The organism is Acinetobacter sp. COS3 (assembly GCF_000475335.1).
GTDB classification, from domain to species: Bacteria; Pseudomonadota; Gammaproteobacteria; order Pseudomonadales; family Moraxellaceae; genus Acinetobacter; species Acinetobacter venetianus.
In genome coordinates this window covers 1-55,180 of record NZ_AXCD01000034.1, presented here as the reverse complement: position 1 = coordinate 55,180, position 55,180 = coordinate 1, and the positions used below count along the sequence as shown (strand labels likewise).

General features: G+C 40.5%; 63 protein-coding genes, 3 tRNA genes and 3 pseudogenes (1 of these 69 cut by a window edge). 49 read left to right on the top strand and 20 right to left on the bottom strand.

Going from position 1 to position 55,180, the window contains the following annotated elements; translation table 11 throughout:
• Nucleotides 1-979, bottom strand: the 5' portion of a protein-coding gene (locus IO68_RS28575) for a CorA family divalent cation transporter (protein ID WP_004877674.1). 35 nt of this gene lie to the left of the window's left edge; only the first 979 of its 1,014 coding nucleotides appear in the window; it begins with the start codon at nt 977-979; its stop codon lies off the left edge, out of view.
• 171 nt (nt 980-1,150) lie between these two features.
• Between IO68_RS28575 and IO68_RS28570 the strand changes: the two genes are divergently transcribed.
• Nucleotides 1,151-1,735 (top strand): TIGR00730 family Rossman fold protein, encoded by a 585-nt coding sequence (locus tag IO68_RS28570; RefSeq protein ID WP_023013775.1) that lies wholly within the window; start codon nt 1,151-1,153, stop codon nt 1,733-1,735.
• A gap of 9 nt (nt 1,736-1,744) precedes the next feature.
• Entirely contained in the window at nt 1,745-2,152 is a 408-nt protein-coding gene (locus tag IO68_RS28565; protein WP_023013774.1) for an NUDIX hydrolase, read from the top strand.
• On the opposite strand, the gene IO68_RS28560 is transcribed toward IO68_RS28565, so the two are convergent.
• Nucleotides 2,136-2,786: a ComF family protein gene (locus IO68_RS28560; RefSeq protein WP_023013773.1), complete on the bottom strand. Its 651-nt coding sequence runs from the start codon at nt 2,784-2,786 to the stop codon at nt 2,136-2,138. The two genes, IO68_RS28565 and IO68_RS28560, sit on opposite strands and share 17 nt — an antisense overlap.
• Nucleotides 2,773-4,818, bottom strand: a complete 2,046-nt coding sequence (gene recG / locus IO68_RS28555) for an ATP-dependent DNA helicase RecG (protein ID WP_023013772.1) — start codon at nt 4,816-4,818, stop codon at nt 2,773-2,775. The genes IO68_RS28560 and recG overlap by 14 nt, the downstream gene beginning before the upstream one ends.
• An 18-nt stretch (nt 4,819-4,836) precedes the next feature.
• Here recG and IO68_RS28550 point away from each other — a divergent pair, with 18 nt between their 5' ends.
• Together IO68_RS28550 and IO68_RS28545 are read left to right on the top strand one after the other, a co-directional pair.
• Nucleotides 4,837-5,655, top strand: coding sequence for an NAD-dependent epimerase/dehydratase family protein (locus IO68_RS28550; protein WP_023013771.1), 819 nt, complete (start codon nt 4,837-4,839; stop codon nt 5,653-5,655).
• Nucleotides 5,656-5,781: 126 nt separating this feature from the next.
• Nucleotides 5,782-6,762 (top strand): putative solute-binding protein, encoded by a 981-nt coding sequence (locus IO68_RS28545; RefSeq protein WP_031234849.1) that lies wholly within the window; start codon nt 5,782-5,784, stop codon nt 6,760-6,762.
• Between the two features lie 34 nt (nt 6,763-6,796).
• On the opposite strand, the gene plsB is transcribed toward IO68_RS28545, so the two are convergent.
• Nucleotides 6,797-9,343, bottom strand: a complete 2,547-nt coding sequence (gene plsB, locus IO68_RS28540) for a glycerol-3-phosphate 1-O-acyltransferase PlsB (protein WP_023013770.1) — start codon at nt 9,341-9,343, stop codon at nt 6,797-6,799.
• Nucleotides 9,344-9,620: 277 nt separating this feature from the next.
• Here plsB and IO68_RS28535 point away from each other — a divergent pair, with 277 nt between their 5' ends.
• The 3 genes from IO68_RS28535 to IO68_RS28525 all read left to right on the top strand — a co-directional run bounded on the left by IO68_RS28535 (nt 9,621) and on the right by IO68_RS28525 (nt 12,561).
• On the top strand, nt 9,621-10,493 hold the full coding sequence (locus IO68_RS28535) for an acyl-CoA thioesterase (RefSeq protein ID WP_004877654.1): 873 nt from the start codon (nt 9,621-9,623) through the stop codon (nt 10,491-10,493).
• Between the two features lie 35 nt (nt 10,494-10,528).
• The gene (locus tag IO68_RS28530) at nt 10,529-11,203 is read left to right on the top strand and encodes a helix-hairpin-helix domain-containing protein (RefSeq protein ID WP_031234847.1); all 675 of its coding nucleotides are present in this window, start codon (nt 10,529-10,531) and stop codon (nt 11,201-11,203) included.
• 116 nt (nt 11,204-11,319) lie between these two features.
• Entirely contained in the window at nt 11,320-12,561 is a 1,242-nt protein-coding gene (locus tag IO68_RS28525; RefSeq protein ID WP_023013767.1) for a dicarboxylate/amino acid:cation symporter, read from the top strand.
• A gap of 66 nt (nt 12,562-12,627) precedes the next feature.
• Here IO68_RS28525 and IO68_RS28520 read toward each other — a convergent pair whose 3' ends face one another.
• The 6 genes from IO68_RS28520 to IO68_RS28495 form a co-directional block, all read right to left on the bottom strand.
• Nucleotides 12,628-13,572 (bottom strand): metal-dependent hydrolase, encoded by a 945-nt coding sequence (locus IO68_RS28520; protein ID WP_023013766.1) that lies wholly within the window; start codon nt 13,570-13,572, stop codon nt 12,628-12,630.
• Nucleotides 13,573-13,701: 129 nt separating this feature from the next.
• Nucleotides 13,702-14,478 (bottom strand): ribosome biogenesis GTP-binding protein YihA/YsxC, encoded by a 777-nt coding sequence (gene yihA, locus IO68_RS28515; protein ID WP_004877646.1) that lies wholly within the window; start codon nt 14,476-14,478, stop codon nt 13,702-13,704.
• A gap of 71 nt (nt 14,479-14,549) precedes the next feature.
• Nucleotides 14,550-15,002, bottom strand: a complete 453-nt coding sequence (locus IO68_RS28510) for an RrF2 family transcriptional regulator (RefSeq protein ID WP_023013765.1) — start codon at nt 15,000-15,002, stop codon at nt 14,550-14,552.
• Nucleotides 15,003-15,082: 80 nt separating this feature from the next.
• Complete coding sequence (gene hmpA / locus IO68_RS28505; RefSeq protein WP_023013764.1) at nt 15,083-16,294, bottom strand: NO-inducible flavohemoprotein; 1,212 nt, start codon at nt 16,292-16,294, stop codon at nt 15,083-15,085.
• A gap of 141 nt (nt 16,295-16,435) precedes the next feature.
• On the bottom strand, nt 16,436-17,986 hold the full coding sequence (locus IO68_RS28500) for a helicase HerA-like domain-containing protein (protein ID WP_023013763.1): 1,551 nt from the start codon (nt 17,984-17,986) through the stop codon (nt 16,436-16,438).
• Nucleotides 17,987-18,005: 19 nt separating this feature from the next.
• Nucleotides 18,006-19,199, bottom strand: a complete 1,194-nt coding sequence (locus IO68_RS28495) for a PLP-dependent transferase (RefSeq protein WP_023013762.1) — start codon at nt 19,197-19,199, stop codon at nt 18,006-18,008.
• 168 nt (nt 19,200-19,367) lie between these two features.
• On the opposite strand from IO68_RS28495, the gene IO68_RS28490 reads away from it, so the two are divergent.
• The 29 genes and pseudogenes from IO68_RS28490 to rplQ all read left to right on the top strand — a co-directional run bounded on the left by IO68_RS28490 (nt 19,368) and on the right by rplQ (nt 33,873).
• Nucleotides 19,368-20,096 carry a type 1 glutamine amidotransferase gene (locus IO68_RS28490; protein WP_004877635.1) on the top strand — a complete coding sequence of 243 codons (729 nt, stop codon included), beginning with the start codon at nt 19,368-19,370 and terminating at the stop codon, nt 20,094-20,096.
• 226 nt (nt 20,097-20,322) lie between these two features.
• Nucleotides 20,323-20,634, top strand: coding sequence for a 30S ribosomal protein S10 (gene rpsJ, locus IO68_RS28485; protein ID WP_000070912.1), 312 nt, complete (start codon nt 20,323-20,325; stop codon nt 20,632-20,634).
• A gap of 58 nt (nt 20,635-20,692) precedes the next feature.
• The gene (gene rplC / locus IO68_RS28480; RefSeq protein ID WP_031234846.1) at nt 20,693-21,331 is read left to right on the top strand and encodes a 50S ribosomal protein L3; all 639 of its coding nucleotides are present in this window, start codon (nt 20,693-20,695) and stop codon (nt 21,329-21,331) included.
• An 11-nt stretch (nt 21,332-21,342) separates the two neighbouring features.
• Nucleotides 21,343-21,945: a 50S ribosomal protein L4 gene (gene rplD / locus IO68_RS28475; RefSeq protein ID WP_004877634.1), complete on the top strand. Its 603-nt coding sequence runs from the start codon at nt 21,343-21,345 to the stop codon at nt 21,943-21,945.
• Nucleotides 21,942-22,262 (top strand): 50S ribosomal protein L23, encoded by a 321-nt coding sequence (gene rplW / locus IO68_RS28470; RefSeq protein WP_004877633.1) that lies wholly within the window; start codon nt 21,942-21,944, stop codon nt 22,260-22,262. The genes rplD and rplW overlap by 4 nt, the downstream gene beginning before the upstream one ends.
• 11 nt (nt 22,263-22,273) lie before the next feature.
• Nucleotides 22,274-23,098 carry a 50S ribosomal protein L2 gene (gene rplB, locus IO68_RS28465; protein ID WP_004657675.1) on the top strand — a complete coding sequence of 275 codons (825 nt, stop codon included), beginning with the start codon at nt 22,274-22,276 and terminating at the stop codon, nt 23,096-23,098.
• Nucleotides 23,099-23,111: 13 nt separating this feature from the next.
• Complete coding sequence (rpsS, locus tag IO68_RS28460; RefSeq protein WP_004641066.1) at nt 23,112-23,387, top strand: 30S ribosomal protein S19; 276 nt, start codon at nt 23,112-23,114, stop codon at nt 23,385-23,387.
• A gap of 11 nt (nt 23,388-23,398) precedes the next feature.
• Nucleotides 23,399-23,728 (top strand): 50S ribosomal protein L22, encoded by a 330-nt coding sequence (rplV, locus tag IO68_RS28455; RefSeq protein WP_004657676.1) that lies wholly within the window; start codon nt 23,399-23,401, stop codon nt 23,726-23,728.
• 1 nt (nt 23,729) lies between these two features.
• Nucleotides 23,730-24,546: pseudogene (rpsC, locus tag IO68_RS28450) on the top strand (30S ribosomal protein S3).
• Nucleotides 24,486-24,899, top strand: a complete 414-nt coding sequence (gene rplP / locus IO68_RS28445; RefSeq protein WP_004641059.1) for a 50S ribosomal protein L16 — start codon at nt 24,486-24,488, stop codon at nt 24,897-24,899. Before rpsC ends, rplP begins: the two are co-directional and overlap by 61 nt.
• Nucleotides 24,899-25,096: a 50S ribosomal protein L29 gene (rpmC, locus tag IO68_RS28440; protein WP_000849927.1), complete on the top strand. Its 198-nt coding sequence runs from the start codon at nt 24,899-24,901 to the stop codon at nt 25,094-25,096. Before rplP ends, rpmC begins: the two co-directional genes overlap by 1 nt.
• Nucleotides 25,093-25,350 (top strand): 30S ribosomal protein S17, encoded by a 258-nt coding sequence (rpsQ, locus tag IO68_RS28435; protein WP_004641057.1) that lies wholly within the window; start codon nt 25,093-25,095, stop codon nt 25,348-25,350. Before rpmC ends, rpsQ begins: the two co-directional genes overlap by 4 nt.
• A gap of 92 nt (nt 25,351-25,442) precedes the next feature.
• Nucleotides 25,443-25,811: a 50S ribosomal protein L14 gene (rplN, locus tag IO68_RS28430; protein WP_004657680.1), complete on the top strand. Its 369-nt coding sequence runs from the start codon at nt 25,443-25,445 to the stop codon at nt 25,809-25,811.
• 9 nt (nt 25,812-25,820) lie between these two features.
• Complete coding sequence (gene rplX, locus IO68_RS28425) at nt 25,821-26,138, top strand: 50S ribosomal protein L24 (RefSeq protein ID WP_004877618.1); 318 nt, start codon at nt 25,821-25,823, stop codon at nt 26,136-26,138.
• Between the two features lie 15 nt (nt 26,139-26,153).
• Nucleotides 26,154-26,690, top strand: coding sequence for a 50S ribosomal protein L5 (gene rplE / locus IO68_RS28420; RefSeq protein WP_004877617.1), 537 nt, complete (start codon nt 26,154-26,156; stop codon nt 26,688-26,690).
• 9 nt (nt 26,691-26,699) lie between these two features.
• The gene (gene rpsN / locus IO68_RS28415) at nt 26,700-27,005 is read left to right on the top strand and encodes a 30S ribosomal protein S14 (RefSeq protein ID WP_004877616.1); all 306 of its coding nucleotides are present in this window, start codon (nt 26,700-26,702) and stop codon (nt 27,003-27,005) included.
• Between the two features lie 11 nt (nt 27,006-27,016).
• Nucleotides 27,017-27,412, top strand: a complete 396-nt coding sequence (rpsH, locus tag IO68_RS28410) for a 30S ribosomal protein S8 (RefSeq protein ID WP_007480533.1) — start codon at nt 27,017-27,019, stop codon at nt 27,410-27,412.
• Between the two features lie 13 nt (nt 27,413-27,425).
• Nucleotides 27,426-27,959: a 50S ribosomal protein L6 gene (rplF, locus tag IO68_RS28405; RefSeq protein ID WP_004877614.1), complete on the top strand. Its 534-nt coding sequence runs from the start codon at nt 27,426-27,428 to the stop codon at nt 27,957-27,959.
• 14 nt (nt 27,960-27,973) lie between these two features.
• Complete coding sequence (gene rplR, locus IO68_RS28400) at nt 27,974-28,324, top strand: 50S ribosomal protein L18 (RefSeq protein WP_004641044.1); 351 nt, start codon at nt 27,974-27,976, stop codon at nt 28,322-28,324.
• Nucleotides 28,325-28,326: 2 nt separating this feature from the next.
• A complete protein-coding gene (rpsE, locus tag IO68_RS28395) occupies nt 28,327-28,824 on the top strand; it encodes a 30S ribosomal protein S5 (protein WP_004657688.1) in 498 nt (165 codons plus the stop codon).
• A 6-nt stretch (nt 28,825-28,830) separates the two neighbouring features.
• Nucleotides 28,831-29,007, top strand: a complete 177-nt coding sequence (gene rpmD, locus IO68_RS28390) for a 50S ribosomal protein L30 (RefSeq protein ID WP_000849088.1) — start codon at nt 28,831-28,833, stop codon at nt 29,005-29,007.
• 3 nt (nt 29,008-29,010) lie between these two features.
• A complete protein-coding gene (gene rplO, locus IO68_RS28385) occupies nt 29,011-29,451 on the top strand; it encodes a 50S ribosomal protein L15 (RefSeq protein WP_004877613.1) in 441 nt (146 codons plus the stop codon).
• Nucleotides 29,452-29,496: 45 nt separating this feature from the next.
• Nucleotides 29,497-30,816: a preprotein translocase subunit SecY gene (secY, locus tag IO68_RS28380; RefSeq protein ID WP_171061810.1), complete on the top strand. Its 1,320-nt coding sequence runs from the start codon at nt 29,497-29,499 to the stop codon at nt 30,814-30,816.
• A gap of 21 nt (nt 30,817-30,837) precedes the next feature.
• Complete coding sequence (gene rpmJ, locus IO68_RS28375; RefSeq protein WP_000867907.1) at nt 30,838-30,954, top strand: 50S ribosomal protein L36; 117 nt, start codon at nt 30,838-30,840, stop codon at nt 30,952-30,954.
• 107 nt (nt 30,955-31,061) lie between these two features.
• On the top strand, nt 31,062-31,418 hold the full coding sequence (gene rpsM, locus IO68_RS28370) for a 30S ribosomal protein S13 (RefSeq protein ID WP_000090815.1): 357 nt from the start codon (nt 31,062-31,064) through the stop codon (nt 31,416-31,418).
• Between the two features lie 19 nt (nt 31,419-31,437).
• Nucleotides 31,438-31,824: a 30S ribosomal protein S11 gene (rpsK, locus tag IO68_RS28365; protein ID WP_001040166.1), complete on the top strand. Its 387-nt coding sequence runs from the start codon at nt 31,438-31,440 to the stop codon at nt 31,822-31,824.
• 12 nt (nt 31,825-31,836) lie between these two features.
• A complete protein-coding gene (gene rpsD, locus IO68_RS28360; protein ID WP_004877611.1) occupies nt 31,837-32,463 on the top strand; it encodes a 30S ribosomal protein S4 in 627 nt (208 codons plus the stop codon).
• A gap of 18 nt (nt 32,464-32,481) precedes the next feature.
• Nucleotides 32,482-33,489, top strand: coding sequence for a DNA-directed RNA polymerase subunit alpha (locus IO68_RS28355; RefSeq protein WP_004657700.1), 1,008 nt, complete (start codon nt 32,482-32,484; stop codon nt 33,487-33,489).
• A gap of 18 nt (nt 33,490-33,507) precedes the next feature.
• The gene (gene rplQ / locus IO68_RS28350; protein WP_004641032.1) at nt 33,508-33,873 is read left to right on the top strand and encodes a 50S ribosomal protein L17; all 366 of its coding nucleotides are present in this window, start codon (nt 33,508-33,510) and stop codon (nt 33,871-33,873) included.
• 131 nt (nt 33,874-34,004) lie between these two features.
• Here the strand turns inward: rplQ and IO68_RS34330 are convergent, their stop codons facing one another.
• Nucleotides 34,005-34,541: a hypothetical protein gene (locus IO68_RS34330; protein ID WP_081401469.1), complete on the bottom strand. Its 537-nt coding sequence runs from the start codon at nt 34,539-34,541 to the stop codon at nt 34,005-34,007.
• A gap of 388 nt (nt 34,542-34,929) precedes the next feature.
• On the opposite strand from IO68_RS34330, the pseudogene IO68_RS28345 reads away from it, so the two are divergent.
• Nucleotides 34,930-36,430 (top strand): annotated as a pseudogene (locus tag IO68_RS28345) (flavin-containing monooxygenase).
• Between the two features lie 124 nt (nt 36,431-36,554).
• A complete protein-coding gene (locus tag IO68_RS28340) occupies nt 36,555-37,055 on the top strand; it encodes a DUF2059 domain-containing protein (RefSeq protein WP_023013758.1) in 501 nt (166 codons plus the stop codon).
• Between the two features lie 52 nt (nt 37,056-37,107).
• Here the strand turns inward: IO68_RS28340 and IO68_RS28335 are convergent, their stop codons facing one another.
• Complete coding sequence (locus IO68_RS28335; protein ID WP_007481807.1) at nt 37,108-38,280, bottom strand: acyl-CoA dehydrogenase family protein; 1,173 nt, start codon at nt 38,278-38,280, stop codon at nt 37,108-37,110.
• Between the two features lie 187 nt (nt 38,281-38,467).
• Between IO68_RS28335 and IO68_RS28330 the strand changes: the two genes are divergently transcribed.
• From IO68_RS28330 to IO68_RS28310, 6 genes are all read left to right on the top strand, one after another.
• Nucleotides 38,468-38,725, top strand: a complete 258-nt coding sequence (locus IO68_RS28330) for a succinate dehydrogenase assembly factor 2 (protein ID WP_004877603.1) — start codon at nt 38,468-38,470, stop codon at nt 38,723-38,725.
• The gene (locus IO68_RS34210) at nt 38,712-39,110 is read left to right on the top strand and encodes a hypothetical protein (protein ID WP_031234844.1); all 399 of its coding nucleotides are present in this window, start codon (nt 38,712-38,714) and stop codon (nt 39,108-39,110) included. Before IO68_RS28330 ends, IO68_RS34210 begins: the two co-directional genes overlap by 14 nt.
• A 208-nt stretch (nt 39,111-39,318) precedes the next feature.
• Entirely contained in the window at nt 39,319-39,528 is a 210-nt protein-coding gene (locus IO68_RS28325) for a hypothetical protein (protein WP_004877600.1), read from the top strand.
• Between the two features lie 357 nt (nt 39,529-39,885).
• Entirely contained in the window at nt 39,886-40,968 is a 1,083-nt protein-coding gene (locus IO68_RS28320) for a hypothetical protein (protein WP_019385419.1), read from the top strand.
• 90 nt (nt 40,969-41,058) lie between these two features.
• Nucleotides 41,059-41,634, top strand: coding sequence for a rhombosortase (gene rrtA, locus IO68_RS28315; RefSeq protein WP_007481797.1), 576 nt, complete (start codon nt 41,059-41,061; stop codon nt 41,632-41,634).
• A 184-nt stretch (nt 41,635-41,818) separates the two neighbouring features.
• The gene (locus IO68_RS28310; protein ID WP_023013754.1) at nt 41,819-44,029 is read left to right on the top strand and encodes a TRAP transporter large permease subunit; all 2,211 of its coding nucleotides are present in this window, start codon (nt 41,819-41,821) and stop codon (nt 44,027-44,029) included.
• A gap of 85 nt (nt 44,030-44,114) precedes the next feature.
• On the opposite strand, the gene IO68_RS28305 is transcribed toward IO68_RS28310, so the two are convergent.
• The 3 genes from IO68_RS28305 to IO68_RS28295 all read right to left on the bottom strand — a co-directional run bounded on the left by IO68_RS28305 (nt 44,115) and on the right by IO68_RS28295 (nt 46,706).
• Complete coding sequence (locus IO68_RS28305; protein WP_023013753.1) at nt 44,115-44,870, bottom strand: DUF2314 domain-containing protein; 756 nt, start codon at nt 44,868-44,870, stop codon at nt 44,115-44,117.
• Nucleotides 44,871-44,928: 58 nt separating this feature from the next.
• Nucleotides 44,929-45,816, bottom strand: coding sequence for a DMT family transporter (locus tag IO68_RS28300; RefSeq protein ID WP_023013752.1), 888 nt, complete (start codon nt 45,814-45,816; stop codon nt 44,929-44,931).
• Nucleotides 45,817-45,929: 113 nt separating this feature from the next.
• Nucleotides 45,930-46,706: an AraC family transcriptional regulator gene (locus IO68_RS28295; protein ID WP_023013751.1), complete on the bottom strand. Its 777-nt coding sequence runs from the start codon at nt 46,704-46,706 to the stop codon at nt 45,930-45,932.
• A 117-nt stretch (nt 46,707-46,823) separates the two neighbouring features.
• Here IO68_RS28295 and IO68_RS28290 point away from each other — a divergent pair, with 117 nt between their 5' ends.
• Nucleotides 46,824-47,738 (top strand): DMT family transporter, encoded by a 915-nt coding sequence (locus IO68_RS28290; protein ID WP_023013750.1) that lies wholly within the window; start codon nt 46,824-46,826, stop codon nt 47,736-47,738.
• 45 nt (nt 47,739-47,783) lie between these two features.
• On the opposite strand, the gene IO68_RS28285 is transcribed toward IO68_RS28290, so the two are convergent.
• From IO68_RS28285 to IO68_RS28275, 3 genes are read right to left on the bottom strand one after another with little or no spacing between them, the layout of a single operon-like run.
• Nucleotides 47,784-48,239 carry a hypothetical protein gene (locus IO68_RS28285; RefSeq protein ID WP_023013749.1) on the bottom strand — a complete coding sequence of 152 codons (456 nt, stop codon included), beginning with the start codon at nt 48,237-48,239 and terminating at the stop codon, nt 47,784-47,786.
• 14 nt (nt 48,240-48,253) lie between these two features.
• A complete protein-coding gene (locus IO68_RS28280; protein WP_004775846.1) occupies nt 48,254-48,460 on the bottom strand; it encodes a YheV family putative metal-binding protein in 207 nt (68 codons plus the stop codon).
• A gap of 38 nt (nt 48,461-48,498) precedes the next feature.
• On the bottom strand, nt 48,499-50,538 hold the full coding sequence (locus tag IO68_RS28275; RefSeq protein WP_031234843.1) for a M3 family metallopeptidase: 2,040 nt from the start codon (nt 50,536-50,538) through the stop codon (nt 48,499-48,501).
• A 299-nt stretch (nt 50,539-50,837) separates the two neighbouring features.
• Between IO68_RS28275 and IO68_RS28270 the strand changes: the two genes are divergently transcribed.
• Complete coding sequence (locus tag IO68_RS28270) at nt 50,838-51,251, top strand: putative four-helix membrane protein (RefSeq protein ID WP_023013747.1); 414 nt, start codon at nt 50,838-50,840, stop codon at nt 51,249-51,251.
• A 59-nt stretch (nt 51,252-51,310) separates the two neighbouring features.
• Here the strand turns inward: IO68_RS28270 and rnr are convergent, their stop codons facing one another.
• Nucleotides 51,311-53,749, bottom strand: coding sequence for a ribonuclease R (gene rnr / locus IO68_RS28265; RefSeq protein WP_023013746.1), 2,439 nt, complete (start codon nt 53,747-53,749; stop codon nt 51,311-51,313).
• A 261-nt stretch (nt 53,750-54,010) separates the two neighbouring features.
• Here rnr and IO68_RS28260 point away from each other — a divergent pair.
• The 3 genes from IO68_RS28260 to IO68_RS28250 all read left to right on the top strand — a co-directional run bounded on the left by IO68_RS28260 (nt 54,011) and on the right by IO68_RS28250 (nt 54,317).
• Nucleotides 54,011-54,100 (top strand) — tRNA-Ser (locus IO68_RS28260).
• 11 nt (nt 54,101-54,111) lie between these two features.
• A tRNA-Arg gene (locus tag IO68_RS28255) sits at nt 54,112-54,188 on the top strand.
• A 52-nt stretch (nt 54,189-54,240) separates the two neighbouring features.
• Nucleotides 54,241-54,317 (top strand) — tRNA-Arg (locus tag IO68_RS28250).
• A gap of 110 nt (nt 54,318-54,427) precedes the next feature.
• Here IO68_RS28250 and IO68_RS33945 read toward each other — a convergent pair.
• Nucleotides 54,428-55,180, bottom strand: a pseudogene (locus IO68_RS33945) (hypothetical protein); the annotation flags it as partial.

Here is a 55,180-nt window from a genome sequence, read left to right as displayed (position 1 = left end):
GTAAGACTAAAAATGCCATTAAAATTGCGGTGACGATCCAAAAGCTCAAACTACCGTGTGCAAAAGGGAGTTCTTCCGTATTCATACCATAAATGCTGGCAATCAGCATAGGTGGCGCAAGCATACTTGGTAAGATCGAGAATCGGCGAATTGTATCATTCTGTTCAGTGTTAATGAATCCAGACGTAGTATCCAATAAGAATCGTACTTTCTGGAATAGGAAGGCATCATGTTCGACCAGTGAGCGGACATCTTCGCTGAGCTCTCGAATATCCGCATCATAAATATGACTGCCCAAAGCACGCGGGCGGGATAAAAACGTTAATACACGACGTAAATCGATTAAACAAAGTTGAGCTTTTCCAAGCATATCTTCTTGCTGGGCAAGCCGAGTAATCATGTCATCCAGATCTAAAATCTTTTCTCGATGATGATTATTTAGGACTTCTGTAGAATATCTTTCTAAGTCCTTGTGGATATCTTCTAAGATATCCGCAAGTTCATCTAACTTTGCTTCGAGCAATCCGAGTAAGATCCAAGTGGGATCTTTATAGTCCATATCGTAGTCATTGCGGCGCGCTCGTGCACGAAAAGCACGGAACGCAACAAGCTTTTCGCCACGCATGGTAAACAAACGGTCTTTATGCAAAATAAAGGCAACGGTTTGCACCATTGCAAGCATATGAGACGTGTCTTCAGTGTCGCCATCGACCTGATAATTTTTATTCTTTGTTAAAAAATATGTACTGATATGCAAAATTCCATCATCATCACGATAGAATCGAGCGGATGAGGAAATGTCTTCAAGTGATTTTAATGTGGGTAAATTTCGATCATAGGCATCGAGAACCCATTGTTGTTCTTCTTGAGATGGAGCGATCAAATCAATCCATACGAGTTCAGGGTGTAGATCAAAGCCCCCATTGATCGTTGCATCTTCTAGACTACCGCGCTCAGTGGCATAAAAGGCTTCAAGCATGTCTTTTTTCCTCGCGCAGTGATGTAAAGCTTTCATCATTTTAAGGAAAGCCAGCGTGTATTTTAGACAAGGATCGAATGAAAAACACTTGCCTAAACGATATTTTCTAAAAAATCTTGTTTCTTAGCCTACTTTAACAGCATGACAGTTATATAAAACGGTTTTAATTGTATGAATTCTATATGTGTTTTCTGCGGCTCCTCCCTTGGTAATGATCCTATTTACAAACAAATTGCACAAGCGACAGGCCAAGCAATAGCAGAACAGGGTCTCACTTTGATTTATGGTGGTGGTCGCTCTGGATTGATGGGCGTTGTTGCTGACAGCGCGATACAGGCTGGAGGGCAGGTGATCGGTGTGATTCCAAATGCTTTAGTCGATCGTGAGTTAGCCCACACAGGGCTGACAGCGTTGCATGTGGTGAATGACATGCATGAGCGAAAAACTAAAATGGCTGAATTGGCCGATGCTTTTATCGCTTTACCCGGTGGAGCAGGTACTTTGGAAGAAATTTTTGAACAATGGACATGGAGTCAGTTAGGGATTCATCAAAAGCCTTGTGCATTTTTAAATATAGATGGTTTTTATGATGGGGTGATTCAAACAATACAAGATTCGGTTAATCGAGGGTTTAGTCAGGCTCGTTTTGTCGAAAAGCTGATTGTTGCTGATAATATTGGTGACATTTTAAAAGCATTTACAGCATATGAACCTGCTATACCTAAATGGATGTCAACTGCTGAAATTCAGGCGTGAGAGAGAAAAGTGAAAACAATTACTGTGGCTGCGGCTGTTATTTTGAACGAAAAAAATCAATTATTATTGGTGCGTAAACAAAACACACAGGCTTTTATGCAAGTTGGTGGAAAATTAGAGCTGAATGAAGCACCTGAACTTGCGATTCAGCGTGAAATACTGGAAGAGATCGGTTGTCATTCGGAAATCAAAAAGTTTATTGGGCAGTTCCATACACAGGCGGCCAATGAACCTGATCATCTTTTGGTGAGTTATGTTTATTTAGTTGAGCTAAAACAATCTCCTCAGATTGCAGCTGAGATTGCTGAAATGAAGTGGATTCAATTAGATGATCAAATCACTTTATTAGCTCCTTTGACGAAAGAGGTGGTGATTCCATGGTGTCGTAAAAATCAACCACTTATGCAGATGGCTTAACACCGCCAGCAGCGAGACAAATGGCATAAATTTTTTGGCAGCCCAATTGTTTCAGTATTTCTGAAAGTGCATGGATTGAGCTGCCCGTCGTCACCACGTCATCCACGATCATGACATTCCGATAACGGATTTTATTTGGTGGGCATGCAATAAATTGTTGTTCAATATGATCAAGTCGCTCTAAGCGAGTTAGACCTTTCTGTGAATGCTGTGCTAAGCGTTGTACAGGTTGCCAGATTGGAACATTCAGGTGCAGGCTCAGTGTTTTGGCGAGCAGAAGTGACTGATTATAGCCTCGTTCAATCAAGCGATCTATTGAAATTGGCATAGGTACAATCGCCTGTATTTTAGGCAATTTGAGTTGTAATAAAAGCCCTGCTAATAGCCGTTCATATTCAAGTTTTTGCTCATATTTAAACTGTTGAATAATACGATCAATCGGATATTGATAATGGCAAGCAACGTAAATATGCTGTTCATGACGTTGAATTTGTTGTTTTAACCAAGGCAATTGTTGCCAACAATTTGAACAAACGCCAAACTGTTGCTTGATGCCCACATCACATAAATCACATGGCGTAAAATAATCAAACAACTGTCGGGTTTGTTTACGTAATAAATTAAACATAGGCATAACGTGGTGCTTCAGGTAACCAGCGTTTCAGCAAGCCTTCTGCATGTTGCGGGTAATCTTTGAGAATGTGTTCAGCCACATAATGTGCTTGACTCAGTAGATGATCATCACGTTCTAAGCGCGCAACACGAAAGCCCATATCACCTGTTTGTTTAGTACCGAGTAATTCACCGGGACCACGTATTTCTAAATCTTTTTCTGCAATCACAAAACCATCATTACTTTCTCTTAAAATTGAAAGTCGTTCCTGCCCATTTTGTGAGAGTGGTGTTTTATAAAGTAATGCGCAGAAACTAGCCGTTGCGCCACGTCCCACACGACCACGAAGCTGATGCAGTTGCGACAGGCCAAGCCGCTCGGCATTTTCAATTACCATAATAGAGGCATTGGGAACATCAACACCGACCTCAATCACCGTCGTTGCAATCAGGAGTTGTGATTGATTGTCTTTGAAAGCTTGCATAACGGCTTGCTTTTCATCAGCCTTCATTTTTCCATGAACCAATCCAATCTTAAGGTCAGGAAAGCGTTTTCTGATTTCCTGATAAGTTGCTTCAGCGGCTTGTGCATCTAAGGTTTCGGATTGTTCGACTAGCGTGCAGACCCAGTAAGCTTGCTTGCCTTCAAGACAATTCTTAGCGATACGTTGCAACACTTCTTCACGGCGATCCAAAGGAATAGTCACGGTTTGAATCGGTGTTCGTCCCGGTGGGAGTTCATCAATGATAGAAGTATCAAGGTCACCATAGGCACTCATTGCAAGCGTACGAGGAATGGGGGTTGCGGTCATGACTAGTTGATGCGGTGTGAATTGATCAACCCCTTTGTTGCGTAAAGCGAGGCGTTGGTCAACACCGAAACGATGCTGCTCATCAATAATAACCAGTCCTAATTTTGAAAATTCCACATTGTCTTGAAATAATGCATGCGTACCAACAACCAGTTGGGCGTGACCCTCTTTGATGTGTTGCTCAGCTTGCGCACGCGCTTTGCCCTTTTGTTTACCTGAAAGCCAAGCCACTTCAATACCCAGCGGTTCAAACCAACGTTTAAAATTCAAGTAATGTTGTTCCGCTAAAATTTCAGTTGGTGCCATTAACGCAACTTGCCAATCTGCTTCAAGCGCATGACATGCGGCAACGGCAGCAACCAAGGTTTTACCTGCACCGACATCACCTTGAACCAAACGTAACATTGGTTGATCTTGTTTTAGATCTTGTAGAATTTCTTTCGAGACACGCTTTTGAGCATTGGTCATTTGAAAGGGCAATGCTTCTAATAGTTTTTTAGCGAGTATTTTACTGCTACTAAATCGAGGTGCGGCAATCTGACGAATATAAGCACGACGTGTCAATAAGCTAATTTGATGCGCTACGAGTTCTTCAAAAATCAAGCGTTGTTGTGCAGGATGTGAACCTTGATTGAGTTGTAACATATTGGCATCAATCGGTGGTTCATGAATGTAGTGTAGGGCCTGTTTTAACTCATAACCGTTGCTGTACTTACTTGGTAATAATTCAGGAAGATCATCACTATGATGTTGCAACGCTTGGCGAACATATTCACGTAGCTTAGGTTGAGTGAGTCCTTCTGTACTCGGATAAATGGCCGTGAGCTGAGTTTTTGGAAGAGACGTATGCTGTTGAATGACTTGGATTTCAGGATGATAGAGTTCTAAACCACGCGCACCGACACGGACTTCACCGAAAATCCGTAAACGTTGTCCCATTTTGATGCGATCAGTTAAGCCTTTATAAATATGATAAAAACGTAAAGTCACTTTGCCAAAATCATCTTGGAGCAATGCGGCAAGAGATTTCTTTTTCCCGGGTGGAAAATCAACGGATCGCACTTCACCTTCAAGTAAATAACTTCGTCCAACAACCAGCTGATTCATTGGAATAATAGTGCTACGATCTTCATAGTCACGGGGAAGATGAAATAGCAAATCATCCGTGCTAAAAATATGAAGCTTTTCTAATAGGGTCGCTGCGGCAGCACCAACGCCTTGTAATTGCTGGACTGAAGTCATCTTTGATCAAGGGTATGTATGCATATTTTATTTATTGGTTATGGTAAAACATCTCAGCGTGTCGCTAAACACTTATTTGAGCAAGGCCACCACATTAGCACAATTAGTCGCAGTCCAAAAACAGATTGTTACGCTACTCATTATATTCAAGATGTTCAGCAACTTGATTTAACATCATTTCCGCCGATTGATATGGTTTATGTGATTTTAGCGCCTGCTGAAAGTGGCGTTGCAGCATATCGACAGACCTATGTAGAGAGTGTTCAGCCGATTGCGGAAGCATTAAAGCAGCATCCTGTTCAGCGTATTGTGATTGTTTCTTCAACTCGTGTTTATGGTGAAAGCGAAGGTCAGCGTATCGATGATGAATCGGTGATTCAACCCGTCGATGAGCAAGGACATTTACTTCGAAAAATGGAGTTGTTGTGGCAGGATTATTATCCTCAACAAAGTATTATTGTTCGTCCTACAGGGATTTATGGGACTTCAATTGCTCGATTAAAACGACTCGCAGAGCAGACACAAACTTATCCAGTGATTCATTTTAGTAATCGTATCCATGTGGATGATTTAGCTAGATTCTTGGCATTTTTAGTCGATATTCAAACCTTTGAATCGAGTTATATTGTGACGAACAACATCCCGATTCCGATGCATGAGATTTTACTTTGGTTTCAACAAAAACTGGGATTACCACTGCTAAAGCTTAGCTCAGACCATCAGACAGGTAAGCAAATTTTTGCAACCCGATTGGCCAAAACTAATTTCAAACTCAATCATCCCATTTGCTTTAATGACTATGCTGAGTTGTTACACGTACATAGTAATGAAAAATAATTAGGCTAGACTGCAAGTATGCTTTGAATTGTTGGTATGGATTTTGAATTTTAAATATCAACAAATTCCGTAAAGGAACTGCCTGAATTATGCACGAGGTTTGCAGTTGGGCGTAAAAGGTTGGATATGAGAAAAATAATCTGTTTAATGTTGTTAGGATTGATATCTGTTGAGGGCTGGGCCGGTGAGCAGACATGGTGTGTGTTCGACCCACTAGGTGCGAAAGGTGATATTAGTCGTCGTTTGCAAGATGTACGTTTGACTGCATTACAAAATCGAGTCGACTTAAAATTTCAATTTTTCAAAAATGAAAAGGATGCAATCCAAGCCTTTGACCAAAAAAAATGTTCGGGATTAGCAGCTTCTAACTTTAATACTTATCGTTATAACCATTTCATCGGTAGCACGGGTGGAATTGGTTTAATTTCAAATAATCGAGTTGCGCGGATGTTTTTGCAACTTTTAAATAATGTGCATGTCGAAAAACGTATGATTGGTCAAGACTATGAGGCAATTGGAATGATTCCAATTGGCACAGCGTATATGATCATGAATACACAGCAGATCAACAAAGTATCTCAATTAAAAAATAAGCGTATCGGTATTCTTGAAGATAATCCGCCACAACAGGCGTTGGTGCAAAGTGTTGCTGCAAAGGCAGCATATGTAGATTTCTCTGATGCGGTTGATTTGTTCAAGCAAAAGAAAATCGACATTTTGGCTGCTCCAGCTTATGGTGTCTTGCCGTATAACATTAAGAAAGAGTTTGGTGAGTCGACGCAGGTGGTTAATTTTCCTGTCGCCTATTTTGCGATTAGCATTGTTATTCGCCCCAAAGATTATCCAGTTGGTTTCGGGCATCAAATTAGAAATTGGTTTGTTAAAAATAACAATGTCTTAGCAGCGCAAGCGATTCAATGGGAAAATCACCTTCCTGCATATTATTGGGCAGATATTTCTAACTTTGAAAAGCAGGGATATGAAGCGATGGTGGCTAAGATTCGCAATCGTTATGTTGATCTTGGATACTATGATGCGTATTTCGTTGAATTAATCAAACGATTGAGATGTATTGATGACCCTCAATATTTAGAGTGTCGAAAGTAAAATAAAAGGCAACCGAAGTTGCCTTTTTTATGACTTAAGCTTTCTTTCGCTTTAATCGGCGTTTTGCTTGTTGTGAAGCCATAGCCTCTAACGCTTCGGCAAGTTCTTCATCACTAAAAGTCGTGATGTGTTGCAGCATTTGTAATGTTGCTTCATCCAGTACAAGTTGTGCCCCAGCTGCCATTTCACTGAAGTTATCATCATATTCAATAAAACCTTGATCGTTGTTACGGATATAGTTTTGTTGAGTTAAGACTTTAATGAAACTTTGGAATAATGCTTTATCGAAGAATTCAGGTGAATTGAATTCATATAACACAGATAGGCGTTGACCGAGTAAGTGGCTAAGCTCTTCAACTTGTTTAGTTGAAATATTGCCAGAACCACGTTGCGTAATCAGCGCTAAGGTCATGTAATAGCGTTCTAAACTTTGTTTAACAGGCATTGCAAGCGTTAAGAGTTTTTGATGCTCTTCACTGTTTGGCGTTGGGCTGAAAAGATTGCCTTCTTGATCTTGGAAAATCAGACCTATCTCAGCCAATGCATTGATATAGCTATCAATATGTTGCTGTAACTCAGAAGGTTGCCATTTCATAAATAATTCAGCTTTTAAGAATGGATACAAGGTACGGATCACATTACTCAAATCTGTTTTATGGATTTTACCATTGTGCTCAACCAATGAAGCAACCAATGATGGCAAGACAAAGGCATGTAAAATATTATTACGGAAGTAAGTGAGTAGAACCGCTTGGTTGTCCTCAATCGCAATAATATCACCTAGTACGTGTTGAACACGTTTGATGAGCTTTAGCTTCAAGCCATAAGCAATAATTTCTTTACCCGATAATGGCGTTACTTGCGTGCGCTCATCGTAAGGATGTTCTGTCACTAGATCTCGATAAATATCGAGTTGCTTCGCACAGATTTCTTCATCCAAAGTGTGTTTTGGTGTTGCCAATAAAATTAAAGACAATAACGAAACAGGATTGATCACCACGGCACGGTTGATATTTTCTAAAATGACATTTGCAGAACTTGAAACCACATTTGACAGTTCAGTAGAGCTTGCTGTTTCGATTTGGATATTATCCGCATTGTTTTGCTTCAAAATATCATCAAGGAATACTGGCTCACCAAAATTCACATGCACTTTACCGAAGATACGTTCAATTTTTCGTAAGGTTTTTACGATACCAAAAATTGATTCAGCTTCTTTTGGTTTGCCTTGCATTTCACCAACATAGGTTGAGCCTTCCATTAAGCGCTCATAACCAATATAAGTTGGAACAAAAACAATTGGTTTTGCAGGGCCACGTAAATGTCCTTGGATGGTCATTGCCAACATACCCGTTTTTGGCGGAAGTAAGCGACCAGTACGTGAACGACCACCTTCAATAAAGTACTCGATTGGTGTATTGCGTGACAAAATGCTATACAAATATTCTTTAAATACAGAAGTATAAAGTGCATTGCCACGGAATGAACGACGAATAAAGAATGCGCCGCCGCCACGGAGTAGTTGACCTACAAAAGGTAAGTTCAAGTTATCACCAGCAGCAATATACGGGATCATCAAACCACGTTTATAAATGACATACGACAATAATAAATAGTCGATATGGCTTCGATGACAAGGTGTATAAACGATCTCGTAGTCTTTTGCTAATTCACGGACTGTACTGAAGTTATGTACTTCAACGCCGTCATAGAGCTGCGTCCATAAACGAGTTAATGCCATATCCGCAAAACGTACTGCGGAAGCAGAATAATCAGAAACGATTTCATTAACATAACCAATAGCACGACGTTCGGCTTCAAGCATACTGATTTTGTGCTGAATGCTTTCACGACGAATGGCATCTTGTACCTCAGGTGATTTGATCACTGACTGCATGACATTGCGACGGTCAGACAAGTCAGGGCCAAGTACCACTTCACGTTGCTGATCCAAATACGTATCTAACGAGCTGGCAATATACGTTGCTGGTGAGATATTTGGATGATTAGTCTTGGCATAATCTACCAATTCACGTAGAGATTGCGGCTCGTGAAACTCTAAATAAGATTGACGACCATGCAGACCAATGTTGACGAGTTGTTTAACTGTACCTGGTGTTGCCCAAGTATCTGAGAATAATAATTTGAACCAAGAATCTTCTTTATCTGGTGAACGTCCCCAAAGCACAGTCACAGGAACTAATTCCACTTCGACTTCTGGATTTTGCTCTAGCGCTTCGATAAGTTGTAAAAGGCGTGGGGGATAGGTTTGGGTATTGAAGAAATTGTTTTCGTTATGGTGTAAAAAGAGAACTGAATTTTTTTCTTGATAAGTCCCAAAAGCCAAAGGGTCTAGGGCTGGTTTTAAATGTAGACGTCTCGTTTCTCCATCAACCACAAGCGCATTACTACGAGAGTAATTTTGTAAAACATAGCACACCAGTTTATTTGAATCAGTTGTGCTTTGCTCTGCTGTGGTGGATTCTGTAGGAACTTCACCAAGAACATGTGGGGTAACCACAAGGTCAAGTAACTTACTCGAAAGTTGGCGATACATTTGACCAAATCCAGTCTTGGACATTACAAACTCCTAAATAATAATCCTGACATCGAGTCATGATGAACACGACATTCTGCGATATTCTTACATAAAACGGTATGTTATTTTCTGACAAAATATAGCGTATTTGGTAGATTTTATCGTTAAAAATCGTATTTTTAGCAGGTATAACTAAATACGAATGTGACGGACGAATCATTTTATCCTGAGCATCTTTATTGGAATTTATGGCACAATCAAAATATTAACCCCACAAGGATGGGTTAATTTCTCCTGATTGATGTTGGAAGGTTATTATATGAATGCTTTGACTCAAGAACTCGTTGAACTGTTGACCCTAGAAAGGATTGAAGATCATATTTTTAGAGGCAATAGCCGTAATTTAGTCGGGAAACGAGTGTTTGGTGGACAAGTGCTTGGTCAAGCATTACGCGCTGCATCATATACAACTGACCGTCCAGCACATTCCTTACATGCATATTTTTTGTATGGGGGGGATGTAAATGCGCCGATTATTTATGAAGTTGAACCGCTTCGAGATGGTAAAAGTTTTGCAAGCCGTCAAGTCAAAGCCATTCAACATGGGCGTGTAATCTTTTCTGCGATGGTATCTTTTGCCTATCCTGAAGAGGGTTTGAATTATCAACATAAAGAACCAGAATACCCAGCACCTGAGACATTAAAGTCAGAAAATGAACTCAAAGAAAGTCTAATTAATTTTGTGCCTGAAAATGTGCGCGCGAGTTTTATGCGTGAACGTCATGTCGAAATTCGACCAACGCAATTGATTAATCCATTTCAGCCACAACCAGAAGCGCCGTTTTACGCGCATTATATTCGGACTCATGGCACGATTCCGTCAGAGCTAGATGAAATTTCATTGCATCAGGCAATTGTGGCATTTTATTCAGACTTTACATTGATGACCACAGCATTACGGCCCCATGGTTTGTCGTGGATTTCACCAAACTTACAATGTGCAAGTATTGACCATACGATTTACTTCCACAGACCATTACGTGCAGATGATTGGATGCTATACGATATGGAAGCAACGGTGAGTGCTAGTTCTCGTGGTTTGAACTTTGGTAAGATGTGGCAGAATGGTCAGCTTGTTTGTAGTACTGTACAAGAAGGCTTGATTCGGCTCAGAGAAATTGAAACGCAGTAATATTAAAAGAGAAAAATAACTAATTTGGAGTGTATGTGGTGTTTCAATCTCATATTTCTACATTGATAAAGCAACACTCCTTTAAATCTTTGGTTGCAGCCAGTTTGTGTTTAATTGTTTTTGGGTGTTCACGTAATGAATCACTGTCTGCCGAATATCAAGAAGCTTGTCATGGTGAGCCTTTGACAACAGTGGCTCAACGTAATCAAGCTTTAGAAGATGGTTTTGTTATAAACCAGCAATACAAATGTATTGATAAAGCTTCATACTTGGCTATGCAAGAAGCTGAGGCACAAAGAATAGCTGCAAGATCCCCTGAAGCATTGGCAAGAAAAAAAGTAGAAGCTGAGGCACGTGATGCTCAGATTGCAAGACAAAGAGAGCAGAGAGGTTATGAATCAGAAGCCGATCCTACTCCGAAGTATGAGTTGCGTTATGTCGAAATTAACTCGGCGTCAGTTGCGGAGTTAACGCATGTTTGTAATATTAAAAATGGGACAGCTGAAGACATTGTAAAAGAGCGCGAACGTAATGGTCAGTTCGGAGATTGGGTTGATGTTGTTCACCGTGTATTTGCGATGAGTGCAGCGCAAAATGTGGTATATGCTTCGGTATGTGGTTTAACTGTTAATGGTCAGAGTTTTAATGGAGCGCCCGCAGATGAGGCGGTAGCTCAACAGATTTATCAGCGTTATTCTCATTATAAGTAACAATTTATAAATTCTTTTTCTATATTTTACCCGTGATTACTGTGACAAAAAATTGCTCGAATCTTCAATAAGCACATGCCATAGTATTGATAGTTCATCAATTCCTTATTTTTAGAATGAATTTAAATACACAAATTTTAATTGCCGCAATATTCGGTGTGCTATTTGGACTTTTGCTCACAGCACAGCCAGACACAGTCTTTGCTGCAAATAGTTTATATGGACTTGGAATTTTAAGTAGCATTTTTATTGGCTTGTTAAAAATGTTATTGATCCCACTGATTTTCAGTTCGATTGTCGTGGGTGTTTCCAATTTACAAGCAGGTGGGCAGTTTGGTCGCGTTTGGAAAGTGACCGCACTGAGTTGCTTAACGACAACGACACTAGCTCTCATTCTTGGAATTAGCTGTGCGCATATTTTTGAGGTCGGAAAGGGAATTGATATTACGGTATTTCAGGCTGCGATGCAGAGCCATGAAACACCAGCTACGCTGACACCATCCAGCTTTTTAACGAACTTTATTCAAAATACTTTAATTAATCCTTTCAAGGCATTTAGTGATGGTAATGTGCTGGCTGTTGTGGTATTTGCGCTGTTTCTTGGCGTGGCTTTGGTAAAAGGAGGTGAGCGGTTCAATTCAGTTCGGCAAATCAGTCAGCAGTTTTTTGAAATAATGATGATGTTGGTGGGCTGGGTGATGAAGCTTGCACCGATTGGGATTTTTGCCTTACTTGCGAAATTAATTGCAACCGAAGATCTATCTGTTTTGAGTCGACTGTTTGAGTTTGCAGTTGTGGTGACAGGTACAACGATTTTTCATGGTCTCGTGGTACTGCCGTTGTTGCTCTGGATATTTGGAAAGATGAATCCAATAACCTTTTTCAGAGGGGCTAGAGCTGCGCTGGTAACTGCATTTGCGACTAGTTCAAGTTCCGCAACGATGCCGCTTAGTTTGAAGTGTGCTCAGGAGAATTTAGGCGTTCGTCCACAAACAGCGGGTTTTGTGATTCCTTTGGGTACGCAGTTAAATATGGATGGAACAGCGCTTTATGAGGCTGCAGCAGCATTGTTTATTGCAAATCTGATGGGGCTAGATTTAAGTTTAACGCAGCAAATTATTGTGTGTTTGACTGCGATTATCGCATCTTTGGGCGCGCCAGGAATTCCAAGTGCAGGCATGGTGACGATGATTATGGTGCTGCAATCTGTCGGATTACCAGCAGAGGCAATCGCAATCTTACTTCCAATTGACCGTTTGTTGGATACGGTGCGTACCGTTGTGAATGTACAGGGCGATATGATGATTAGTGTGGTTGTTGATCGCTATGCGAAGCAAGTAGAAACAGAACCAAGCTGATTTTCCCGCTATACATCAGGCGTAAAAAAAGCAGGAGATAACTCCTGCTTTTTTTATTAACTTGAATTACGCAGCTTGTTGTAAAGCGCGTTTTGCAGCTGGTGAGTTGGTGAGGTAGTTCACAGCATCTTGAGTATTCCCTTCTTTTACAGGGTCATACCAAGGCATTAAGTAATCAATTTGCTGAGCAACCAACCAAATTGGATTTGGAAGAATTTGGTTGTCCTTGCTGCCGATCTTATACCATTCTAGCCAAACCCAAGGTTTGAATAGACTTGGTTTCTTATCAGCAAAGCGTGGATCTTGGCTCATGATATGCGCTGCACCATCAACCCAAAGTCCTAGAACGCCAACAATTACGGCAACGCTAAGGTAGTAACGTGCAATATAGCCACCGCCTAAATGACGGTAGAGATCAAATGCAACTGTACGATGTTCGATTTCTTCTGACCCATGCCATTTGATCAAATCGATCATCTCAGGATCAGCACCGAGCTCTTCCCAGCGTTTGTTATAGAGTGCATACTTACCAAGAACACAGGTCATATGCTCAACGGTAGCGATCACACCCAAGCGGAATAAATCCCATTGATGGTCAAGTATCTTAGGTACTTCTTTGCCGAAAGGTTTGTCAGCCAAAGCCTTGATAAATAAGAAATCCATGATGTCTAAATTACGTTGAATATCAATATTGCGCTGGCTTAGATATTCTTTATTTGCAGATGTATGCGCAACAGCGTGCATTGCTTCCTGACGAATAAAAGCTTGAACATCTTCTTTTAATTTCTCATCAGTAATTTCTGGCAGTACTTTGTTGTATAGACGGCAAAACCAAAATTCACCAGCAGGCAAAATATTGTTAATTTCATTAATAAAATAGCTGGCAAAAGGCTGATTTGGAATCCAATCTACAGGTGTTTTTTCCCAATCAAATTTTACTTTTCGAGGGAGGATTTTATAGTCAATCGAAGAACCAAGAACTTTGTTCTTCACAAATGATAGTAATTTCATCGTTTAGTCCTAATCGATAGTGCAATGAACCAACACTAAGCAGTATATGCAAACGACCTAGTGTTTGTGTTTAGCAATTCGGGACAATTAAAATTTATTTAATGCATCAAGTTGCATGAAATGCATTTTTTATTCTTCAATGTCTGTTTCAGACACTTCTGGGATTTCATTTAAGTCAAATTCAGACGGTTGTTCGAGCGTATAGTTCAAACGACCAGCCATCACGCTTGAGAGTTCCTCTAAACCGATACGGTTGAGTGATGAGAACAATTGAATCGAGAAATCAAGTTTCATTTTCTTCAACTGTTGTTTGACTTCTAGTAAAGTTTTGTTCGCTGGACCACGGTTGAGTTTGTCCGCTTTTGTTAGAAGAATATGTACAAATAAATGACGTGAATGTGCCCATTCCAACATCATTAAATCAAAGTGTTGTAATGGATGACGAATATCCATCAACAGTACGAGACCTTGTAAACTCTTACGATGGATCAAGTAGTTTTCAAGTTCTTTTTGCCATACGATTTTCATAGCTTCAGGAACAGCAGCATAGCCATAACCAGGTAAATCGACTAAGCGTTGGTCAGGATTTCCTAAGCTAAAAAAGTTGATCATTTGAGTACGACCAGGTTTTTTAGAAGCGCGTGCAAGTTGCTTTTGATTGGTTAGTGCATTGATTGCACTTGATTTACCAGCATTCGAACGTCCTGCAAATGCAATTTCATAGCCTGTATCTTCTACGCATAAAGCGAGCTTAGGCGCACTCATTAAAAACTCAGCTTGGCGTAACCAATTTAAAGACTGTACCGCATACTCCGTTAATGCAGGATCAGTTTTCTTTTCATAACTGATTTTTTGTTTAGGTGCGAGTTTGGCTTTGGTGTCTTTAGATTGTTGACGCTGACGCATAGAAGCTTACTTTTGAATTGAAATAGCAAAGCTATTATAAAGGATGTCAGGGAATCGTGCGAATGTGATGGTTAAGCTTTTTGAGTGAGTTGTAAAAAATCAATATGAGAGCTTTGAGAGGACGGTAAGATGCCGTGTTGCAAAACTTCGCCTAAGGTATAGCGGTCAAGACTTTGATAAAAGCTTTCTAGAGCTTGATCTAAGATACCTTTAAGACCACATTGTGAGCGCAATACACAAGGTGGGGTATTGCATTCTACAATTTGATGATTACCTTGCAAAATACGAACAATTTCACCGAGTTTGATATTACGTGCATCTGGATTTAGGCGAATTCCGCCGCCTTTGCCACGGATGGTGACAATCCAATGTTGTTTGCCCATAAAGTGAACCACTTTCACTAAATGATTTTGTGAGACATGGAGGTCTTTGGCTATATCGGCGATTGTATAAGGCACATCGCTTGGACGAGCGACATACAATAAAATCCTTAATGCATAATCAGTAAATTTATTGAGTTGCATAACTTCGCCCAATCTATTGTTATAGATAGAAAAGGCTAGTCTATCTCACCGACTAGCCTTATGCAAAACACTGATCGAGATCAGCTTAGTTTTACGCCGCCCGTTCCAAATGCTTCGCTATGAATGTTTTCAGCTGGAATGCCACGAGCTATCAGTGCCTTGTGCTGTTCTGCCATAAACGGCATAGGGCCACATAAATAGTAATCGGCATTTGCTGGCAAGATCGCCGTATCGATTGAACTCAAATCTAAACGTCCTGCAAGATCATAATCTTCACCTAATACATCATTTTGATGTGGGAATTCATAGGCTGTGAATGTGCTCAAGCGAGGATATTGTGATTTAAGCGCATGAATATGTTTTTTCATGGCATGAACATGGCTACTGCGACATGCATGGATAAAGCTAACTGGTTGCGGCATATCTAATGTAACAAGTTGATTTAGCATCGCGATCATTGGAGTTAAGCCAACACCACCGCTAATAAATACATTGCGTTTACTGCTATCAATCAGATAGAAATTACCTGTAGGTGCGGATACTTCAATTTCAGCACCTTCTGCCAAACTATGTAAAGTGCTAGATACCCAACCACTTGCGAGATCGCCTTTTTCATCTTCTCGTTTGACTGAGATACGAAGGTAATCGCTTTGCGGGCAAGTTGATAAAGTATATTGACGAGGTTGTTTTAAGTTGAGTTCAGGAACAAATACACGAACTGAAATGTATTGGCCTGCTTCATATTTTGGTAAATCGCCACCGTCGACAGGTTCGAGATAGAACGAAGTGATTTCTTCACTTTCCACAACTTTTTTCGCAATTTTAAAATTACGCCAACCTAACCAACTACCTTTGGTTTGTTGGTGTTGATCATAAATTGCTTTTTCTGTGCTAATGAAAAGATCAGCTAATTGACCATAAGCTGCAGCCCAAGCATCAATGAGTGGATCATCCATAGAAATGCTGAGAACTTCACTAATTGAATGCAGAAGATTCTCACCCACAATATTGTAGTCAGGTGCTTGAATATTCAGGCTGACATGTTTGTGTGCGATTAACTCGACGACAGGGAGTAGCACAGAGGGGTCTTCAATATTTTCTGCATAAGCTAAAACAGCACCTGCGAGTGCTTGAGCCTGAGCACCGCTACGTTGATGTCCCATATTAAAGGTTTCTTTTAATTCAGGATTATTGCCCAGCATACGGTTATAGAAGTACCCCGTTAGCGCGACACCATTTTCACGGAGAACAGGAACAGTAGCTTTTACTAGGTCGATTTGCTGCGGAGTCATGAGTGATCTCTCTTGGCTAAGATTTATAAGATGTATTTAAAATACATCTTATAAGGTGTATTTGCAATACATCTTAGAATAAATTCCATAAAAAAAATAAGGGATAATAAATTATCCCTTGATTAATCGTTGGAAAAACTTTTATTTCTTGCCAAATAGTGAACCGAGCAAGCCACGTACAATTTTTTGTCCTGTGCTGCCGCCCAAGCTTCTTGCCGCACTTTTGGCGAATGTCCCAACAATATCTTGTGTTAATTTTTCACGATCACGTTGTGCTTTCTCTGCCGCTTTTTGCTGCTCTTTAGCGAAACGCTCTTGTTCTTTTGCTTGTTGTTTGGCTAAAGTTTCTTGTTCTTTGCTTTGCTGTTTAGCGAGAGCATCAGCTTCTTTTTGTTGGGCCTTTTGTAGTACTTTCTGTTGTAGTAATTCATAAGCGCTATCACGATCTACCGCTTGATCATAGACACCCGCCACAATGCTTTGCGCAATAATTACTTGTCGCTCTTCAGGTGTAATTGGGTTAAATGCGGAGTAGGGGGGCATGACCCAGCCTCGTTCTACAATTTGTGGCGTACCTTGTTCATCTAAGCAGCTAATCAATGCTTCACCGACAGCAAGTTCAGTGATCGCTTGATCAACTTTAAAATCAGGGTTGGCGCGAAAGGTATCAGCTGCGGTCTTTACTGCTTTTTGGTCTTTTGGAGTGAATGCTCTTAACGCATGTTGTACACGGTTACCAAGTTGTCCTAAGATGCTTTCAGGTAAGTCGAGTGGATTTTGGGTGATGAAGTAAATCCCAACCCCTTTAGAACGAATCAGGCGAACCACTTGCTCAATTTTTTCTTGTAAATTTTGGCTTGCATTGTCAAAGAGTAAATGCGCCTCATCGAAGAAAAATACTAGTTTAGGTTTATCCATATCACCAACTTCGGGTAACTGTTCAAAAAGTTCAGACAGCATCCAAAGTAGGAATGTGGCATAAAGCTTGGGGGTATTCATGAGTTTGTCAGCAGCTAAAATATTAATATAGCCATGACCATTCGAATCGGTTTGAATGAAGTCTAAAATATTGAGGCTCGGCTCACCAAAGAATTGTTCGCCCCCTTGATCGCCAAGCGCCAGTAAGTTGCGTTGGATTGCACCAAGACTTGCAGGTGAGAGGTTGCCATATTCTGCTTTAAGATCAGCCGCATTTTCACTGACATAGGTCAGCATAGCTTTTAAATCTTTAAAGTCGATGAGCAATAGGCCTTGATCATCTGCAATTCTGAAGACTGCTGATAGCACACCTTCTTGCGTGTCATTTAGATTCAGCATCCGAGCTAATAATAGTGGACCAATTTCTGAAATCGTTGTGCGAATGGGGTGTCCTTGTTGGCCAAATAAATCCCAAAAAATCACAGGTGAAGCTGCAAATGGAACTGACTCTATGCCTAAAAGTTTCAAGCGCTCATCAAATTTAGGGCTGCTTGTTCCTGCTTTTGCAAGACTGGAAACATCACCTTTGGCATCGGCTAAAAATACAGGCACACCAAGACGCGAAAAGCTTTCAGCAAGAACTTTGAGTGTGACGGTTTTACCCGTACCCGTCGCGCCTGCAATCAAGCCATGTCGGTTTGCAAATTGTGAATGTAAAACGATATCTTGTGTTGTATCTGTAGTTTTCTTAGCAATAACAATTGGTGTACTCATTCTTCACCTATTTTTGATTTCATTCGAGCTGTTTTAATGCGTTTTGAATATCTTGAATTAAATCTTCTGGATGTTCTAGTCCTATACAGAAGCGAACCAATAAACCTTGTTGTAAATGTGTATTGCTAAGCGAACGCATCTGTTTTAAATCGTAGAGCATCGCCAAGCTCACAGGCCCACCCCAACTAAAACCCAGTTTAAATAATTGCAGGCTGTCGCAAAATTTACGGACAGCGGTTAAATCATAATCTGGCTTAAAAATGACACTTACTAAACCTGCGCTTTTACCTGTACTACAAACTTCAGCCCAAAATTGATGACCCGCAGCATTGCTTAAACTTGGGTGTAATATTTGGCTAAATTGCGGTTGCTGTTTTAACCAATCAAGGACTTTGATTGCATTGAGTGACTGCTGGTCATAACGTAGTGACATGTGCGCCAGACTACGTTGGGTTTGGGCGCTATCATCTCCTGAAACGCAGATGCCTTGTGTCGCATGCATTTTGAAAAGCTTATGGTGTAATTGTTGATCTCTAGTCACAACTGAACCCATTAGAATATCGCCACCACCGCTTGGGTATTTGGTGAGTGCATGCACCGTTAAATCTACTGATAAATGTTCATCTGAAAAATTAAATGCATTAAATGCTAGACCAGCTCCCCAAGTATTGTCTAAGGCAGTGATGACATTAGCTTGTTGTGCTTTTTTGACTAAATTTTTTAGATCAGGAAATTCGAGTGTCACTGAACCCGCTGCCTCTAGCCAAATAAGTTTGCTTTTTTCGGTAGGCTGAAAGCTATCGGCATCAATAGGGTTATAAATTTTGACGGAAATACCGTAACGATCTTGTAGGTTGTTTAAATGCTCAAGGTTAGGCCCATAAATGTTGTCGGCTACCCAGACTTCATCACCTGAACTTAATAAAGTGCTATTGACCAAATTAATTGCAGATAGACCACTAGGCGCAAGTAAGCTGAAAATGCCACCTTCAATTTGAGCGATGTTGTCGCCTAAGGTAAAAGTAGTCGGTGTCCCATGTGTGCCGTAACTATAATCATAGCGATCGCTCCAATGACGATCAAAAAGGTGCGATGTACTTTTAAAAATAATGGTCGACGCACGATATAGGGGAGGTTGAATCGTTTCTATATATTGAGGAGCTTTTCGTGGTGCATGAATTAAATCAGTTTGTGCATTCTTATGTTTAGTCATGGTGCAAAATCAAAGCAATATAATAGTTTAGGTTAAGAGAAAATAACAAAAGCTGCCAGTGGTTTGCATCTTTTGTACAGAATCGTTACAGATAAAGCGCTTGGAGAAAAACTGGCTTTATTTTTGCTAAGACTTACTTATCATTCTAACGATAATAGGTTTGAGCGCATGAAGTCGCATTTAAGAGTGCATTATTTTCAGCACATTGCAGGCGAAGGTTATGGCAGTTGTTATGACTTCCTAAAGGCACATAAGGCAAAGATTACGGCAACCGAATTTTTTGCCTTACCTGTAGATTTGCCATTAGAACTAGAAGCATTACCTCGAGTGGATGAAGTTGATTTACTCATTATCATGGGAGGAACCATGAGTGTGAATGATGAAGCGAATTATCCATGGTTGAAACTAGAAAAAAGATGGTTACGTCGTTATTTAGCGGCAGGTAAGCCTGCAATCGGTTTATGCCTTGGTGGACAACTTATAGCAAATGCATTAGGGGCTGCGGTGAGCCGCAATCGTCATCAGGAATTAGGTTGGATGGATGTTGGTAGAGCTTCACATATCCCAGAAGAATGCTTTCAGATCCCTGAAAAGATTAATATTATGCAATGGCATAGTGAAACTTTTGAAATTCCAAAAGGCGGTGTGCGTTTGGCTGAAAATAAAGTATGCCGTAATCAACTCTATCAAATTGGTCGAAATGTATTGGGGTTCCAGTTTCATCCTGAAATGACACCGCATGCTTTACAGCTATTAATTGAAAATGAAGAGGACTTGGCAATTTTTGATGGAGAGTATGTTCAGTCAATGAGTGATTTAAAACGATCAAATCAAACTAAATTTGAGCAGGGGAATACCTTGTTAAACCAAGCGATTGAATATGTAGTGAGTGCTTAACAAAACTTTAAAGTTAAAAAATTAAAAGAAGAATTGCATAAGACTTAAACAATAGTTATAATAAGCGACCCTCAAATGGAGGGCGTTTTCTACGAAGAAAGTAGTTAACGCATTACAGTCGTGGCATCGATCACGACCTTAGTGAATTTCACTGCCCTTGACACTTGCCAAATGGTGAGGTGCGTCATGGGTGATTCTTTATATATTTGGCTTGGAGTTTACTGGTATGTCTAACCAGAGAATTCGTATCCGTTTGAAGTCTTTTGATCATCGTCTGATCGATCAATCTGCTCAAGAGATCGTAGAAACCGCTAAGCGTACTGGCGCACAAGTGTGTGGTCCAATCCCGATGCCTACTCGCATCGAACGCTTCAACGTTCTTACTTCACCACACGTCAACAAAGACGCTCGTGACCAGTATGAAATCCGCACTTATAAACGTTTGATCGACATCGTTCAACCTACAGATAAAACTGTTGATGCATTGATGAAGTTGGATCTTGCTGCTGGTGTAGATGTTCAGATCGCTTTGGGTTAAGGCTTTCGGTTGATTAACGTTTAAGTTAATTAGGCCGCTTTATTAGAGGTTTATGCACATGGCTATTGGTTTAGTCGGTCGCAAATGTGGTATGACTCGCGTCTTTACAGATGCTGGTGTATCTGTACCTGTTACAGTTATCGAAGTCGATCCAAACCGCATTACGCAAATCAAAACACTTGAGACTGATGGTTATCAAGCAATTCAAGTAACTACTGGTGAACGTCGCGAATCGCGCGTAACTAACGCTCAGAAAGGTCACTTCGCGAAAGCGGGTGTTACTGCTGGTCGTTTAGTTAAAGAGTTCCGTGTTACTGAAGCTGAGCTTGAAGGCCGTGAAGTTGGTGGTTCTATCGGTGTTGACTTGTTCACAGTTGGTCAAATTGTTGATGTAACTGGTCAGTCTAAAGGTAAAGGCTTCCAAGGTGGTGTTAAGCGTTGGAACTTCCGTACGCAAGATGCTACTCATGGTAACTCTGTATCTCACCGTGTATTAGGTTCTACAGGTCAAAACCAAACACCTGGTCGCGTGTTCAAAGGCAAGAAAATGGCTGGTCACTTAGGTGATGAACGCGTAACAGTTCAAGGTCTTGAAATCGTATCTATTGACGCTGAACGTTCTGTTTTAGTTGTTAAAGGTGCAATCCCTGGTGCAACGAATGGTGACGTGATTGTACGTCCTACCATCAAAGCGTAAGGTGAAATAGAATGAATTTAAAAACTGTTTCTGGCGCTGCGGTTGAATTATCAGAAGTTGCTTTTGGTCGTGAATTTAACGAAGCTCTTGTACACCAAGTTGTTACAGCTTACTTAGCTGGTGGTCGTCAAGGTACTCGTGCTCAAAAATCACGTGCAGACGTTTCTGGTGGTGGTAAGAAGCCATTCCGTCAAAAAGGTACTGGTCGCGCTCGTGCGGGTTCTATTCGTAGCCCGATCTGGGTTGGTGGTGGTAAAACTTTTGCTGCTCGTCCACAAGATTGGTCTCAAAAAGTAAACCGTAAGATGTACCGCGGTGCAATGCAATGTATCTTAGCTGAACTTGTTCGCCAAGATCGTCTTGTATTAGTTGAAGAGTTTGCTGTTGCAGCTCCTAAGACTAAAGAATTGCTTGCTAAATTGAACGACTTGAATGCAACTCGTGCATTGATCGTTACAGATGCTGTAGATGAGAACTTGTATCTTGCAGCGCGCAACATTCCACACGTTGATGTGGTTGATGCAACTGCAATTGATCCTGTTAGCTTGATCGCATTCGATAAAGTTGTCATGTCTGTAGCTGCTGCTAAGAAAATTGAGGTAGAACTCGGATGAACAACGAACGTTTATATCAAGTCCTACAAGGACCAGTATTCTCAGAAAAAGCGCAAGTTTTAGGTGATACTGCTGGTGTTCAAGTATTTAAAGTTGCATTAAATGCAAACAAACTTGAAATCAAAAAAGCAGTTGAACAACTCTTCGGTGTTGAAGTTGTTAAAGTAAATACAACGATCACTAAAGGTAAAACAAAACGCTTTGGTCGTACATTAGGACGTCGTTCTGATGTTAAAAAAGCATACGTCACCCTGAAAGCTGGCCAAGATGTTGAAATGGCTGACTTGGGCGATACCGCTGAAAACGCAGCGGAATAAGGACGAAAACTATGCCTATTCAAAAATGTAAGCCAACGTCTCCAGGACGTCGCTTTGTAGAGAAAGTGGTTCATGACCACCTTCACAAAGGCGCTCCTTATGCACCGTTGGTAGAAGCTAAAAAACGTACTGGTGGTCGTAATAACAATGGTCACATCACTACACGTCACGTGGGTGGTGGTCATAAGCAAAACTACCGTATCGTAGATTTCAAACGTAACAAAGATGGTATTCCAGCGACTGTTGAGCGCATCGAATACGATCCTAACCGTACAGCTCATATTGCTTTGTTGAAATATGCTGACGGTGAACGTCGTTACATCATTGCGCCGAAAGGCTTACGTGCTGGTGATAAAGTTCAATCTGGTAACGATGCTCCAATTCGTCCAGGTAACTGCTTGCCACTTCGTAACATGCCAATCGGTTCTACACTTCACAATCTTGAACTTAAAATCGGTAAGGGTGCTCAATTAGCGCGTTCTGCTGGTACTTCAGTTCAATTGTTGGGTCGTGATGGTTCTTACGCTATCGTTCGTTTACGTTCTGGTGAAATGCGTAAAGTTCACGTTGAATGTCGCGCTGTAATTGGTGAAGTTTCTAACCAAGAAAGCAACCTTCGTTCATTGGGTAAAGCTGGTGCTGCGCGCTGGCGTGGTGTTCGTCCTACCGTTCGTGGTATGGCGATGAACCCGGTAGATCACCCGCACGGTGGTGGTGAAGGACGTAGTAAGGGTATTCAACCTGTAAGTCCATGGGGTCAAAAAGCTAAAGGGTACAAGACACGTACCAACAAGCGTACGACTAAGATGATTATTCGCGACCGTCGCGTCAAGTAAGGGAATCTGAATAATGCCTCGTTCATTAAAAAAAGGTCCATTCGTCGACGCGCATTTGTTCGCTAAGGTTGAAGCTGCGATTGCTGCTAACAACCGTAAGCCGATCAAAACATGGTCACGTCGTTCAATGATCCTTCCAGACTTTGTTGGTTTAACAATTTCTGTTCACAATGGCCGTAACCACGTTCCAGTAATTGTTACTGAGCACATGGTTGGTCATAAATTGGGTGAATTCGCGCCAACTCGTACCTATCGTGGTCACGGTGTTGATAAGAAGTCTAAACGTTAATAGGTGCTATGATGGAAGTAACTGCTAAATTACGCGGTGCCGCTATCTCGGCACAAAAAGCACGTTTAGTTGCTGATTTGATCCGTGGTAAGTCGGTTGCACGTGCGATAGACATTTTAAACTTCAGCAACAAGAAAGCAGCTGTGCTTGTTAAAAAAGCACTTGAATCTGCAATCGCGAATGCTGAACACAACAACAGCTTAGATGTTGATGACCTTAAAGTAACTACGATTTACGTTGATGAAGGCATGAGCCTTAAACGTATCATGCCACGTGCTAAAGGCCGTGCAGATCGTATTACTAAGCGTACTTGTCACATCACCGTTAAGGTAGGGGTTTGATATGGGTCAGAAGGTTCATCCAATCGGTATCCGCCTAGGTGTTGTGAAACGCCATAACGCTAACTGGTATGCGAATCCGAAACAATACGCTGAATACTTGCTTAAAGATCTTCAAGTTCGTGAGTTTTTAACTAAAAAACTTAAAAACGCGATGGTAAGCAACATTCTTATCGAACGTCCTACTGGCGCTGCTAAAGTAACGATTAGCACTGCTCGTCCAGGTATCGTTATCGGTAAAAAAGGCGAAGACATTGAAAAATTACAGCGCGAACTCACTAACATTATGGGTGTTCCTGCGCAAGTTAGCATCAACGAAATCGATCGCCCTGACTTAGACGCTCGTTTAGTTGCTGAAGCAATTGCTTCTCAATTAGAAAAGCGTGTTATGTTCCGTCGTGCTATGAAGCGTGCGGTTCAAAACACGATGCGTGCTGGCGCTAAAGGTATCAAAGTTGAAGTTTCTGGCCGTTTAGGTGGTGCAGAGATTGCTCGTACTGAATGGTATCGTGAAGGTCGTGTACCTTTGCATACACTTCGTGCGGATATCGACTACTCTACTTTCCGTGCAGAAACTACTTACGGTACGATCGGTGTTAAAGTTTGGATTTTCCGTGGAGAGATCTTAGGTGGCATGAAACAAGTCATGAACCCTGCTCCTGCTGAAGAGCGTCCAGCTAAACGTGGTCGTGGTCGTGGTGAAGGTCAAGAGCGTCGTGGTCGTCGCAATGACCGTGCTGCTGACAAGGGAGAATAATCCATGTTGCAACCTAAACGTACCAAATTCCGTAAAGTGCACAAAGGCCGTAACACTGGTCTAGCGCATCGTGGTAGTACAGTATCATTTGGTTCGATTGCAATTAAAGCAACTGAACGTGGTCGTATGACTGCGCGTCAGATTGAAGCTTGCCGTCGTACCATCAGCCGTCGTATTAAGCGTGGTGGTAAAATCTTCATCCGCGTATTCCCGGACAAACCAATTACCGAAAAACCATTAGAAGTTCGTATGGGTAAAGGTAAAGGTAGCGTGGAATACTGGGTTTGTCAGATCCAGCCAGGTAAGATCCTGTACGAAATTGAAGGTGTTAACGATGAGTTAGCGCGTGAAGCATTTGCTTTAGCTGCTGCTAAACTTCCGTTTAAAACCACTATCGTGACTCGGACGGTAATGTAATGAAAACTAAAGATCTACGTGAAAAATCGGTAGAAGAGTTGAAGGCTTTGCTTGATGAGCAACAGCTTAACCAATTCCGTCTTCGTATGGCGAAAGCAACTGGTCAATTAGGCAAATCGCATGAAGTGCAAATTGCTCGTAAGACAATTGCTCGTATCAAGACACTCCTTACCGAAAAACAGGGGAACGGACAATGAGTGAAAAAACAGTCCGCACGTTAACCGGCAAAGTCGTAAGCGACAAAATGGACAAGTCTATTGTTGTGCTTATTGAACGCCGCGTTCAACACCCGTTGTATGGCAAATCAATCCGCCGTTCAACTAAATTACACGCTCACGATGAGAACAATGTTGCTAAAACTGGCGACTTAGTGACCATCAAAGAAAGCCGCCCAATTTCTAAAACTAAAGCTTGGACTTTAGTGGAAGTAGTTGAAGCTGCTGCTGAGTAATTAGACGTTCTTGTTGCATCATCGGACAATTTCGAGTACTCTTTGAGCCTTTCGAAATTGTGACCGGTGATGCTCGGTTTTGGAGTAGGGCAATGATTCAAACCGAAAGTATGCTCGACGTAGCAGACAACAGTGGTGCACGCCGCGTACAATGTATTAAAGTACTTGGTGGTTCACATCGTCGTTATGCTTCTGTTGGCGACATTATTAAAGTTACTGTAAAAGAAGCAATCCCACGCGCACGTGTTAAAAAAGGTGACGTGATGAATGCTGTAGTTGTTCGTACAAAATTCGGCATCCGTCGTCCAGATGGTTCAGTTATTCGTTTCGACGATAACGCAGCTGTTATTTTGAATAACAACAAAGCTCCGATTGCTACTCGTATCTTCGGACCAGTGACTCGTGAACTTCGTACTGAACAGTTCATGAAAATCATTTCATTGGCTCCTGAAGTTCTATAAGAGGCAATCATGGCTAAGATTAAAAAAGGCGATCAAGTAATCGTGATCGCAGGTAAAGAAAAAGGCAAACAGGGTACTGTTTTGTCTGTTTCTGAAGATCGAGTTAAGGTCGAAGGTCTTAACTTAGTGAAGAAGCACCAAAAGCCAAACCGTGTAACTGGCGCTGAAGGCGGTATCGTTACTCAAGAGGCTACGCTTCATATCTCAAACGTGGCAATTTTTAATGCTACAACCCAAAAGGCTGACCGTGTTGGTTACCAAGTGATTGATGGCGCGAAAACTCGTGTTTATAAATCAAATGGTGAATCAGTGGCGGCAGCGAAGTAATAGGTTGAAAAGGCAATGGCCAGACTTAAAGCACGTTACAATGACGAACTTAAAGCGAAGTTAAAAGAAGAACTTGGCGTTAAGAACGTGATGGATATTCCACGCATCACTAAAATCACCCTTAACATGGGTGTAGGCGCAGCTGCAACTGATAAGAAATTATTAGATGGCGCTGTTGCTGACATGCAACTCATTGCTGGTCAAAAACCAGTTGTGACTCTTGCTCGTAAATCAATCGCAGGTTTCAAAATCCGTGATGGTTGGCCGATCGGTTGTAAAGTTACTTTACGCGGCGACCAAATGTACGAATTCTTGGATCGTTTGATCTCGATCGCAATCCCTCGTATCCGTGACTTCCGTGGTTTCTCTGCGAAATCATTTGATGGTCGTGGTAACTACTCTATGGGTTTAAAAGAGCAAATCGTTTTCCCTGAAATCGATTTTGACAAAATTGATCGTATCCGTGGTTTAGACATCACGATTACGACAACTGCTCGTAGCGATGACGAAGGCCGTGCGCTTATGCGTGCATTCGGCTTCCCGTTCAAATAAGAGGTCGATATGGCTAAGAAAGGTATGATTAATCGCGAATTGAAACGCGAAAAGACAGTTGCAAAATACGCTGCAAAACGTGCTGAATTAAAAGCTGTTATTGCAAATGTAAACGCAAGTGACGAAGAACGTTTCGAAGCGATGTTAAAGTTACAAGCATTGCCACGTAATGCATCTCCAGTACGTCTTCGTAACCGCTGTGGTTTAACTGGTCGTCCTCATGGTTACTTCCGTAAGTTCGGTTTAAGCCGTAACAAATTACGTGACACAGTAATGCAGGGTGATGTACCAGGCGTTGTTAAGGCAAGCTGGTAAGGAGCGACTAAATGAGTATGCAAGATACCGTTGCCGACATGTTAACACGTGTTCGTAACGCACAAATGGCAAAGAAACAAACTGTTTCTATGCCTTCTTCTAAGTTGAAAGTTGCAATTGCAAACGTACTTCAACAAGAAGGTTATATTTCAAATGTAGAAGTGGCTCAAGAAGACACTAAATCTACTTTGACTATTACGTTAAAATATTTCGAAGGCAAGCCAGTTATCGAAATGGTTAAGCGCGTAAGCCGTCCAGGTCTTCGCCAATACCGTGGTAAAGATAAACTTCCTAGCGTTAAGCAAGGTTTAGGCGTTGCAATTGTTTCTACAAGCAAAGGCATCATGACTGATCGCGCTGCACGTGCTGCGGGCATCGGTGGTGAAGTTATTGCTTTTGTTTCTTAATAGGTGATTCCTCATGTCTCGTGTGGCTAAAGCCCCAGTAACTGTACCTAATGGTGTAACAGTTACTCAGAACGGCCGGCAGGTCGAAGTGAAAGGCAGCAAAGGTACATTGTCTTTCAACCTGCATGCGCTGGTCGAGCTAAAACAGGAAGAAGGTAAACTTCAACTTGCTCCAGCTAAAGAGTCGAAAGACGCTTGGATGCAAGCTGGTACTGCTCGCGCTGTATTGAATAACCTTGTAAAAGGTGTTAGTGAAGGCTTCGAACGTAAGTTACAGCTCGTTGGTGTTGGTTATAAAGCTGCAGTTAAAGGTTCTGTTGTGAACCTTGCACTCGGTTACTCACACCCAATTGACTACGCTTTACCTGAAGGTGTAACAGCGGAAACTCCAACTGCAACTGAAATCATTTTGAAATCAGCAAACAAGCAGTTGTTAGGTCAAGTGGCAGCGGAAATCCGTGCATACCGTTCTCCTGAACCATATAAAGGTAAAGGTGTTCGTTATTCGGATGAAGTTATTCTTCGTAAAGAAGCTAAGAAGAAATAAGGCGCGAGGTTCTTATGAACGAAAAGAAACAAACCCGTTTGCGTCGTGCGAAAAGCACACGCTTGCACATTCGTGCATTGGGTGCGACTCGTTTGTGTGTAAACCGCACGCCGCGTCACATCTATGCTCAAGTTATTTCAGCAGATGGTGGCAAAGTTTTAGCGCAAGCTTCTACTTTGGATGCATCTTTACGTAGTGGTACTACTGGTAATGTTGAAGCTGCGACGAAAGTTGGTGCTTTGATCGCAGAACGTGCTAAAGCAGCTGGTGTTACTAAAGTTGCATTTGACCGTTCTGGTTTTAAATATCATGGTCGTATCAAAGCCTTGGCTGATGCTGCTCGTGAAGGCGGCTTGGAGTTCTAATCATGGCGAAAGTTGAACAAAACGAAGGTCTCGTTGAAAAGCTGGTTGCCGTTGATCGTGTAGCCAAGGTTGTTAAAGGTGGTCGTATTTTCTCTTTCACAGCATTAACTGTTGTGGGCGATGGTAACGGTCGTGTAGGTTTTGGTCGTGGTAAAGCACGTGAAGTTCCAGCTGCTATTTCTAAAGCACTTGAAGCTGCTCGTCGTAACATGATTACTGTAGACCTCGCGGGTACTACTTTACAACACCCTGTGAATGCTCGTCATGGTGCAAGCCGTGTATACATGCAACCTGCTTCAGAAGGTACTGGCGTAATCGCTGGTGGCGCAATGCGTGCTGTTCTTGAAGCTGCAGGTGTACATAACGTACTTGCTAAATGTTATGGTTCTACTAATGCTGCTAACGTAGTAAACGCAACTTTTAAAGGTTTGCGTGATATGACTTCTCCTGAGAAAGTCGCTGCGAAACGTGGTCTTTCAGTAGAACAAATTCAAGGGTAATCAATCATGAAAACGATTAAAGTTACCCAGACTAAATCTTCTTCGCATCGTTTAAAAAATCATAAACTTTGCTTACAAGGTCTAGGTCTGCGTCGTATTGGTCATACTGTAGAAGTGCAAGATACGCCTTCTAACCGTGGTATGATCAACAAAGTTTACTATATGGTTAGTGTAGAGGAATAAGCCATGACTCTGCGTTTAAATGAACTTTCACCTGCAGAAGGTGCAAAGCGTGAAAACCGTCGTCTAGGCCGTGGTATCGGTTCTGGCGTTGGTAAGACTGGTGGTCGTGGTATCAAAGGTCAAAACTCACGTAAAAGTGGTGGTACTCGTCCAGGCTTTGAAGGTGGTCAAACAGCGTTATATCGTCGTTTACCTAAATTCGGCTTCACTAGCCAAATCGCTTTGAAAACTGCTGAAGTACGCTTGTCTGAGTTAAATAAAGTTGAAGGCGACGTAGTTAGCCTTGAAACTTTAAAAGCTGCGAATGTTGTTCGTCGTGACCAAATTCGTGCTCGCATCGTGCTTTCTGGTGAAATCACTCGTGCATTCACTGTACAAGGTGTTGCGTTGACTAAAGGCGCTAAAGCAGCTGTTGAAGCTGCTGGCGGTAAAGTCGAGGAGTAATCTCGAGTGTCTATGACTCCTAGTTCTTCAGGTCATGTTAACATGATGAAAGGTCAGCCATTTCATGTGAAATATCGTGAAATTATCCGCCGATTAATGTTCTTGATTGGCGCGTTGTTGGTCTTTCGACTAGGAGCGCATATTCCGTTGCCGGGTATTGATAATGTAGCGCTAGCAAGGTTTTTTAAAGCTAATGAAGGTACCTTCTTAGGTTTATTTAACATGTTCTCTGGCGGTGCATTAGAACGTATGTCGATTCTAGCGCTTGGTATCATGCCTTACATTTCTGCATCGATTATCGTGCAGTTAATGTCTACGGTAGTTCCTTCGCTAGAAGCTTTGAAAAAAGAAGGCGAGCAAGGCAAACGTAAAATCAATCAATACACACGCTACGGCACTTTGCTACTTGCACTTGTGCAAGGTGTAGGGATGTGTGCAGGCTTGATCAGTCAAGGTATTACCTTAACCTCAGGCCTTGCATTTTATATTCCAGCTGTAACTTCTTTAGTTGCAGGCACAATGTTTTTGATGTGGTTGGGTGAACAGATTACCGAACGTGGTGTTGGTAACGGGATCTCAATGATCATTTTTGCAGGTATTGTTGCTGGTTTGCCAAACTTGGTGATTCAGTCATTTACATCAGTGCAGAATGGTCAAGGTAGTTTAATTGGTTTAGCAGTATTTGGTTTATTATCACTAGCTGTTTTAGCTGCGATCGTGTTTATTGAAAAAGCACAGCGTCGTATTCCAGTAAACTATGCTCAGAAACAACAAGGTCGTCGTGTATTTACTGCACAGCAAACACATTTGCCATTAAAGATTAATATGGCAGGTGTTATTCCTGCGATTTTCGCAAGCTCATTGTTATTATTTCCAGCGAGCTTGGGTCAATGGTTAGGTAGTGCTGATCCAAATGCAGGGATTGTAAAACGTAGTCTGCAAGACTTGGCATTGGTATTATCGCCTGGACAGCCGTTATATTTAATGCTCTTTGGCGCGTTAATTATTTTCTTCTGTTATTTTTATACGGCACTTGTTTTTAGTCCGAAAGAAGTATCAGAGAATTTAAAGCGCAGTGGAGCTTATGTGCCTGGTATCCGCCCAGGTGAGCAAACGGCTCGTTATTTAGATCATATTCTTAACCGTTTGACGTTTATTGGTGCAATTTACATCACTGTTGTATGTTTAATGCCAATGATTCTACAAAGTTCATTCGGTATTCCATTCCATTTGGGTGGAACATCGTTGCTGATCGTAGTTGTTGTAGTGATGGACTTTATGGCGCAACTTCAAGCGCACTTAACTTCGCATCAATATGATAATCAAACGTTAATGAGAAAAACGACTGCTCATCCTCAGGGATAAGCGCACTTAGAGGTTTTCATCATGAAAGTACAAGCTTCTGTAAAGAAAATTTGTGGTAGCTGTAAAGTTATCCGTCGTAATGGGGTTATTCGCGTAATTTGTAGCGCAGAACCTCGTCATAAGCAGCGTCAAGGTTAATTTAATTAAGACCTGTTGATTTCAGTAGGCTAATTAGGTTATTATCCGCCCCTCAAGATTTTTGTGGGGCGGTTGATTATCTTAACTGCCTTTTTGGAGAAAATTGAATGGCTCGTATTGCCGGTGTAAACATTCCGGATAACAAGCATGCTGTTATCTCTCTCACGTATATTTTTGGTATCGGTCGCCACACTGCTAAGAATATCTTAGCTGCTGTAGGTATCACTGAAACTACAAAGATTCGTGAATTAGATGATGCTCAGCTTGATGCGATTCGTGCAGAAGTTGCTAAGGTTCCGACCGAAGGTGATTTACGTCGCGAAATTTCCATGAACATTAAACGTTTAATGGATTTAGGCTGCTACCGCGGTCTTCGTCATCGTCGCAGCTTGCCTGTTCGCGGACAACGCACCAAAACTAACGCACGTACCCGTAAAGGTCCGCGCAAACCGATTAAAAAGTAAGATTTCTGGAAGCTAAAAGATGGCTAAAGATACTCGCACACGCAAGAAGGTCACTCGTACCGTCTCTGAAGGTGTTGCACACATTCACGCGTCTTTTAATAACACCATTGTAACGATTACCGATCGTCAAGGTAATGCATTGGCTTGGGCTACCTCAGGTGGACAAGGCTTCCGTGGTTCACGTAAATCAACTCCGTTCGCTGCTCAGGTAGCTGCTGAAGTTGCTGGTAAAGCAGCTTTGGATTACGGTTTGAAAAACCTAGACGTCCTTGTAAAAGGTCCTGGTCCAGGTCGTGAGTCTGCGGTTCGTGCATTAGGCGCAGTGGGTTATAAGATTAACAGCATTACCGATGTGACTCCAATTCCTCACAACGGTTGCCGTCCACCTAAAAAACGTCGCGTGTAAGGAGAAACATTCATGGCTCGTTATATTGGTCCAAAATGCAAACTCTCTCGCCGCGAAGGGACAGACCTGCAACTTAAATCTGGCGTTAAACCATTTGACGTCAAAACAAAAAAAGCTAACAAAGCACCTGGTCAACATGGTCAGGCACGCGGTGGTAAGCAATCTGAGTACTCACTACAATTACGTGAAAAACAAAAAGTACGTCGTATGTACGGTGTGTTAGAGCGTCAATTTAGTAATTACTATAAAGAAGCAGCTCGTGTTAAAGGCGCAACAGGTGAGAACTTGTTGAAATTGCTTGAAAGCCGCCTTGATAACGTAGTTTATCGCATGGGTTTTGGTTCTACACGTGCAGAAGCTCGCCAGTTAGTAAGTCACCGTTCTATTACTTTAAATGGTCGTCGTGTAAACATTGCGTCTATTCAAGTTAAAGCGGGCGATGTAATTGCAGTTCATGAAGGTGCTAAGCAACAATTGCGTATTAAAAATGCAATTGAGTTAGCTGCTCAACGTGGTACCCCAGCTTGGATGGAAGTTGACCATTCTAAGTTAGAAGGTACGTTCAAAGCTGCACCAGATCGTTCTGATTTACCTGCTGAAATCAACGAAAGCTTGATTGTAGAATTGTATTCTAAATAATCCTTGAGGTAGCAATAAATGACGCGTACTGCAAACGAGTTTCTAACTCCGCAAGCGATCAAGGTCGAAGCGGTGAGCGGGACCTCGGCAAAAGTGATTCTGGAACCTTTGGAGCGTGGCTTTGGTCATACTCTAGGCAATGCTTTACGTCGCATTCTATTGTCTTCTTTACCTGGCGCTGCTGTGGTTGAAGTAGAAATAGAAGGTGTCGAGCACGAGTACAGTACTTTAGAAGGCTTGCAGCAGGACATCGTCGAGCTCTTGCTGAACCTAAAAGGATTGTCTATTAAGCTGTTCGATCAAAATGAAGCATATTTAACATTAGAGAAACAAGGCGCAGGTGATGTAACAGCTGCTGATCTTCGTTTACCTCATAATGTTGAAGTGGTTAATCCTGATCATTTAATTGGTACTTTGAGTTCAACTGGTTCATTAAAAATGCGCCTTAAAGTTGCTCAAGGTCGTGGTTATGAAACATCTGACTCACGCTTCCCAGAAGGTGAAACACGTCCAGTAGGTCGTTTACAGTTAGATGCTTCATATAGCCCGATCAAGCGTGTTTCTTACACAGTAGAAAATGCTCGTGTGGAACAACGTACCGATCTTGATAAGTTAGTGATCGATCTTGAGACTAACGGAACTGTTGATCCTGAAGAAGCAATTCGCAAAGCGGCAACAATCTTGCAACAACAAATTGCAATCTTTGTTGACCTTCAGAAAGATCAAACTCCTGTTGCTCAAGAACCTCGCGAAGAAGTTGACCCAATTTTGCTTCGTCCAGTAGATGATCTCGAGCTTACTGTTCGTTCTGCTAACTGTTTGAAGGCAGAAAATATTTACTACATTGGTGATCTTGTTCAACGTACTGAAGTTGAGTTGTTAAAAACTCCTAACTTAGGTAAAAAATCGTTAACAGAGATCAAAGATGTTTTGGCATCGAAAGGTTTACAACTCGGCATGCGTTTAGAGAACTGGCCACCAGCTAGTCTCCGTATGGATGACCGATTTGCCTATCGTAGCCGTTAATTAAGTAGGACTATCACCATGCGTCATCGTAATAGTGGTGTGAAATTAGGCCGTACAAGCAGCCACCGTAAGGCGTTGTTCCAAAATTTAACGAATGCTTTAGTTGAGCATGAGTTAATTAAAACAACTTTGCCTAAAGCGAAAGAACTTCGCCGCGTTGCTGAGCCTTTAATCACTTTAGCTAAAAACGATACAGTAGCAAACCGTCGTTTAGCGTTTGCTCGTACTCGTTCTGCAGCAACTGTTGGTAAATTATTTACCGTTCTTGGCCCTCGTTACAAAGAGCGTAACGGCGGTTATCTACGTGTTCTTAAAGCGGGCTTCCGTGCAGGTGATGCTGCACCGATGGCTTACGTTGAACTTGTAGATCGTGAAGTAAAATAATACTTCTATACAAGAGCAGCTCAGTTGTTCAAAAAGGTCGGTGTAATAACCGACCTTTTTTATTGCTAGGATATTGTGCGAAGTGATATTTAAAAGGGCTGTATGGTCTATTTAAATGACTTAATTACGTTTCAATGATCTCTTTCACTAGGGGGCAAGTAGATTAGGAAAGCTTCAATGAACTGATCTGAATGTTCTGCTGAGTATGCTGTTCTATAGTTTGTTTCAATCTCCACAGGAATAATTTCACCAGCTTGACTGCTATCTTCTGTATATTCAAGATAGTGCCTGTCACCTTGAAAATAAAAATTATATTGGTTTTTGACCGAATCTAATCTATCACCTATTCCTAGTAAGCCTAATAATTTTCCTTGATACCCCTTTGCTACATAGATGAATTCTAATTTTTTGGTATCTGCATTGAATGTTAGAGTGACGGTTTTATTCCAATAACAACATATTTCATTAATGGACTCCCCCCATGGTAGTATTAAATTACGATATAAAATCAGCCACTTATCTTTCTCATAACAGACGTTTTCAGATTCATTATAATCATGAATGATTTGATAATCGGATATTGCTCTAAAAGTGTTGAAATCTAATCCTAAGTTAATTCCAGCAGCAGATTTTGCTGGTATGATTTCGGCAGATAAATTTGGAATCAGTTGCTTATACTCTATTAACAGCTTGTCTTATAACATTATGATTGCTAAAGGTTAATTCGATACTTTGTATGTGAGTGTATTGAACTTTCTATTTACGTTAAAATTTTATAACAAATTATTTATACATTCATTGGGGTTAACATATTTTTCATGCTTTACACATATTACTTAAATTAAATTTTTTGGTTATAAGGCGAAAATAAATTTTTTAAATTCCGATCCTTTAATAAATTGCAAATCCAAGCAAAAATCTCAGGTTTTTTACACTCTCTTTTTCTAAAAATGTCCCGAAGTGACATGAAAAAACCGATGAATGACTAAACTTGACATTGTGTATTGTCAAATTTGTGCTTTAATAAAGTCATGGTTTATACAGGGTATAAAAAAAATGGAAAAGCAAGTTGATGTATTGATTATTGGTGCAGGTATCTCTGGGATTGGGTTAGCTGTACATCTCTCTAAAAATTGTCCACAACGCAAATTTGAAATCTTAGAGCGTCGTGAAAGCTTTGGTGGAACTTGGGATTTATTCCGCTATCCTGGTATTCGTTCAGATTCTGATATGTCAACGTTTGGTTTTAACTTCAAGCCATGGGCAAAAGACAAAGTATTGGCAAGTGGCGCTGAGATCAAAGGCTACTTAAGTGATGTCATTAGCGAAAATCAGTTAAAAGATAAAATTCACTTTGGTCATCGTGTACTTTCTGCGAACTATGATTCTACAAAGAAAAAATGGTTAGTTGAGATCGAAGACAACAATAAGAAAAAACAAACGTGGTCTGCAAACTTCGTAATGGGCTGTACAGGCTACTATAACTACGATCAGGGTTATGCACCTAAGTTCCCGAAACAAGAAGATTTCAAAGGTCAGTATATTCATCCACAACACTGGCCAGAAAATTTAGATTACACAGGTAAAAAAGTTGTGATCATCGGCAGTGGTGCAACTGCAATTACCCTTGTACCTTCTATGGTCAAAGGTGGTGCAGGGCATGTGACGATGTTACAACGTTCGCCAACGTATATTGCGACGATTCCTTCTATCGACTTTATTTATGAAAAAACACGTAAATTTATGTCTGAAGAAACGGCTTATAAATTTACTCGTGCACGTAATATTGGTATGCAACGTGGTATTTATGCACTAGCGCAAAAGTATCCAAAGACTGTACGTCGTTTATTGTTGAAAGGCATTGAGTTGCAGTTAAAAGGTAAAGTGGATATGAAACACTTTACACCAAGCTACAATCCTTGGGATCAACGTTTATGTGTTGTGCCAGATGGTGATTTATTCAAAGCATTGCGTGAAGGTCAAGCAAGTGTTGAGACAGATCAAATCGAGAAATTTACCGCAAATGGTATTCAATTGAAATCTGGTAAACATTTAGAGGCTGATATTGTGATTTCAGCAACTGGTTTAGAGATTCAGATTTTAGGTGGTGTCCAAGGTTCAATTGATGGCAAACCAATGAATACATCTCAACATATGCTTTATCAAGGCGTTATGGTGAGCGATGTGCCTAATATGGCAATGATCATTGGTTATATCAATGCGTCATGGACTTTGAAGGTTGATATTGCTGCTGATTATATTTGCCGTTTGATTAATCATATGGATAAAAATGGTTTTGATGAGGTGATTGCACACGCCGATCCTTCACAGCGCGAAAATGACACAATCATGGGTAAAATGTCATCTGGTTATATCGCTCGCGCAGCGGATGTGATGCCAAAACAAGGTAAGCAAGCACCTTGGAAGATCACAAATAATTACCTTGCAGATCGTAAGGAGTTAAAAGATGCCAAATTTAATGATGGTGTTTTAGAATTCCATAAGCGCGGTGAGCAAACAGCAAACAGCAAACCGTAAGCCAAAATTAGTATCATAATTTTTGCTTGAATGATTTGAAACCCTATGCATGGCATAGGGTTTTTTATTTGTGCTCAGGGTTTAAATCTTAGAAATATCGCGTATATTGAGCACATTAGAAAATTTATATTAGGGATAATACGATGAGAAAAATCATCATTTTGGGGACTATCTTACTTAGTACATTCAGTTATGCTGATGATGTTAAACAAAAGACAGCAATTGCTGAGAAGTTGGTTTCGGTTGATGGTACTGAACAAGGACTTGAAAATACGGATAAAATGATTCTTGAACAAATTCGTATGCGCTTGCCAAAAGATATGCCGGCTGATTTTTTCACTGATTTAACTAAAAACTTAAATAGTGAACAACGTAAACAATTTATTGTTCAGCGTTATGTGGAAACGTTTAGCCAGAAAGAGTTACAAGCCGCTTTAAACTTTTATCAGTCAAATGAAGGGAAGGCGTGGGCAAAGAAAGCAAGTGAAATTGGAGGAGAGGTTGCTCATTTCACAACACAAAATGCTCGTAATGCTTTAAACACTACCATGCAAGAACATGTTGAGAATCCTACCGTAAAACAGTTGATGGCTCGTATGAACCCAGCACCAGTAGCTGCGGTAGAAAAAGCTGAACAGAAATAATCAATCAAAAAAGGGATCATAATGATGATCCCTTTTTTTATGTTGTTTAGTTTTATAGAGTACGAGAAATGAGTTCTTTCATGATCTCATTGGTACCCGCATAAATACGGTTGGCGCGATTATCGATATATGCGCGAGCAATTGGATACTCAAGCATATAACCATAACCACCGTGTAGTTGTAAGCAGTCATCTACAACTTTTGAGAACATATCTGAAATCTTATATTTAGCTGCTGCGGCGGCATCAACACCTAAACTTTCTTCGAGTTGTAGTTCCATACAACGATCTAAATAAGTACGACAAAAATCGATTTCTGTACGTAACTCAGCTAATTTAAAGCGCGTATTTTGGAATGTGCCGATTGGCTTGCCGAAAGCTTTACGATCTTTGGTGTATTGAACAGTATGTGCAAAAGCTGCTTCAGCACCTGCTTGGCAAATAATCGCAACTAACATACGTTCCCAAGCAAGTTCTTTCATCAACATCATGAAGCCCATGCCTTCCATACCAAGCAGATTTTCTTTAGGTACACGAACATTGTCAAAGAACAGTTCGCAAGTATCTTGACCTTTCATCCCGATTTTATTTAAAGGTTTTCCTTTACTAAAACCAGCACGATCAGCTTCTACAATGATTAAAGAAAGATTTGCTGAACCTTTCTCCGTGTTGCCTGTTTTACAGACGACAATTGCCATATCGCAAAGATAGCCATTGGTAATAAAGATTTTAGAACCATTGATTACATATTCATCACCATCAAGTACGGCAGTCGTGCGGACGGCTTGAAGGTCTGAACCTGTACCTGGTTCCGTCATGGCAATCGCAGTTACAGTTTCACCTGTTGCCATTTTTGGCAACCAATGCTGCTTTTGTTCTTCATTACCAAAGTTGTTGATATAGTTCGCAACAATGTCTGAATGGAGCGAGAAACCTGTGCTTGAATCCATTGCATAGGCTTGTTCTTCGATCAAAATCATGCTGTAAAGACGATCTACACCTGATCCACCATATTGTTCAGGCATAGTGGTACATAACAGACCAAGTTCGCCAGCTTTATTCCATAAGTCACGGTCAACATGTTGTTGTTTCTCATATTTTTCAATATTTGGAACAACTTCTTTTTCATAGAATTTACGTACAGTTTCACGAAATGCTTCATGATCAGATGTAAAAAGCTTGCGTGGTAACATGTTTGGAATTGGACGAATAGCACCTGATTGCATTTGTTATTTTTTCCCTAGTTTATGGATTAAAAATCATCATCATCACCATACAAGAAATCGAAAATATTGAACAATGTGATCAATGCTCAATTTGATTGATGTATTTGGTCACTTAGGAAAAATGTTGACGAAAGTTATAGTGCGATCGGGTACACTATGCACAAATAGTTGCATAGCGGAACATAAGATGTCTGATGAAATGACGTTAGAAGAACGTAAGGTAATTTACCGTGCTCGTCGTGGGTTAAAAGAAATTGATGTGTATTTCGACCCTTATGTGAAGAATTGCTATTTGAGTGCTGAGCCTGCTGAAAAAGCTTTATTTGCTGAGTTGGTTGATCAAGAAGATCCAGATTTGCTTGACTGGTTTATGGAAGTCGGTGAACCACCCAGAACTGAGCTAAAAGAATTTATCTTAAAATTAAAACATAATGTACACGGCTAATCAGCGTGTTTTTGAGTTGCGATACAGTCGGTTTTCGATTGTATTGCAACTTTTGATTTTTCTTGGAATCAGTTTTTTATCCTATCTATTATTAAGACCTTTATTTTTCTTTATCAGTTTTCTTTTCATGTGTGGGGCATGGGCACTATTTTTTAAACAATCTCAAATTAAAAAGATCGAGAATTTAGAAAAGAATTTATGGTCAGTCGAATTTTCTGATCAAAATTTAGATATTCAACAGCGGGAAATTCTTAAAATAATTGATCATTATTGCTACATCGTGATCTATTTTTCTGATCCACAGCATAAAAATTTAATCATTTGGTGGGATCAATTATCCTATTTTCACTGGGAAAACCTGAAAATACTCGTAAAACTAGCATAATTGTTCGACAATTCTACAGTTGTATATTTTTATTAAAGTAATATTTTTCAGTTGGTTATATATTTTTTTCATCTTTTTACTTTGAATTGTTAGATTAAATACTCTAAAAAATACTGAAAATATGGATTGTCAGACAATTCAGCCTTTAACCTGAGTTCATTTTCGTTAAAGTACAAACACCAACGTAAAGTGTGGTGGAGGTCCTAAGATGATGGAAATTCCAACATGGTCGTTTCTGGTGATTGCAACTATTCTTGCAATCGTTATAGGAAGAGCAGGAACTTTACTCAGGGAACTTCTTGAATCACAGCAGCATCATGTTGTAGTGACCAAGAGAAAGAGATTGAAGGTGTCATCAATATATCACAATCCCGTGAATGCTGATGATGAACGTCGATCTGGTATCTATCAAAAGTAGATACAAAAGTGTAGGAGGTCTCTATGGAGATTTCAATGTGGATGTTTCTAGTAATTGCAGTCGTTATGGCGATTGTTGTAGGAAGAGCTGGAACATTACTCAAGGATTATTTTTGATAAAAACTAAAAGATAAAGAGTTTCACGTTTTAACCAGTTAATAAGTAGCATGTGCTGAACCGTCGCAATGCTACTTTTTTTTGCCTGAAATTTATGTATTCTGAATTCTATGTCAATTCGCTTATCTGTGAATTGTGTCAAAATGTCCATGTTAAAATTAGAGCAATTACTCTTTAATTCAAGTATTGCATCTGATAATGTACATCTAAAAGGAAAAACAAATTAAAGAGGACAGGAAGAATGTCTAAGCTCCACAAAATGGGAAAGGGTGTGGCGGTTGCTTTGCTTACAACATCAATGTTATCTGGATGTTCGTATGTGATAAAAACAGGGGCGAATGTTGCATTAGGTTTTAGTGAAAATCATATTGTTCCACCAATTTTAGCGATGGATGATGCTGAAATGGTGTGTAATTCAGGGAATGCTTTAACCCCTGCAATTATGTCAACAAAAGATATGGGTGCAGACCCAACCCGTATGGCGGTATTGTTATATACCGCTGCGGGTATTTGTGCTGAAAATGAAGCACTTGAAGCTGAATTACGCTATTTACGTGCAGCTAAAGCAGGTCAAGTGACCGAAGCTCAGGATGCTCGAGTTGAGCAAAAACGCTGGGCTGGTATTGCTGCTGAACGTCAATATGCAAGCTATAAGCTTTTTGCCAATCGTTGGGAAGCAAAATACAATTATAAATTAGGTGACTCTTGCCCAACCATGCGCAACGACCTTGATCAAACTGTTTATTTGCTCGGTATGATTAATGGTTTGCAAGCAATGACCAATGATATTAATTCAGGCGGTGCGATTAACGTTCCTAAAGATATTGCAGGTATCGTTGAACGCGGCATGGTTTGTCTAGATAATGAAAAATTCTGGGGTGCTCCAATGGCAACCCGCGCGGTCATTTGGACATTATTGCCCGGTGCAGGTGACGGTAAGCCAGAACCGTATGCGACGCTGAAAGAGTCGATGGCTATTGGTGAGAAGAAGGGTGTGCGTTTAGCACATGCTTTGTATGCTGTTGCAGCACAGGCAAGTGGTGATGACGCCAAACTTCGTGATGCATTCCGTTCATACGCTGCTGCAACGGGAGATGATAAACCTGCTAATCCTCAATTTAGATTGATTGATAAAATGGCTGGTTTAATGGTTCGTGGTATTGCTGATCGTTATTGGACAGAAAATACGGGTGTAAGATCGACACGAGAAGGTTTATCAACGTTCTGGGATGATCAGCCAGAAACTTCTTCTGAACTCGATGATTTATTTGATGGTGGTGGAGATGAAGCATCTGCACCAGCTGAAGAACAACCAGCTCAGTAACCTGAATTAAACGACCTTTTACAACATTAAAAATGAAGTGATTTATTATTTTTAAATCGTAAAAGGTCTGTTTTGAAGAAAGGGGCGTAAATGAAAGATCAAATATGGATAGGGAAAGTCATTTTGATCGCGGTATGTGTTTCAGTATCAGCGTGTCTTCAGGTTTTTCCCGATCTTTTTATTTACTGGAGACCGAGTTTACTCGCTGAGTTTTGGCGATTGTGGACCGCGCATTGGGTACATGTGGGATGGATGCATTTCTTTTTGAATATGTTGGCATTCGCTTGTTTACCATTTATCTTTCCTCATGCACGTAATTGGCATTTATGTGTATTACTGCTGTTACTTCCGCCATTTATCAGTCTCATTTTTTATTTCTATTTACCTTATATTGAAGCTTATGCTGGGCTTTCAGGTGTATTACATGGTTTATATACCGCAGTCGGTTTGGTGTATCTGCAATATCCGAAAGAAAGAAAGTTTGCCATTTTAGTGCTGTTACTTATTGCCGCAAAACTAGTTTGGGAAAATACCTTTGGACAAACGGGTACGGCACAGCTGATAGGTAGTCCTGTACTTACTGAAGCGCATTTGATTGGTGCGATCGGTGGTGTGTTATGTGGACTCAGTTATTTATTGTTTAGAAGGGTAGAGAGAACAGATTAATTGATAAAAACAACCAATAAAAAAGTGAATGTAGTCATTCTTTTTTGAAAAAGTTTGCTGCAAATTTAGGCGGTTTGAAAAAGGGATTGGTTACCAAGAGGGTAAATTCATTTATCTATCAACCATGGACTTCGCATGAATCAACATCTTTGGATGGATGTTGCTAACAAAAATTGGAATAGACATGCAAAATGATCAAGAGAAAAAGTCTGGATTAGGTCTACTGAGTTATATTTGGACGGAGTGGATATCGACATTTGTCATCCTCGTCTTATTACTAATGACGTTGGTCATTGGTACAGGTGAGATGATTCATGGTCAATTATTGCGTATGGGGGAGCGTCTGTATGGCGATCCTGATACAGGAATGCAATACTCATTTCTTCGTGCTGAACCAGAAAAGCCAAGCTGTGATCGACATCCGAATATCGATGCACAAGTTCAAGAGCAGATGAAAATCAATGCTGCTGATGAATTTGCAAGTATGTTTGGCGTTGCATCTGAAGCTGATGTCCGTGCGTCATTGATTGCTGCTCGTGAGCAGTGTGATGAAAAGTATCAGTTCTATGATAAAGCTATGAAGCATATGGAGGTTCATCCGAGTATCCGTACTTATCGTAAAATTGAAACGAGCTTCTTTGGTATCTTTAAATTTGGTACTGAGAATCGTGCATTATTTTTGGTGATCATGGTTGTCTTCGCAGCAATCAGTGCGACCCTAAAAACACATCATATTGGTTTACGTAGTCCAGCGACTAAAATAGATTTCCGTGTCTACAGCGTTGCGATGCTACTCGGTAATGGTTTCCTTACATCATCTGTGATTAGCCAATATAATTCGGTCATGAATTCTGGCGTGCCAATGTCTCCAGAAATGAAGATTATTTATTGGCTATGGATGGTGCTATTTGGCTGTTTAACTTTAATTAGTTTATTCCAGTTAGCGAAGCCTCCAACACCAACACGTCAGGGCGGTAACATTGGTTTAGCATTCCTCAGTGTGCCGCTATATGCATATATGGCGATCATCACCGGTGTTGCATTTACCATCTTTATGGATTACCCAATGGGGCAAGGTATTTATCTTGGTCAGTTGGTTGAGTTCTCAAACATCTTCTTGAATCTTGCCTTGTTTATTTGGGCGGGTATGTTGCTGAAACAAACTCGTATTGTAGATTTATTCTTAAATATTCTACGTCCATGGAATTTGGCGCCTGAAACATTAACTTGGTTAATCTTAATTGCAGCAGCATTACCAACAGCCTACACAGGTGCATCTGGTATTTTCGTTATTGCGGCTGGTGCAATTATTTATAAAGAAGTATGGAATGCAGGTGGCCGTCGTCAATTTGCTTTAGCAGCGACAGCACTATCTGGTTCGATGGGTGTTGTACTTCGTCCATGTTTATTGATTGTCGTGGTTGCTTCATTGAACAAAGAAGTAACGACTGATTTACTTTATCAATATGGTTTATACACTTTCCTATTAACCTCGACTTTATTCTTGATCATTGCATTGATCTTTGCGGAGCAGAAATTCCGAATTGCACCGCTTAACATTGCTTTGCCAAAATCTTTACGTGCATTCGTGCCAGTATCTCCATATATCGTAATTTTCGTTTTAATCTGGTTGTTCTACAAACATGCTTTAGCGACTGATTTAAATGAATTTACAGCACCAGTGATGATGCCAATCATCTTATTAATGATGGTGTTGTTTGATAAATTACGTAAAGAGCCTGCACCATTAGCACCAGTAGGGCATTGGGATAGTACGTTAAATACCTATACTGCACCTGTAGATGGTACGCAACCTGCACCTCAGATCAACCCTGAAGATGATCCTCGCAAGCCAGAACGTAATGTTTCGTTTGGTAAAGCACTGCATTTAGCGACAAGTGAAACGGTTGGGCACATTGGTGCGCTTGTGATCTTGATGGCACTTTCAGTTAGTGTTGGTGGTTTCCTTGAGCATATCCAAATCATGGAAGCTTTCCCTAAAGATATTAGCAGTACCTTTGTTGTTATTAGCTTAATCGTAATGCTAATGATCTTCGTAGGTATGATCATGGATCCATTTGGTGCAGTGATTTTGATTACGGCAACTGTTGCGCCTGTAGCATATCAATACGGTATTGATCCAGTTCACTTCTGGATGATTGCATTGGTTGGGTTCGAATTGGGCTATATCACACCACCAGTTGCATTGAACCACTTATTGGCAAGGCAGGCGATTGGTGATGCAGAAGTCGCGGAAGCGGATGCAGAAGTTCGTCATTTATCCTTCTTCTACCGTTATGAACGTTGGATCTTCCCATTGTTAGTGATGGTTCCTGCAATCTTGATTATTGCATATGTTCCTTACTTCTTTAAGTTGTTTGGTTGGTATCACTAATTAAGTGTGAGACTTATTAAAAAAGCACCTTCGGGTGCTTTTTTTTCTGTATATCAAAATAGGAATGACTATAAGTAGATGAAAGCTATGCTAATAATTTTGCAATATTTTCCCATCCCATTTTATGAGCTAAATCTGAGGCGGTCATAGATTGGTTATTCAGCGCTGACTTATCTAGATTATGTTGCAGTAATGCTTGAATAATTAAGAAATTACCCGCAATAGCTTCTCGGTGTAATAGTTGATTGCCGCGATCATCTCTTTCATGAATTACAGTTGGATTGGTTTGGATAAAGTTTAAAAAACTATCTAACATCTTTTCGCACATGGGATGTTCAATTAAGTTTTCTGGGTGTTCCTCTTGATCATAAACAAATAAGATATTGTTGGGATCACCAAAATTTATTCCCCAAGACGCATCATATTCTTTTCGCTCAGAGTCATTTAATTGTTTACGATATTCTTGAATCGTAAAGCCACCATAAACTTGATCTTGAGTTAAAAACATCCAGTCGACGATCGCCTCAAATGGTTGCTCTATAATTTCACCAGCTTGTACATTGTCGATATAGTTTGGTTGATTCATTAACTGACCAGAGATCGTAGTTCCATCAAAATCAATTTGGCTTATCCACATATATTCAACTAGTGGTGAATCAGATGAGTCGTTATCTACTTGGATAAATGCACATTTAACATAAGCAAGATCAAAAGCAGGAATTATTCTGCGATATTCCCAAGAAAGCTCTCGCCAAAAGTATTTAAAAGTTTCTTGAGCTTTATTGAAGGCTGAAATCATTTCAGGAGATTCGCTTGCAAAAATGGTATTTCTTATATTCATGAGTTTGAATTTTCCTAATTTGTATTGTTGCAAGTTTATTCAAAAGAGAAGTGTATTGTTAAAGTTTAAAACGCCATTTCTTATCTCTTTGTGTAAGTGGGCTACATAATAAAATTGCCAACAAAATAATGCAAAAACCAATAATGCTATATAGGTCAGGGACTTCATTCCATAGTAAAAATCCCCAAATCCCTGCGAAAATAATTGCCATATAATTGACTGGTGCAATCTGTCCAGCCGGTGCTAGGCGGTAGGCATGAGACATGAAAATCTGACTCACATTTGCAAGTACGCCTGCTGCAATCAGGAAAAACAATTCATGTAAATGATATGGACGCCATACCCAAAACATGGGAATGACTGAGATCAGCGAGCCGATAAGACAGAAGTAAAAAACAATGCGTTCGGGTGGTTCTGTTTTGGTCAGTGCTCGTACCGTAACGAAAGCCATTGATGCAAATAAACTCGATGCGATTCCAATAATCGAAATCCAGTTCAATAATCCTTGATCTGGTTTGGCCACACAAAAAACACCGATAAAGCCTAAGCCTGCTGCACATAACATCGCCGTTGTAATTTTTTCTTTTAGGAATAACCATGCGATCAGCGGAATGAAGATGGGGGATGAGTAGGTAAATACCATAGCATTGGAAAGCTTTAGATGTGCAATTGCATAGAAAAAGCCATACATTGCTGCTAAGCCAATGAGGCTTCGCCATGTATGCATCCAGAGTTTTTCCGTTTTTACAAAATGAATTCCTTGTTTGAAAATAAATGGTAGAAAAAGAACTAATCCAACTAAATTGCGGAAAAATACAATCGTGTAATTATCGACACTTTGTGATGCATATCGAATGCAAATCCCCATGACTGAGAACAAGAGTGCTGAAATCGTTAGGCAACCAATCGCTAGAAATAAATTACGATTAGTTTGTATAAGCGTCATATGCTTTGAGGAGATTTGGATAATGCGTTCATTTTAAGCTGCTCAGTCATTGAAAGAAATCTCATTTAGCCCTTATAAGATGAAATAAGCATTCATCAATGTTTTCACATTGTTTATTGAGTCGTAGGAAACTGACAAGCATAGCCACTTGGTGTCATGCCTGTTTCTCGTTTAAACATAGCACTAAACGCACTTGGACTATCATAACCAAGCTCTAAGGCGACATTCAAAATGGGTTTATTCATTGCTAGATCTATCATCGCTTGCATTAATTTGGCTTGTCGAACCCAATGGGAAAAATGCAAACCCGTTTCTTTTTGGAAATGTCGAGCAAGCGTCTTACTGCTCATATGTAAGTAGTTCGCCGTATCTTCCAAATTCCAATTGATACAGAGGTTCGCTTTGATTTCTTGGCACAATAATTTCAGCTTTTGACTTTGTGGTTCAGGCAAGTTAAACGCGAGTGTTGGTAGTAATTCAATTTCATCCAAGATCATTTCAAGCAATCTTTGATTCCTACTATTCGGTTGTATTGCGGTTTGAATTTCCATGGCGCTGCTCATTAACTCCCGTAGTAAAGCAGGGATGGCGATCACACGGCATTCGTTGACAAGATTTTCACGGGCACAGGGAGAGATAAATACACCTCGTGCTTTAACGTCGCCACTACTGAATAAGGCATGTGGTTTGTTGGCAGGAATCCAAACTCCACGTCCGGGAGGTGTAATCCAAATACCCTCATCTGTTTGAATGCGTATTACGCCTGAAAGCGTATGGATCATTTGAATACGATCATGATGATGCCAATCCTCGACATGACCATGAGGGTAGTTCTCAGAAAATGCATAGACAGGATAATCTAAAAAACCATGTTGAAAATTCTTTCCCATAGATTGGATATCCAAGATTAGATTGTCTGTTTCTCGATAGTTATCGTCTTTTTATCGAGAAACTTTAAATGAATAGTTTTTTAGCATGATTGTTACCGTAATGCATAGGTTGAGATCATGTTTCAAAAAGCTTCTTTGTATCCATTATTTGCCATTTTATTTTGGGCGGGCAATGTCGTTGTATCCAAAATGGCAAGTCATAACATTTCACCAGTCGCGATTACTTTTTATCGTTTAGTGTTAGCGCTAGCAGTCATGAGTACTTTTGTGCTGATTCCTGTTTGGAAAAATCGGCATACGATTCAACTCTATTGGAAGCAATTGGCCTTAGGTGGTTTTCTATCTGTATCATTATTTCAGTTTTTGTCTTATCAGGCTGCCGCGACTACGACGGCGACCAATATGGCGATTGTTACCGCGCTTATTCCATTATTAACAATGATCCTGAGTAGTTTGATCTTAAAAGATAAAATAAGTTATGGCATGTTGTTTGGCGGTACTTTATCTTTTTACGGCATTTTATATTTGCTTAGTCATGGTTCTATTTTAAATATATGGGATCAAGGTGTTCATCTTGGTGATGGTTTAATGCTGGTTGCTGCATTGGGTTATGCTTTGTATGGTGTTTTGCTCAAACATTGGAAAATGCCGATTCCCGCTTGGCAATCGAACTTTGTGCAATCGAGTTTTGCCATTCTATATGTGCTGCCTTTTTTTATCTTTTTACCTGCGGCTGATATGCAACTGAATCAAACTACAATTCCGTTGATTTTGTATGCAAGTATATTTTCCTCGATTTTGCTTTCTTATTTGTGGATTGAAGGGGTAAGACATTTAGGACCGAATCGGAACAGCATTTTTATGAATCTACTTCCATTGTTCACGGCATTGATTGCTGTCATCTTATTGGGGGAACATCTACAAGCTTTTCATTACCTAGGCGGTGGTTTAACGTTAATAGGTATTTTAATTGCACAAACGATTCAAAAACCGATTCAGTTCAAAGCTCGCTCTAATCAGGTTGTGGATTAAGGTATTAATAAAAAAGGCTTTAATATGGATTAAAGCCTTTGATCATTAAGATTTATTCTGCGCCGCAAGTTGAGCTTCGAGTAACTTGATTTGCTCTTCTTTTAACTTGAGTAATGTGTCTGCATCCGTATGTTGCTGCTTTAACTCTTGCTGTTGATCTTGCAACTGGTGATGAATGTCATCAAGTTTTGCAATTTCTTCTTTTGCTAACGCATCATTTGAAGGGATTGGGTCTTTAATAATTGACTCTTCAACCAATTGAATTGGTGCAGCAACTTCACTTGCAGCATGCGTCGTTTCTGCCGTTGCGATAGGTGCTTCTGGTTTTGCGGCAACGGCTTTCTCAGCAACAGGTTTTGTTGATGCTGTCGGTGTTACTGCTGTATCTGTATTATTTTGAGATAAGAACCATTGAACAGCAAAGATCAGCACCACAACAATGCTGATCCCACCGATTATCATCCATAATAATTTTGAGTTTTCATTTTGATATGAGGACATCATCTTCTAACCTTCTAGTCAAAATGACGAGGTTTGAATTGTATCACCCCAATTTCATCTGGCTCGGCAGGTTGTTGCTCTTCCACATGGGTCGGGCGTTTTTCACTATAAGCACAGTCGATACATTCAATCCACTCGTCATCCACAGTGATGATCTTAACGACACGATCTAAGGCTCCGCATTTTGGGCATTTAGCACCCGCGATGAACTGTCTTTTCATGTCAGTTAATTACACCCTGTGAACAATATTGACGTAGTTTAAGCGCTTTTATTGGTGTTCGTCCAACCTTGATGACGTAATAATGCATCTATTTTTGGTTCTCTTTTTCGGAAATTGCGAAACGCATCAAGTGCTGTATCTTTTCCGCCAACTGCTAGAATAAACTTTCTAAATTCTTTTCCAGTCTCGGTGTTAAAAATACCTTCACTTTCGAAGCGATCGAAGGCATCACTCGCCAAAACCTCTGCCCATTTGTAAGAGTAATAACCTGCTGCATATCCACCAGCAAAGATATGACTAAAGCTATGTTGGAAACGGTTATATGGAACAGTGGGCACAACTGCAAATTTCGCTCGAATATCATCTAAAGTCGCTTGGATTTGCTCGCTATTTAAAGCTGGCGATTGACGGTGAATAGTGAGGTCAAATAGTGCAAATTCAATCTGACGTAGTGTTTGCATACCAGATTGAAAGAAACGTGCATTTAACAATGCAGATAGCAATTCTTGCGGTAAAGTTTGCTTAGTTTCAGTATGTTCGCTGAGTACATCTAAACTTTCATTATCCCATGCCCAAAATTCCATGAACTGACTTGGTAACTCGACTGCATCCCATGCTACGCCGTGTGTTCCAGCCACAGAGATGTTGTCCACCTCTGTCAGCATGTGGTGTAAACCATGACCAAATTCATGGAATAAGGTAATGACTTCATCGTGCGTGAGTAGCGCAGGTTGATCGCCAATCGGTGGAGTAAAGTTACATACCATATAGCAAATCGGTTTTTGTAGACCACTCTCAGTTTGTACACGAGAACGGAAACCACTCATCCATGCACCACCACGTTTGCCATTACGGGCATAAAGGTCGAAGTAGAAACCACCGACCACTTGACCTTGATCTTCAATTTCAAAATAGCGGACATCATTTTGCCAAACAGGTGCTTGGCGCTCGATAATTTGGATACCGTAGAGACGTTGAACAATTTGGAATAAACCATCCACCACTTTTGGCGCTGGGAAGTATGGTTTCAATGCTTCTTGAGACAGATTGAATTGTTGCTGTTTTAACTTTTCAGAATAGTAGGTTGCATCCCACGGCTTTAATTCTTCAATACTATCCTGTTGTGCGATTGTTTTTAATTCTGCAATTTCAGCAAGCGCAGGGGTACGTGCATGTTCAGCTAAATCTACAAGGAATTGATTTACTGTTTCAACATCAGGTGCCATTTTGCTAGCCAATGAATATTCAGCAAAATTATTGAAGCCAAGCAGTTGAGCCATTTCTTGACGCAAGCTCAGAATTTCCTCCATCACTGGGGTATTATCGAACTCGGTTTTGTCTGATTGTTCTGAGGCACGAGTCACGTAGGCTTTGTAGAGTTCCTCTCTAAGTTCTCGATCATCGGCATAGGTCATAATCGCAAAATAAGCAGGGAAGTCGAGTGTGGCAACGGCTTGCTCAAGCTCGCGTTGCTGGCCGTATTGCTTTAATAATTCAACACTACTTTGTGGTAAGCCTTTTAGCTGTTCTTCAGTTAATGGTTTGAAGTAGGCTTGTGTTGCATCGAGTACATGGTTAGAAAAATCTGAAGATAATTGCGATAAACGTGCTGAGATTTCCGCATAACGTTTTTTGGCTTCGCCTTCGAGAGCAACGCCTGATAGTTTGAAATCACGTAAAGCGAGTTTAATTGCACTTTGTTGTGCTTCGCTCAGCGTTTGAAATACTGCACTATCATGAATATGTTGATAAGTTTGATACAACGCCGTGTGCTGTCCAAGCTGAGTGTAGTATTCACTTAAACTTGGTAAAAGTGATTGATACACTTCACGCGTTTCGGCATTGTTCATGACCGCATTGAGGTGTGACAAAATTCCCCATGATTCACTCATATTATTTTCAAGCTGATCGACTTCCGCCAAAGTTGCCAATTGGTCTTCAGGAGTTTGTGGAACTTCATTGAGTTGATTTAAGAAGTTTTGACCATTTTGAATAGTCTGTTCAATCTGTTGTTTTAATTCTGCAAGTTGAATTTGATCAAATTGGGGAGTGGGGAGTGTCGCTTGCTGTAGTGTCATTGTATTTTTGCCATATTCATCTTTAAACATAGTTATAGATGTAGGGCTTAGCGGGGGAGAAATCAAGTGTAACTATGCTTCATCTCTTATATCTAGATTCATTTTTTATTTATAAACGCCTGTATGTGGTTTAGGATGGTGGCTGAAAATTTTGATAAATAATTATAATTTAAAAGAAATTTTATCTTTGGTGTAAATGTCTTGATGAAAGCCGATTTCTTGCTAAACTCATGATCAAAGAAAATCTAACGAAGAATTTTTTGTAGCGCGATGCGTAACTAGATAGGTTAAACCTAATCATGAGATTAAAAAGTATCAGTGTTTTTTTCTTAACTTTGTGTGTTTCTGCTCACTCCAGTGCTACGGTAAACAATGCGGTATATGTGGGCTCTAGGGGGATTGGAAGCCCATCTGCCAATAGTCCAGCTTCGACGTTGTTCTTTCTTGTGTGTGGTGCTGGGGCACTCTATGTCTACTATAAATTATTCCTAAGCTGGTTTAAACGTAAGAAAAGTGGTGAAAAACCACAACGTTTATATGGCTTGGGAGATTGGGCAATCATGCTGGCGGTATTTGGGCTGTTAGCATTGTTTGCATCTGGACTCACTTTTGAAATACTGAGTACTTTTGGTGGGAAAGAATTGGTAGGGCAGATTTGGTATCTTGTCTTATTGGGCTTTTGGGGAGTACTCGTGTTTTTTGATAGAACTTAATTTAAGAAAAGCTGAAACTCTAAAACAGAAAGAGAGCCGAAGCTCTCTTATTTTATGAGTTATTCACTCTTTGCTTTTGCATTCGACTTTTTCTTTTTTACTTTTTTCTTTGTCTTTTCTTTATTTTCAGGCTTAGCCGAAGCTTTTTTAGCAGTTTTTTTAGTATAAGAACTTGGTTTGTTCTTATCTTTTTTCTTACGTACAGGTTTTTCACCATTCTCACTGACTTTCGCTTTCGTAGATGATGGAGCTTTACCAAACACTTCTTCAGTTGTTGATGCGCGGTTTGAGCTAGAAGAATTCGCAGTACGAGGTGCTTTTTGACGAATCACACGACCTAAATGTGTCAATTGTTGTATCAATTGGAAGTCGATCTTACGCTCTTCCAAATTCACACCTGCTACTTGAATCTTCACTTCATCACCGAGGCTAAAAGATTGCCCACGATTCTGACCAATTAAGCTTTGACTCGCTTGATCATAAAGGAAGAAGTCTTCACCGAGCTGGCTGACATGAATCATGCCATCAACATAAAGATCTTTGAGTGTTACAAATAAACCAAATTCAGTCACTGCACTTATAATGCCGACAAACTCATCACCTAAATGCTGTTGCATATAGTGACATTTCAACCAAGTAGTCACACTGCGTGAGGCTTCATCAGCACGACGTTCAGTTTGTGAGAAATGCTCACCTGCATCATCTAGAGCAGCACCAGAAAGTGGGTAAACCTTCTTATCGAGATAAGCTTTAATTGCACGATGTAACAATAAATCTGGGTAACGACGAATTGGCGAAGTGAAGTGTGTATATGCTTCATAAGCGAGACCATAATGGCCTGAGTTTTTTGCGCCGTAGTAAGCTTGCATCATTGAACGTAATAACACAGCATGGATACTTGGCGCATCCAAACGATCTTTGGTCGCTTCAATAACGGCTTGATAATCCGCTTGTGTTGGTTGTTCAGGGAATGGCAAACCTAATAACTTCACAAAATCACGAACTTTTTGAATACGTGAAAACTCAGGTGCTTCATGCACACGATACAGCATTGGAATATCATGTTCTAACGCATATTCTGCTGCGGCAACGTTCGCTAACAACATACATTCTTCAATGAGTTTATGTGCATCATTACGCGTGCGCGGCAAGATTTCCTTGATTCCGCCTAACTCATCAAAGGTCATGTAAGTTTCAACGGTTTCAAACTCCATCGCATGACGTTTGGCGCGTAGCTCTTTTAAAGTTTGATAAAGTTGAAATAGCGTATTCAATGATTTATGAATCGTTTTATCCGCTGGAATGGCATCAGTCGCACCTTCAAAATATTGACCGACTTGGGTATAAGTCAAACGTGCTTTTGAATGCATGACAGAAGGGTAGAATTCATAACCTGTTACTTTGCCCGCGCGGGAAAGCTTCAAGTCACAGACCATACATAATCGATCAACATGCGGATTTAAAGAACATAAGCCATTCGATAATGCTTCAGGTAGCATCGGTAAAACGAAGTGCGGGAAATAAACTGATGTACCGCGTTCTTCAGCTTCTTCATTTAACGGAGAATCTAAACGAACGTAATGACTTACATCGGCAATCGCAACCACCACACGATAACCGCCACCAGGACGTTTCTCTGCATAAACAGCATCGTCAAAGTCACGTGCATCTTCGCCATCAATTGTTACTAATGGTAAATCACGTAAATCAACGCGTCCTTTAATATCTTGTTCAGAAGGTTCTTTGAAGCTTTCAGCTTCTTTAATGACTGCTTCAGGAAATTCATAAGGCAGACCAAACTCTAAAATCGTTTGCGGAATAATAATTTCCGTATCTGCTTTATCCGCCATTGATTGAATCACATGGCCTGTTGCCAGCTCTTCACGCGTTGGATAATCGTCAATTGCAACACGCAACATATCGCCAACTTTAGCATTGGCATGTTCAATCAACTCTTTTTCAAGGGTAATCGGCTGATGCTGATTAGGATTGCTTGGTTGAATAAAGTATTCGCCCTGATGTTCAGAAACTTTACCAATAATCTGTTTTACACGTCGTTGTACGACTTCAGTGATAAAACCCCAAGCTTTACCTTTACGGTCTACTGAAGTCTGACGCACTTTAACGCGATCACCATTAAAGACGAGACGTAACTCGCGTTCAGGTAACAACACATCATTTTGACCTGCAATATTCGCCGTGCCTAAACCTTTACTATTAATATAAACCGTTGCTTCATGACTAGGTGCATCTGTGGCAGGTTGATATTTAAAGCCATCTTTCATGAGCTGGCCATCACGAACCATAGCACTGAGACGGTGATTCAGCGCATCAATACTTTTTTGATCAGGAATATTAAAGTGGTCTACGAGTTCTGCATGAGACTGTGCAGTTTGTAATTGTTCTAATGTAGTTAAAATAAGAGTTCGGCTAGGAATAGGATTATCGTAACGTTCAGCTTCTGCTTTTGCTTCGGGATCAACCCAATTATTAGTCATATCGTTCCAATTCACATTTGGCAGATCACTTTAGCATAAGACATTCAAACTTGGACTGCACGTCAAAGATTGCAAGATTCTATTTATGCACATGATCTAAATAAAAGAAGAGAAGACTATATTATCAAGCGCGACAACAAAAAATGCTGAAAAAAAACAGAAATTGATTAAAAAATATTTGATTGATTTAAAAAAACATAAAAAATAAGGATCATGGCTTGTGTAATGAGCTTTTAGTTTGTATTATTGCGCTCGTGTTACGGTGAGATGGGTGAGTGGCTGAAACCACATCCCTGCTAAGGATGCATACGGGTAACTGTATCGAGGGTTCGAATCCCTCTCTCACCGCCACTTTACTTAAGGCGCTCATAGCTCAGCTGGATAGAGCACTTGGCTACGAACTAAGGGGTCGGGAGTTCGAATCTCTCTGAGCGCACCAAGTAAAGATTGTAAGTAACACTAGCTCACGATAAGTGAAGCACCTAAGTAATGCGCTCATAGCTCAGCTGGATAGAGCACTTGGCTACGAACTAAGGGGTCGGGAGTTCGAATCTCTCTGAGCGCACCAACTTAAAGAAATTAACCGCTTAATTGCGGTTTTTTTACGTCTGAATTTTATATATTTTCGATAGATAATAAAAAAGCCGCTGAGGACAGCGGCTTTTTCGTCTTTGTGAGTTAGAACAAGCTTAAGTTGTGGAATAAGTTGTCAGTTAAGTTGGTTAGAGAAGTTTGAGGAGTAACCGTCTCAGTTAATGAGCTATCACTAGTTGTTGTATCCGCTACAGTTGTAATGGTTGAAGTTGTTCCTGTGATGGCGGTTAGTAAATTATCTACAGTATTATTTGCAAGATCACTATCTGTATTGAGTGTTATGCCAATCAGATCATTAATACTGTCAAATGTAGTATCACTAAACAATGTGCTTACGCTGTCTTGAAGAATATCGATAGTTGTGTTGCCACCGCTAATAATTGTTTGTGTTGGTTCAGCAACGCTTAAAACTAAATCTGCGCTGTCGAATTCAAATCCAAAATTATCGCTAATACCATCAATAGCATCTGTCACATAATTGAGTGAGTCACCACTTAGGGTTCCACTAATTGTATCTGTAAGCTCAGTCAATCCGCCAAGTACACCGCCGTTTAAATCCGCAGTAATGCTTCCAAGTAAGTTGGTTACTGTTCCTAATGAATCTTCTGGATTGATTACATCACTAAGTGCATTGGTCACTAAATCGATAGGACTACCGTCAGTACCACCAGTGATGCCATCAATTGCGCCAGTGACAAGATCAATCGGACTACCATCAGTGCCACCTGTAATGCCGTCAATCACGCCAGTCACAAGATCAATTGGACTACCATCAGTACCGCCTGTAATACCATCAAGAGCACCGGTGACGAGATCAATTGGGCTGCCATCAGTACC

What these genes read in the sequence shown, in the direction of transcription:
- rplP (WP_004641059.1), top strand. Translation starts at nt 24,486, where the DNA reads ATGTTGCAACCTAAACGTACCAAATTCCGTAAAGTGCACAAAGGCCGT.
- IO68_RS28525 (WP_023013767.1), top strand. Translation starts at nt 11,320, where the DNA reads ATGAATTTAAATACACAAATTTTAATTGCCGCAATATTCGGTGTGCTA.
- IO68_RS28295 (WP_023013751.1), bottom strand. Translation starts at nt 46,706, where the DNA reads ATGGGAAAGAATTTTCAACATGGTTTTTTAGATTATCCTGTCTATGCA.
- rplC (WP_031234846.1), top strand. Translation starts at nt 20,693, where the DNA reads ATGGCTATTGGTTTAGTCGGTCGCAAATGTGGTATGACTCGCGTCTTT.
- rplW (WP_004877633.1), top strand. Translation starts at nt 21,942, where the DNA reads ATGAACAACGAACGTTTATATCAAGTCCTACAAGGACCAGTATTCTCA.
- IO68_RS28320 (WP_019385419.1), top strand. Translation starts at nt 39,886, where the DNA reads ATGTCTAAGCTCCACAAAATGGGAAAGGGTGTGGCGGTTGCTTTGCTT.
- IO68_RS28520 (WP_023013766.1), bottom strand. Translation starts at nt 13,572, where the DNA reads ATGAAATTACTATCATTTGTGAAGAACAAAGTTCTTGGTTCTTCGATT.
- IO68_RS28355 (WP_004657700.1), top strand. Translation starts at nt 32,482, where the DNA reads ATGACGCGTACTGCAAACGAGTTTCTAACTCCGCAAGCGATCAAGGTC.
- IO68_RS28570 (WP_023013775.1), top strand. Translation starts at nt 1,151, where the DNA reads ATGAATTCTATATGTGTTTTCTGCGGCTCCTCCCTTGGTAATGATCCT.
- IO68_RS28275 (WP_031234843.1), bottom strand. Translation starts at nt 50,538, where the DNA reads ATGACACTACAGCAAGCGACACTCCCCACTCCCCAATTTGATCAAATT.
- rpsE (WP_004657688.1), top strand. Translation starts at nt 28,327, where the DNA reads ATGGCGAAAGTTGAACAAAACGAAGGTCTCGTTGAAAAGCTGGTTGCC.
- IO68_RS28270 (WP_023013747.1), top strand. Translation starts at nt 50,838, where the DNA reads ATGAGATTAAAAAGTATCAGTGTTTTTTTCTTAACTTTGTGTGTTTCT.
- IO68_RS34210 (WP_031234844.1), top strand. Translation starts at nt 38,712, where the DNA reads ATGTACACGGCTAATCAGCGTGTTTTTGAGTTGCGATACAGTCGGTTT.
- secY (WP_171061810.1), top strand. Translation starts at nt 29,497, where the DNA reads ATGAAAGGTCAGCCATTTCATGTGAAATATCGTGAAATTATCCGCCGA.
- IO68_RS28300 (WP_023013752.1), bottom strand. Translation starts at nt 45,816, where the DNA reads ATGACGCTTATACAAACTAATCGTAATTTATTTCTAGCGATTGGTTGC.
- rplX (WP_004877618.1), top strand. Translation starts at nt 25,821, where the DNA reads ATGGCTAAGATTAAAAAAGGCGATCAAGTAATCGTGATCGCAGGTAAA.
- rplD (WP_004877634.1), top strand. Translation starts at nt 21,343, where the DNA reads ATGAATTTAAAAACTGTTTCTGGCGCTGCGGTTGAATTATCAGAAGTT.
- IO68_RS28310 (WP_023013754.1), top strand. Translation starts at nt 41,819, where the DNA reads ATGCAAAATGATCAAGAGAAAAAGTCTGGATTAGGTCTACTGAGTTAT.
- recG (WP_023013772.1), bottom strand. Translation starts at nt 4,818, where the DNA reads ATGACTTCAGTCCAGCAATTACAAGGCGTTGGTGCTGCCGCAGCGACC.
- IO68_RS28290 (WP_023013750.1), top strand. Translation starts at nt 46,824, where the DNA reads ATGTTTCAAAAAGCTTCTTTGTATCCATTATTTGCCATTTTATTTTGG.
- hmpA (WP_023013764.1), bottom strand. Translation starts at nt 16,294, where the DNA reads ATGACTCCGCAGCAAATCGACCTAGTAAAAGCTACTGTTCCTGTTCTC.
- rnr (WP_023013746.1), bottom strand. Translation starts at nt 53,749, where the DNA reads ATGACTAATAATTGGGTTGATCCCGAAGCAAAAGCAGAAGCTGAACGT.
- rpmJ (WP_000867907.1), top strand. Translation starts at nt 30,838, where the DNA reads ATGAAAGTACAAGCTTCTGTAAAGAAAATTTGTGGTAGCTGTAAAGTT.
- rpmC (WP_000849927.1), top strand. Translation starts at nt 24,899, where the DNA reads ATGAAAACTAAAGATCTACGTGAAAAATCGGTAGAAGAGTTGAAGGCT.
- rpsS (WP_004641066.1), top strand. Translation starts at nt 23,112, where the DNA reads ATGCCTCGTTCATTAAAAAAAGGTCCATTCGTCGACGCGCATTTGTTC.
- rpsH (WP_007480533.1), top strand. Translation starts at nt 27,017, where the DNA reads ATGAGTATGCAAGATACCGTTGCCGACATGTTAACACGTGTTCGTAAC.
- rplF (WP_004877614.1), top strand. Translation starts at nt 27,426, where the DNA reads ATGTCTCGTGTGGCTAAAGCCCCAGTAACTGTACCTAATGGTGTAACA.
- yihA (WP_004877646.1), bottom strand. Translation starts at nt 14,478, where the DNA reads ATGCGTCAGCGTCAACAATCTAAAGACACCAAAGCCAAACTCGCACCT.
- IO68_RS28325 (WP_004877600.1), top strand. Translation starts at nt 39,319, where the DNA reads ATGATGGAAATTCCAACATGGTCGTTTCTGGTGATTGCAACTATTCTT.
- IO68_RS28510 (WP_023013765.1), bottom strand. Translation starts at nt 15,002, where the DNA reads ATGCAACTCAATAAATTTACTGATTATGCATTAAGGATTTTATTGTAT.
- rpsN (WP_004877616.1), top strand. Translation starts at nt 26,700, where the DNA reads ATGGCTAAGAAAGGTATGATTAATCGCGAATTGAAACGCGAAAAGACA.
- rpsQ (WP_004641057.1), top strand. Translation starts at nt 25,093, where the DNA reads ATGAGTGAAAAAACAGTCCGCACGTTAACCGGCAAAGTCGTAAGCGAC.
- rpsJ (WP_000070912.1), top strand. Translation starts at nt 20,323, where the DNA reads ATGTCTAACCAGAGAATTCGTATCCGTTTGAAGTCTTTTGATCATCGT.
- IO68_RS28340 (WP_023013758.1), top strand. Translation starts at nt 36,555, where the DNA reads ATGAGAAAAATCATCATTTTGGGGACTATCTTACTTAGTACATTCAGT.
- IO68_RS28335 (WP_007481807.1), bottom strand. Translation starts at nt 38,280, where the DNA reads ATGCAATCAGGTGCTATTCGTCCAATTCCAAACATGTTACCACGCAAG.
- rpsM (WP_000090815.1), top strand. Translation starts at nt 31,062, where the DNA reads ATGGCTCGTATTGCCGGTGTAAACATTCCGGATAACAAGCATGCTGTT.
- IO68_RS28560 (WP_023013773.1), bottom strand. Translation starts at nt 2,786, where the DNA reads ATGCCTATGTTTAATTTATTACGTAAACAAACCCGACAGTTGTTTGAT.
- rplR (WP_004641044.1), top strand. Translation starts at nt 27,974, where the DNA reads ATGAACGAAAAGAAACAAACCCGTTTGCGTCGTGCGAAAAGCACACGC.
- rplQ (WP_004641032.1), top strand. Translation starts at nt 33,508, where the DNA reads ATGCGTCATCGTAATAGTGGTGTGAAATTAGGCCGTACAAGCAGCCAC.
- rplV (WP_004657676.1), top strand. Translation starts at nt 23,399, where the DNA reads ATGGAAGTAACTGCTAAATTACGCGGTGCCGCTATCTCGGCACAAAAA.
- IO68_RS28330 (WP_004877603.1), top strand. Translation starts at nt 38,468, where the DNA reads ATGTCTGATGAAATGACGTTAGAAGAACGTAAGGTAATTTACCGTGCT.
- plsB (WP_023013770.1), bottom strand. Translation starts at nt 9,343, where the DNA reads ATGTCCAAGACTGGATTTGGTCAAATGTATCGCCAACTTTCGAGTAAG.
- IO68_RS28500 (WP_023013763.1), bottom strand. Translation starts at nt 17,986, where the DNA reads ATGAGTACACCAATTGTTATTGCTAAGAAAACTACAGATACAACACAA.
- IO68_RS28550 (WP_023013771.1), top strand. Translation starts at nt 4,837, where the DNA reads ATGCATATTTTATTTATTGGTTATGGTAAAACATCTCAGCGTGTCGCT.
- rrtA (WP_007481797.1), top strand. Translation starts at nt 41,059, where the DNA reads ATGAAAGATCAAATATGGATAGGGAAAGTCATTTTGATCGCGGTATGT.
- rplE (WP_004877617.1), top strand. Translation starts at nt 26,154, where the DNA reads ATGGCCAGACTTAAAGCACGTTACAATGACGAACTTAAAGCGAAGTTA.
- rpsK (WP_001040166.1), top strand. Translation starts at nt 31,438, where the DNA reads ATGGCTAAAGATACTCGCACACGCAAGAAGGTCACTCGTACCGTCTCT.
- IO68_RS28490 (WP_004877635.1), top strand. Translation starts at nt 19,368, where the DNA reads ATGAAGTCGCATTTAAGAGTGCATTATTTTCAGCACATTGCAGGCGAA.
- rplN (WP_004657680.1), top strand. Translation starts at nt 25,443, where the DNA reads ATGATTCAAACCGAAAGTATGCTCGACGTAGCAGACAACAGTGGTGCA.
- IO68_RS28305 (WP_023013753.1), bottom strand. Translation starts at nt 44,870, where the DNA reads ATGAATATAAGAAATACCATTTTTGCAAGCGAATCTCCTGAAATGATT.
- IO68_RS28285 (WP_023013749.1), bottom strand. Translation starts at nt 48,239, where the DNA reads ATGTCCTCATATCAAAATGAAAACTCAAAATTATTATGGATGATAATC.
- IO68_RS28280 (WP_004775846.1), bottom strand. Translation starts at nt 48,460, where the DNA reads ATGAAAAGACAGTTCATCGCGGGTGCTAAATGCCCAAAATGCGGAGCC.
- rplB (WP_004657675.1), top strand. Translation starts at nt 22,274, where the DNA reads ATGCCTATTCAAAAATGTAAGCCAACGTCTCCAGGACGTCGCTTTGTA.
- rpmD (WP_000849088.1), top strand. Translation starts at nt 28,831, where the DNA reads ATGAAAACGATTAAAGTTACCCAGACTAAATCTTCTTCGCATCGTTTA.
- IO68_RS28495 (WP_023013762.1), bottom strand. Translation starts at nt 19,199, where the DNA reads ATGACTAAACATAAGAATGCACAAACTGATTTAATTCATGCACCACGA.
- rpsD (WP_004877611.1), top strand. Translation starts at nt 31,837, where the DNA reads ATGGCTCGTTATATTGGTCCAAAATGCAAACTCTCTCGCCGCGAAGGG.
- IO68_RS28535 (WP_004877654.1), top strand. Translation starts at nt 9,621, where the DNA reads ATGAATGCTTTGACTCAAGAACTCGTTGAACTGTTGACCCTAGAAAGG.
- IO68_RS28545 (WP_031234849.1), top strand. Translation starts at nt 5,782, where the DNA reads ATGAGAAAAATAATCTGTTTAATGTTGTTAGGATTGATATCTGTTGAG.
- rplO (WP_004877613.1), top strand. Translation starts at nt 29,011, where the DNA reads ATGACTCTGCGTTTAAATGAACTTTCACCTGCAGAAGGTGCAAAGCGT.